Origin of the sequence: Moorena sp. SIO4A5 (assembly GCF_010672005.1) — a bacterium.
GTDB lineage: Bacteria > Cyanobacteriota > Cyanobacteriia > Cyanobacteriales > Coleofasciculaceae > Moorena.
The window spans coordinates 1-51,214 of the sequence record NZ_JAAHHZ010000005.1 but is presented as its reverse complement, the minus strand read 5'-3'; the positions used below and the strand labels follow the sequence as shown (position 1 = coordinate 51,214).

Sequence of the window (51,214 nt, the reverse complement as noted above, 5' to 3'; positions counted from 1 at the left end):
TTTTAGCTGCCCATTCCTGTATCTGGGGGTCAGGGTGTTCCCTCAGGTGTTGGCAAAGTGCGATCGCTTTTTCTGGCTGACCATGCTTAGGATAAGCCTGCACTAGGGATTGAGAGGCTTCCGTCACAATGGAGTCATCCAACTCCATCTCACAGACACCTTCTAAGTGTGCGATCGCATCCTGGTAATTGCCCTGTTTCAGAGCTTCTAGACCAGCTGCCAGAGTTGGATTAGGAATAGATGCCATGAGGTTTCTAGTAGTTTGTCCCTATCTTCCTCTAAGATACCCTTGGGCTAAGGATTTGATCTCGCCTCAGTTCGATGTAATGAATTCACGGGTGTTGAGGAGGAGGCACGATCCAGAATTCAGTAATAAATAATATAGGGCTAGATAAGTTAACCCGATTTATCCCATTTAATTTTAAGGACATCATGCCATGACTTCAGAAAATCCAATTCCGCCACAGTTAGGTGATATGCCAAACCCAGAAATTCAGTCCACGGATAAAAATCCGTCTAGTGAAGCACTAGTGCAAGAAGGTGTTAACCGCATCGTCACCGAGATTGTTGATTCAGCGCTAGCACGGATTAGCGACCAGCAAGAGCGGCAACTAGTGCGCCATGGTATTGCTGATATCCTCGGTAACACACTCCAGGAGTTAGTTGAAGAAAAACTGAATCAGCAGCAGTCTCAGATATCCATGGTTGGAGGCATGGCTATCGGTGATGCTGTTAATACCGGTATTAATGCCGCCAAGCAAGTACAAGACCTAGGCTTTGTGGAGTTTACTGCTGGCTTAATTAACGGCACTTTCGATGCTATTATCGCTGCGACAATCAGACAGATCGAAGCCTATGCTGAGCTGGTTGCTAACCTAGCTAAAACCCTCAAGCAGTTCGAGGCTGAGAATGTCTCTGATGCGGAGATTAACGCACACCTTAATGAAAACTACCCGGATGGAAATGGCGGCACTGTTGTACGCCCGAGCTATAAATTTCCAAACACACCTAGAGACCCAAAAACAGGGAATCCTGGCAAGGCTGGTGTTACTAAGTTACAGGAGGTAGCAAGAGCATTAGAAGCAGAAACGGCCAACCTGGAAAAACCCCTTAAACTCACTATCACACCAGAGCAGAAGAATGCTTTCACAGATGTTCAAGTCCAACTAATTCGTCGGAAACTCTCTGAGTCACTGGCACAAAGCTTGATTGATCATCTCCGGGAGATGGCAAGGCAGGGTATGGCACGGATTGTGATCACCGATGGTGAAATCTTTTCTAAACTTACCTTTAACGTTACTGCTACCGAAACAGAAACTAGACGAAAAAGCGAGTACGACCGTTTACAAGCTGGCGCTTCTATCCGAGCCAGTGCTAGGTGGGGATGGGGTCGCGCTTCTGTTGGAGCGAACTTCAACAAACTAAAAGTCAAAGCAACCAATGAAAGTTCATTTGATAACGTCACCATGAGTACTGAAATCATTGGTCAGGTTAAAATTCGCTTCCGCACCGAGACCTTCCCAATAGTAGAATCGAACGGATAACTTGATCATCTGTAAGCATTCAGCAATCAGCGATCAGCGATCAGCTATCAGCTAATACGCTACGGGCACGCTACTTTAAGGGCGTTGCTGAATCTTCGAATGAATATTCCTAGAGTGGGCATCCTGCCCGCCCCACAAGAATGAATATTCGTAGAGTGGGCATCCTGCCCGCTCCACAAGAATTAATATTCGTAGAGTGGGCATCCTGCCCGCCCGAAAATAAGCATGAAACTGGCAAGATGCCAGTTCCACGCCTGATGCCCATTCCACGGCAAGATGCCCATTCCACCTCACTCTTAAAATCATTCCATTATTAAGCAACGCCACTTTAAGTCCTATCAGCCAAAGGCTGACGGCTGACAGCTGACGGCTGAGTGCTTAGGATTTTTATTAAGGGTAATTATCCGTAAATTATATCTAGCAGTGCTCACATTACTGTTCTAATAGTAATAAGGTACACAAGATTTTGTTCCAATTCCCGATTCCCGATTCCCGATTCCCGATTCCCGATTCCTAATTCCCGATTCCCGATTCCCGACTCCCGATTCCCTGCTCCCTTATTAAGTAACCTCAATCATCCCCTATCTATCATTACCTATGGCTGACATCACACTAGGCAATTTAATTGCCCTGCTCCTTCAAGAAGTATCTGGCACCCTCGACCAGACAAGTTCTGACAGCGCAGCAGGAACGAATTTACAGGTTACGGATGTTTATTTTGATATTCCAGCCCATTTATACCTACAAACCGATGGGCAATTTTTAAATCAAGAGGAAACCACATCACGAGTAATGATTAGTTTACCTTCAACCCTAGAAACTCCCCCTGTCGGTAAACTAGGTCGGATCCGCATGACTATCGCTCCTGAAAACTAACTATAGCGCTACGGGCAAGGCAATAGGCAATAGGAACCCACCCCTAACCCCTCCCAGGAGGGGAAACAGATCTAGAGTTTTATTGTCTAATAAAAAAAGACCATACAGGTTTAAATATCAAATACAAACGCGCTGATAAGACTACTATTCCGAAGTTTAATTTGCTTGTAAACTACTATGACTAATGAGGAATCATTAACAGCCAGCAACGATAATACAAAAAGTAATACAAAAAACAATACAAACAGCGATAAAGACGAAAACACGGAATGGCAGCTAGCGGAGATGGTTGATGCGATCGCTGCTGAAATTGACCGTGCTGAAGATACCCTTTCTTTGAAATCTTATGCCCGTGGCAAGTCGATGGCGATTAAACAGCTTAAACTGGATATAGAAGTTAAGCTGCGCCGTACCTCTGACGGGAAAATCTTATTTCGGACTACAGACCCTGGAGAAAATAGCGCTACTATTATCAAACTGGATTTTGCCCAAGTCCTAGAAAGCCAGTTACAAGGAGTGCGTAAGCAACTTGATCAACCCATCAGCACTAGGCCCCTGGCTACCCTACCTGGTATTACCGAGGCTGAGATAAAACAATTAAATGGGATTGGGATTTACTCAGTTAATGACCTTGAAGGCTACACCCAAACAGCAGCAATGGTAGCTGAACTCAGCCGCAAAACTGGAATTGCTGATTCACGGATTCGGATATGGCGACAGCTACCGTTCTTGAGTGAGGTCAAGCCAGCAAAAGGACTACCGGGAAGTCAGGTTGTGATTGAGGGAGATAATTTTGGCGATCGCGACCCTAATGCCGCAGTTTTGTTCCAAGGTCAACCAGCACAGATTCTGGAGTGGAGCAAGTCCCGTTTAATAGTTACCATGCCCGAAGTAACTGGCTCTGGTGTCTTGTTTGTGGTTATCGATGGTCAAACCACTAATCTGCTGTCTTGGGAAGCAATCAGCGTTGATTTACGAGTGCGCAATATTACTATCATACCAGATCAACCATCAGCAGGAGAGCTGATTACCATTGAAGCTGATCTAATCAATCAAGGGAATAGTTCTTCTGATGCCTTCGAGGTACAGTGGACAGTGGATAACAAGCCCCAGCCAATCCAATCCCATGGTCCCTTGCAGCCCAATCAGCGATCGCAAGACAGCAGTATCCGTCGCCAGCTCAGACTCGAAGCTGGCTCCCACACCATCCGCTTCACTGCTGATCCCAACCACAAGCATTTAGACCTCAACCGAGCTAACAGCACCTTTACCAGACAGATTGAGGTTAAAGGTCTAAACCAACTAACCATTGCTGATTTTCGTGAGATCAATACCCTTGACCCATTAGTGAACATCAACTACCCTTCAGCGGATATAAACTACGGTCCAGGGGATGTGTTGAGCCTAGTCTTCCGTGGTTTGGGTCGTCTTGATCCAAAAAGAGGGGCTTTCGTGCCGGATATTGCCACTCGTTGGTGGTGGAGTGAAAATAAGGACAAGAATACTCGACTAATTTCTTTCCAGCTGTCTGAAAATGTGAGTTTCCATGACGGAAAACAGCTTACTACAGCTGATGTGGAGTTTACCTATCAGGTATATATTAAAAAACTTAACTCAAGCCCAAATACGCGGGTAATAAACATAATCAGAGGTATCAATGTCGTTAATGATCGGATAATCAGCTTTGAAGTACTGTGGCCTTTTCTCAAAGAAGAGGAACGCAAAGACGATAATTCTGATCAAGTTGATATTGATAAGGATGATACCATTACGCCCATTGACCGGGATCAGATTCAGTCTAGGCAGAACATTGATCAGATTGAGTCTGATCAGATTGAGCCTATCGAAATCGTTGACCAATCACGCCCCCGCCCCATTGACATTGTTGAGTCTCAACTACCACGCTACATTGCCTCTGTGATGACTATCGGTATAGTACCGCGCCACGCTTACAATCAAAAAAGTTTTCAGCTGAAGCCCATTGGCAGTGGACCTTTCCAGGTTGAGACATTTGACTCAGGCAAAGAAATTGTACTGAATGCCTTTCCCAACTATGTAAAAGGTTCGCCACGATTGGATCGTATTGTTATTTCTGTCCTAGGGCAGCTTGATGTAGTCACAGAGGTGGTAAGTAGTAACAAGTATAGTGCGGCAGTGCTACCATATACTGAGAAACTCCATAGCCAGTTCAAGAACAGGAAAAATTGGACTGTAATCCCAATTCCCCTCAAAAAACCAGAGCTACTTCACCTACAATCTTCTAGTCTTCAGGAGCGATTACCCAAGGATTTCGATACTAATTGGAATGCCCATCTTTGGTACTTTTCTAATGCCGTCGCTGATGGGGAATAGTCAAAATAACCAAAATGTTTTTGCCCACCCTACAATCTTGAACGCACTGCGCGAGACATTTTGTTCAATTCAGCTCAGCCTCGATTTTAGCTGCCCATTCCTGTATCTGGGGGTCAGGGTGTTCCCTCAGGTGTTGGCAAAGTGCGATCGCTTTTTCTGGCTGACCATGCTTAGGATAAGCCTGCACTAGGGATTGAGAGGCTTCCGTCACAATGGAGTCATCCAACTCCATCTCACAGACACCTTCTAAGTGTGCGATCGCATCCTGGTAATTGCCCTGTTTCAGAGCTTCTAGACCAGCTGCCAGAGTTGGATTAGGAATAGATGCCATGAGGTTTCTAGTAGTTTGTCCCTATCTTCCTCTAAGATACCCTTGGGCTACAGATTTGATCTCAACATACCTCGCAGCATTAGGGAATTCCGTAAACAAAATACCAATTAAAGCAGGGTGGGCAAAGTTCTTTTATCTATAAAACAAAAAAAAAACAAAATGTTTTTGCCCACCCTACATGCTGATCGCTGTTTTGACTAGACCGGGATTAAATTACCCCAAAATAATGCTTTCGAGGAATCATATCCTCGAACCCGATGAATGTTTGCTTTAATTGCTTCCTTAGTTAAATCCTGCAAAAGCGTGCCTGCCTGAACCATCAGGTAACCTTCCCGATCTGGAATAGAAAACCAGCCATACTCTTGTTTGTAGCCTTCAAACCCTGCAATCGAAATTATAATCGTAATTAAGGATCTATCCTTATGAGGTGCAATCGAAATCTCTTCGGAATCGACCTTTTTGATGTATTTCATATACTCTTCTTCTCGATCGTAAATATACAACCCATAGTTTTCTTGTTGTGAAAATTCTTTTAAAAATTCTTCCGGGTATCCTAAAGCACGAGAGATGATGTCCAGTAGCTGGTTAAAAAAATCAAAGTATTGCTCTGTCGTTGTACTTTCTCCCACTTCAAATCGGCTATAAGTTCCATGAAAAACCGAACCTTCACCGGTGTAGGCATCTTCTCCGTAATACACCTCAACTGAATCCTGGAGATTTTCTAGATCTTGATCTATTCTGACTCTAGCTTCAATCGGATCCTTAACATAAAAAAAACCAAACTGATTCAGGTAATCTCTTACTTTATCGATGAGGTTTGCTTCTGTTCCATCCAATTCATCAATTATCGGATATCGCTCGAGTTCAATAACAGTCATAATTCAACTCCTTATTTTTGTTATTTTCCAGATCGAAAAGGCGCGGTTGCTGATCCATCACAAATTTTTGACAGCCGCTTCAATCTCCTCTCTCGGTCCTAATGCCACCAAACGCAAGTATCCTTCTCCACAATCCCCAAACACGGAACCAGGGACGCCCACAATCCCGGTCGATTGCAACATTTTTTGAAAAAACTGCCAGGATGACAAGCCTTGGGGTGCCTTGACCCAAACAAAAGGACTATCAATGCCACCAAAGCACGTTAGCCCCGTTGCTGCCAAACCCTGTCGGAGCAAGCGAGCATTTTTCAGGTAATACTGTACCACTTCTTGACATTCCTGTTGCCCTGCTGGGGATAAAGCAGCGATCGCTCCGTGCTGGGCAACATTAGCCGTACCCCAAAACTTAACAGCATGGCGGAGCCGCCACAAATCATTTAATTCTCCTGGCACTGTATTTTTAATGGTTAGCCCTTGAGGAATAACGCACCACCCCACCCTCAAACCGGTGAAATTTGCCCATTTGGAAAAACTGCCAATTTCAATGGCGCATTCTTTGGCCCCTTCGATTTCATAAATACTCTGGGGTATGTTTGGGGTCGTAATAAATGGGCTGTAAACAGCATCGAAAATAATTACAGCTTGGTGACTTCTGGCATAGTCCACAAAAGCTTGGAGCTGTTCGGGAGTAGCAACCGCTCCCGTGGGGTTATTGGGAAAGCACAGATAAATCAGATCTACTTTTTCATCCGGAAGCTTGGGCACAAAATTATTGTCCTCGCGACAGGGCAAGTTTACCAATGGACGACCTGCCACTAAGGTTCCTTCCACAAAAGAGGGGTAAGTGGGGTTTTGTACTGCTACTGTATTATCTGGAGCAAACAGTTCTTGAATATTGACCGAAACCGATTGAGCGCCATCGCTGATAAAAACTTCGGACGGATCGATGTCCATTTTTTTCTGGTAATAGTCGGCACAAACTGCCGATCTCAGGGCTGGATTTCCGGTAATATCTTCATAACCCGTATAAGTTTGGCGATCGCCCAAGCGATTTGCTGCCTCTACTAAAGCCTGCACCACTGTAGGTGGCAAAGGCTGAGTAGTGTCACCAAAAGCCATCATAAATAGTTGTTGTTGTGGATGGCTTGCTCGATAGGCTTCAACCTTACCCCAAACTTGGTTAAAAACGATTTCGGTATAGGTTTTTCCTCCACTTAACTGACTCAGAGATAAATTTTTAGTGGCCATCTTGAATCGGAATGGATAACAGATGAGTGACTATCGCCTTGGTAGCATCTGCACCAAGAGCTTTAGCATTTTTTTCTGTTGAAGGCTCAATCGCCCTTAACACTAAGGATTTATGGCTTATAGCGATTATTGGATTTATGAGGTAAAATTATCAACCTCAAAGTCCCCCTTTTTAGATGCTGCTGGCGAAATTGCTAGCTTTTGCTCTATGTACTCCGAAAGTTGATAGTTTTTCAAAACCTCTAGGGGTAAGTGGGCAGCACCTTGAATGTATTCCAGGCAATTTTCACTTCCACACATACAATCAAATCCCCGATCCATAGACCATTCCGTTGATGGATAAAAGAATGTGAATTCTTCTCCTATTTCTATTTTTCGGAGTGCCCTAACCACCATATTTTTAGTATCGAAGCAAACATTGGGATCGCAACTATGATTTATGTATTGCAAAAACTCGGGGTCGAGCATAATATGTTGGTGATCGCTAATTTGGACGCTTAAATAGTTGGGGCGATCGAGGACTTCTTTAGGCCCAAAATTATGGATGAACTGTCCGGGCATAAACTCGGCGGTGGCATGTAGGGATTTGCTCCCAGTTGTGGGACACTCGCGGATTTCAGCAAAATCTTTTACTTTTGTTATTTGTACAGTAACCTGCATTTAAATTCAAGTCTCCGATAACTACAATCTCTAGTTTACTTTTTTGGATGGGCCTTACTTCTTGTTACCATATTTTATACAATTTTGCGATCTTATCGACCCTAAGCTTTGATAAGCTTAGCTCTGATTGGTAAAAACTTAACTGGATTATTTATGGTTACTGCCAGTTTATTATACACCCTAATATACCGTATATATGGTCAATGGACAAGGTTAAATAAAATTTAACCAATCCACTTTTTGCTTATAATATCTGAAAATTTGCCCCGAGATATTATACTGCAAAAGTTGAATATATGGCTGGCATGCCAACCTAATTGCTCCCTTGGAAACCACACCAGTTGCAAATTTAACTCCCCATCTTCCCATCTGCTCACAGCTCCGACACTTCCCTGTTCAACAGGTCTACCAATTACCCATTACCAATCCGCCATCTCTCCACTACCCGTCGCAATCTCGGAGGTAACCAACTGTCATACTTAGGATAAACTGGTAAACGCGCTACTAACTTCCATCCAGCTGGTTCGATAAGTTCTTGCAATCGATAACTATGGGGATGAGGATAATCGGGATTGACCTCATCCTTGGGACTAATTCCGCCTAAATCCCTTGCGCCAGCATCCAAACACGCTAATAGAGCAGAAGACCGTTGAGGCAATTGAGCAACAGTATCAACTAAATTGGGGGGAATTTGGACAGTAATATCCAAAGGCAAAATCTGACGGGCCTTCCGAATCACCTTTAGCAGCTGATTAATCCCGAAAGACTGACTATGAAACATTTCTGTAGTGCCCTCACTGTAAGGTTGCAGGATCACCTCTTGGATATGACCATACTGACCATGAATTTGTGCGATCGCATTTAAACTTTCCCACCAATCCTCCTCACTCTCACCAATGCCAAACAACAAACCGGTCGTAAAGGGAATCCCCAATTCTCCCGCCCATTGCAACTGTTGTAGTCTAACTTCTGGTATCTTACTGGGAGCATAGCAATGAACGGTTTTGAGCAACTCCGGTGTCAATTGTTCCAACATCAACCCCATAGACACATTCACCTGCTTGAGTGCCGCCATCTCCTCCCAACTCAAGGGTCCAACATTAGTATGGGGCAAAAATCCCAGAGACAAAGCCAGGTCACACAAATCATAAATTCGTTGAAACCAAGCCTTGCGCCGTGAAGACCTAGGATGAACCTCACCACTAAGAATCAGAATTTCACAAACACCCTGAGACTGAAGCAACCTTAACTGATTTTCAGCATCCTCCAGACTCAACCAAGGACTGCTACCGGGTTCACCACGAAAATTGCAGTAGCTACAGCGATTAAAGCATTCATAAGTGGGAACCAAAGTGTAGGCAGGGCTGTAGGTAATGATTTGGGAATCAGATTGGCAATCAGAAACGTTCATAGGAAAAAACACCCGCGCAAGTTAGAAGTCAGAAGTCAGAAGTCAAAAGTAAGCTATGACTAAGTTTCGGAGTTTAGGAATGTCAAACATCTTAATGCGTAGTGCTATATCAATGTTCCCTGTTCCCTGTTCCCTGTTCCCTGTTCCCTATTCCCTATTCCCTGTTCCCTGTTCCCTACTCCCGACTCCCGATTCCCGACTCCCTACTCCCGATTAACTACTAACTAATAACTGTTGTTTAGCATAAATATTTTTCATATGCTTCTTAACAGTATTGGTAGTAATATAAAGCCTATCCGCAATTTCTTTGTAAGACAATTTAGCTTTTTTAAGCAACCAAACTTCAGCTTCCCGGTTAGTCAATCCATATTTTTTAGCATCAGTAATAGCAGCATTGTAGCGAGACTTATGGCGATTTTCTAGAGTGACTAACAGATAAGGCTGTGCTTGATTATCCAAGACTAACCATCTGACCCTAACTCGAAACTTTAAGGAATTATCCGTTTGGATTTCCGACTCAAGAATCATTTTTTGCCCAGAAAACCAATCGCAACTATCAATTAACCCTTCGCACACTCGCCAAATTGACTCAGGGATAGAACTCATCTGTGACTGATATTGACAGAGTTGACGACAAATGCGACGCCCACGTTCATTAGCATGAACCCACTTTCCTTGAGACGTCAGAATCAAGACACCGTCAACAAACCCTTCAAGAATTTCTTCTAGAAGAAATTGAGGGTTCTTCGATTGTAAACTAGTAACCTGATACTTATTTTCTGAATGACTGAGCTGATTGGCGGAAGGCCACGCTACGCGATTGGCGGAAGGCCAAGCTACGGGATTGGCGGAAGGCCACGCTAAGCGATTGGCGGAAGGCCACGCTACGCGATCGAAACCTTTGACTTGCTGGTTAATCTGGGACTCTAAGCTATACATGTTGAATCTCCTTCAATACCCATAACGCATGCGAATTACCCAAGAACTCTATACAGAGATGGCTGAATTGAGTAACTCGTTCTGGCTTACTGATACAGTCATTGTTATAGGCGAACTCCTGTAGCTACAATGAGCAAGCTACAGATTTCTCAAATTCGTTGCATTTGTTTGCAATCAAGGGCAGCCGGGTGAAGGGACCGGGGTGCATCTCATATTTGTAAAAAAGATCGGAAGTGTGGGGCCCGGGCGCCTCTCAAGTTGTGATTTTCCTGGGTTCACACACCGATTGGTAGTCGTTCGCGTAGCGTGGCCTACGGCCAATGATTGGGTTTTTAAGGAGGATTTTCCCTGCCCTGGGAGCATTACTACTTTCAGGTCGATAAGTTACGGGTCTCTCTCCCGGCTCAGCCTGCGGTTTTTCAGCCTGTACTCATACTACTACGTCTTTTCTCTGCCGACAGTAGTAGGGTGGGCAGTGGATCAGACAGATAATCAAGCTTGCAAAGCACTTTGGTAAGCACTGCCCACCCTAGGATTCTTCTTGCTTGCCTGTTCTCTGCCGACAGTAGTAGGGTGGGCAGTGGATCAGACAGATAATCAAGCTTGCAAAGAGCGTTGGTAAGCACTGCCCACCCCAAGATTAATCCTGTGGAATCGGCATCAGGCGTGGAACGGGCATCTTGCCCGTTGTGGAACGGGCATCTTGCCCGTTGTGGAACGGGCATCTTGCCCGTTGTGGAACGGGCATCTTGCCCGTTGTGGAACGGGCATCTTGCCAGTTTCCTGCCCACAGGTCTAACAAACCTAATATATGGTCACGAAAGCGATCGCACCTTTTTTATTAAGTAATGTTAAGTTGTTATAGCAGTCAATCAGACAGATTCAGAAGCTTGTCATAGCGTTGGTAGGCAGTGCCCACCCTAGGATTAATCCCTAGGATTAATCAAAATTTTTCCAGCTCTGAGCAATCATTGACTAAAGCAATCACTGCTATTTTTGTTAAGCAATGTTAAGCTAATATAGCACTGGATCAAACGGATTAACCAAGCTGGCCATATAATGGCCTAAGTCTTGCCCAGTATAGGATTAATACCTTTGATTCATCCCTCGGATTAAGCAAAATGGTGCCAGCTTTCAGTAATCATTAACGAAAGCGATCGCATAGTTTTTCTTAAGTAGAGTTAAGTAGTTTTAAATAAAGTTACGATTAAACCCCGAAAATGTATTTATCTTCAGCATTGTATTAGGATAAATACAGACAGGCGAAACAAGCCTGCTGAACCTAGATAATCAAATAAACGCAATCATCCGAACATGACTACCACATTAAACCAGCGTAACGCTAACGTGTGGGATCGGTTCTGCGATTGGATCACTTCCACCAACAACCGCCTTTATGTAGGCTGGTTCGGTGTACTGATGATCCCTACATTGCTAACCGCTACCATCTGCTTCATCATCGCCTTCATCGCTGCTCCCCCTGTGGACATCGATGGCATCCGTGAGCCTGTTGCTGGCTCCTTGATTTATGGCAACAACATCATCTCTGGTGCTGTTGTTCCTTCTTCTAATGCCATTGGCTTACACTTCTACCCAATCTGGGAAGCAGCTTCCTTAGATGAGTGGCTCTACAATGGTGGTCCTTACCAGCTAATCATCTTCCACTTCCTTGTTGGTATCTTCACCTACATGGGTCGTCAGTGGGAGCTGAGCTACCGTCTAGGCATGCGTCCTTGGATCTGCGTTGCTTACAGCGCTCCCTTGGCTGCTGCTACTTCCGTGTTCCTAATCTACCCCATTGGACAAGGTTCCTTCTCCGATGGTATGCCTTTGGGAATCAGCGGTACCTTCAACTTCATGTTCGTGTTCCAAGCTGAGCACAACATTCTTATGCACCCCTTCCACATGCTGGGTGTAGCTGGCGTATTCGGCGGTTCACTGTTTAGTGCTATGCACGGTTCTTTGGTGACCTCCTCCTTAGTGCGTGAGACCACCGAAACCGAGTCTCAGAACTATGGTTACAAGTTCGGACAAGAGGAAGAAACTTACAACATCGTTGCAGCTCACGGCTACTTCGGTCGTTTGATCTTCCAATATGCGTCCTTCAACAACAGCCGTTCCTTGCACTTCTTCTTAGGTGCTTGGCCTGTAGTAGGCATCTGGTTTACCGCTCTGGGCATCAGCACCATGGCGTTCAACCTAAATGGCTTCAACTTCAACCAAAGTGTTATTGACTCACAAGGTCATGTAATCAGCACTTGGGCTGATGTACTTAACCGCGCTAACCTAGGTTTCGAGGTAATGCACGAGCGTAACGCTCACAACTTCCCTCTAGACCTAGCTGCTGGTGAAGCTACTCCTGTTGCTTTAACTGCTCCAGTTATCAACGGCTAATCTAAATTTGGCTTAATTGGCTGAGTTTGAAAAAAGCGCTCTCCGTTTGGGGGGCGCTTTTTTGTTTTTATGTAACGGGAATCGGGAATCGGGAATCGGGAATCGGGAATCGGGAATCGGGAATCGGGAATCGGGAATCGGGAATCGGGAATAGTGATAATATTTGACTCTGTCAGTTATTAATTTTTTTTGTACTGGTGCAATATCTAATATCAAGTTCAGATAATCAGTTATAAAAAAAATATATAGCGTTTATAGGATTTATGAGGTACGCTTTTCAAGCTCAAAGTCCCCCTTGATAAGGGGGATTTAGGGGGATCCCTTTGTACCTCATGGCATAGCGATGCAGCGCGGTCTTGGGGGTTTCCCCCATGAGCGACTGCATCAAGACAGAGAATTGCTATAGCTTTCTTCTAGTAGGTAATCTCCATCCCCTGTTCCCTGTTCCCTGTTCCCTGTTCCCTATTACCTAATATTTATAACTGTTCAACCGAAAATGATATAAGTTATATGTTTCGCGATCGCTCCCTTCCTATTACTAGCAATACTCTGAAAACATTAATTACAGAGTTAGGCTCAGAATGCCAAACCGTTACCGGATTAATCTATCAGCTTCAGTCACCTCACCTGAGTGCTAGACAACAAGCTGAGATTCTGGCAGAATTGCTGGCTGCTGCAATTCATCTAAATGTTCATTGTGGAGAAGAATTTCAGACGCTAATTGCTCAGGAGATGGAAAAATTACCGGATGATGATGAACAGGAGTAAATCGGGATTTGAAGTCAGAAGTCAGAAGTTTGAAGTCAGAAGTTTGAAGTTGCGTAGGGTGCGTTAGGGGTGCCCTCATTTTCTGCCTCGTAGCCAGGGTTAGGAGAGTGCGCCCCGTAACGCACCACTAGGTCAAACAGCTTTAATGAAGTCAGAAGTTTGAAGTCAGAAGTTTTTATTAAGTCAGAAGTCAGAAGCTTGAAGTTTGAAGTCTATTCTTTGAGTTTTTTGACGGTAGTGACTAAGATTTTAATAATTTCTTCGGTTTCTTGGATTAGTCCTTTGAACTTTTCTAATGATACCAGTTCGGCTTCTATGAGAACCTCTAGCCAGTATTTTGTTTCTCTTGCTTCCTTGAGAGCAATTTCATATTTACTGATAAAATCTCTGCGGGATTGGGCTGACTGAGCTTCACTACAATTCGCTCCGATAGACGTTCCTGATCTTAATAACTGATTCCCTAACATTCTAGGAACTTTAGATTCTTCTAACCAAATGCAAGCTTTGACTATTCTAACCGCAAACTTTTTGGTTCTGTCCTGAATTGAAACTTGTTGATAACTCAAATTATTTCTTCAAACTTCAAACTTCTGACTTCAAACTTCAAACTTCTGACTTCATCCAGTTCTCCCGGACACGCACACTATACGAAAACCAACAACGTCGTTGCGGTCCTCGCGCCTAAAGTTGTTGCCGCGAATCGCAGAACGGCAGTAATCAGGATAGTCAATCCAGGAGCCGCCCCGCAGCCTGGAATAAGGGCTTTTATACTCATTTTTAGCTGAATATGACTGATTTTCAGTCTTGACATTTTCCGGTTCATTATCATCAATCCAAGCACTGCCATCTGTGGGGGCACCTTCGTAGTTATGATGCCAATCATCTAAACACCATTCCCAAACATTCCCGTGCATATCATATAACCCAAAGGGATTCGGAGGAAATTCACCCACAGGGGTGGTTCCCTTGCTTCTTTCTCCTGGTGGTTCATCCCGATAAGGTCTTGAGACGTCGTAATTGGCTAACTTTCCGGTAATCGTCTCTCCAAAGTAGAATGGGGGATAGGATTTTCCAGTATCAAGCTTTAGGGGTTCTCTAACACCTCGACAGGCATATTCCCATTCCGCTTCAGAAGGCAGTCTATACTCCCTTCCTGTTAGCTGAGAAAGGCGGTCACAGAACTCTACTGCTTCATACCAATTTACTGTTTCTACGGGGCGGTTATCCCCTTTAAAGCTTGAGGGGTCTGGATCTAAGTCTCTCTCGACTTTCAAGTCTGTCATTAATGCGATCGCGTTCCATTGGGCTTGGGTTACAGGGTATTTCCCCATAAAGAAGGCTTGGAGTGTGACATTATGTTGAGGTCTTTCATAGTCATAGCTATTTTTTTCGCTTTCAGGGGAACCCATTGTAAACGTTCCTCCAGGGATAGCCACCATTTCCAGTTCGACATTACCGGTTAGGGTTTCGGTGAAGTAAGAGGCGGTGTAGGTTGTTGTTTCGGTAATTTCCCCCTGATGGTTAACAGTCGGGGTTTTAAATGTCCACTGTTGTAATTTCTCTTGATCCTGGTCTAGCTCCTCTTCAAAAACAATGGTGGGAACTTCTGCTTCAAATTCAAAAGGTTCTAAGTTGTCAGTGAGCTCAAGTTTCTCCCGTTTCCGTTTTGCGACTTTTGCCCTGAGTTCTTGTGCTAAATTGGCGTATTCTCCTCCCCAAGTGGTCAGAACTGCTGCTTTGACTTCAGCAAAATAGAGGTCTCGATCCGCAGCAAAACCTGGAACAGAACCGGCTGGGTTGGGAATCAGTGCTGGAAAATCCCGCAGACTACCATAACGGTGCTCTATGAAATCTCCAATTTCCCGCCAAATCTCAGTGGTGCGTTGAACTGGACTATTTCCTAGCAGTAACTCCCGAATTCCCGGACGAAATTCATACCAAGTTTCGGCAACAGTTGCCTGGTCTGGCCCCAAGGAAGACTTTTGGATAAGACCACTAAAAAAAACTTCTGCCAGATGCCAGTGTTCGCTATCGGGTAAAAACCACTGTTGTGCCAAGCGCATCACTGGAGGAATCAGGGGAACAGCAGCCAGAACTTCAGCAAGTTTTCGGGCTTTGGGGCTAGCATTAGCCAAGAATTCTCTCAGTAACTGTTCGGGAGGGCGTTGCTGAATTGAAGTATGAATGCGGGATCGTCTGGTTTTGGTCAAGCCCCCTAAATCCCCCAACTTTGGGGGACTTTCAGAGTTTTGTTCCCCCCAGCGAGGGATTGCTCGCTGGGGGGCTAGGGGGTTGGTCAAGCCCCCTAAATCCCCCAACTTTGGGGGACTTTCAGAGTTTTGTTCCCCCCAGCGAGGGATTGCTCGCTGGGGGGCTAGGGGGTTGGTCAAGCCCCCTAAATCCCCCAACTTTGGGGGACTTTCAGAGTTTTGTTCCCCCCAGAATTGGGGGGCTAGGGGGGCGGAATCATACCCAGAATCAGCAACGCCTTCGGGAATTTCCGCCACTGATTTGGAATTAGTTGTCTCTGTTTCGGGCTTATCCTGTCTAATTAAAACCCCTTGAATCGAATTGCTGCCACTCCCGGTGATAAAATTCGCCCAAGTGCTAAAGTGGTTAACGGATAAATTGAAAATTGGAAATTTATATAACCTAGCCGTTGTACGAAGCCTAGCTCCTACTTGTAACATGGAGTTAGGGGACTCTGCCTGGCGAGCAATTAATGGTCGTTGAATTGCCTGATCTAGACCTGTGCGCTGCCATAGGGTTTGAGGAAAAACATGGGCAATACTAACAGGATGCTGTTCTCCTAATTGTGCTAAAACTTCAAAGGCTTGACCGGAATACCAAGCCTTTCCCAAAGTATCTGTTAAGGCAATAAAGAGTCGATGTCCTCCTGGTGCAATCAGGCTACGAACATTCCGTTCCATACGGTCAACACCTGAAAACAATTGGGGCGTAGGTTCTGTTGTATCGAAGTGCCAAATCCGGACATCCCGGAAAAACCCTTGCCAGCGAAAAAGCGTTGCCACTCCTTCCGCTAAATCTCCCCAAAATGCCATGGAAGGGGAGCAATCAATCAATAAATGTACCTCAAACCATCGCTCTAGGGGAGAACGAAATGCCACCATTGGCAATCCATTGGCTTCGGCTGTTTGTTCAACGGTTGCATCAATATCCAGTTCATTGGCTAGCAGTCCAGAAACACGCTTAGATAAAGGCAACAGTGCCTTACTGATTTCCCTAGGTTTGGGTAAGGGAAAGGGGTCAGGAACACGAATAGGAGAGCTGTAATTATTGGAGGATGATTCGGGTTTTTGAGGGGAAGTCGGGGCATGGTCAGGCTGTTTAAGATTAGCCGCAATGGGTATCTTTTGTTCTGCTTTTTCCCTTCCTGAAGGAGGAATCTTTGGATAATCGTCTGAGAGATTTTCAGTAGATGATTCTGGATCACAATGGTGTACATCCTCTGGTGGTTTGATGTCTTGAGAGGATGGAGGAGCAACAATACGATCTACGTGAGCCGCGCACCAGATCAGCTCTGCCACTTCTCTATCATCTTGCCACCATTGATTTTTTTCACTCACCATTTACCCCTGACCTCACAGTGATTTGAAGATAGTATTCAATACCTCTTTCCGTGTTTCTTCAGTCAAGTCATCTCCTTGTAGTAATAAATAAATGGCATTCAATAATTGATCCGTTGCTAACTTTGTGTCTCTTGCCTTAATCCGTGCCAAAAATTCCTTGATTAATTTCCGAGCTGGCTCATCCAGTTGCTTTAAATGGGTGGCATCAAAGCGGTTTTCTAAAATTTTATAAAAACCCTCTTCTGTATCAGGTTGCTTAAGAGATAACCGTAAACATCGGCGTAGAAAGGCTGGTGGAAACTCCCGTGCTTCATTACTGGTCATCAAGACTAAGGGAAACTCTTGACATTGAATTAATCCTTTGTCAACCGAAATTTTTTCATCACTATCATTGCTGTGACTGCGGTAAGGAAGTACCTTTTGGAAGTCCCTGTTTAAGCGACTCAGTTCTGGAATCTCAAAAAATCCTTCCTCAAATATATGTAAGAGATCATTGGGCATATCAATATCACTCTTATCAATTTCGTCAATTAACAGCACTGCCGGTCTACCGGGTTGAGATTGATGAAATGCCATACCCATTGGTCTTAATCTTAAATAGTTACCAATGTCAGGCTCTTTTATTCTCTCTGTATTACCAACTTGTTGCCTCAGTAAAGACACTTCTTGTAATCGCCCAATGGCATCGTAGGCATAGAGACCATCTTTCAAAGTAGTGCGAGAAACAATTGACCAGCGGTAAGGCCCCGGTAGTCCCAATTCAGCTGCTACTGCATAGGCTAAGGATGTTTTGCCGCTACCGGGATTTCCTTCCATCAGTAAAGGGCGACGTAAACACAATGCAGCATTGACCAATTCTACCGCTTGCTTGCTCGGAACAAACCCCAATGCCTTTGGATTAATCTTTCTTACGATGTCTTGAGTATTTTGTGATTTTGCTTTTTCACGCCATTGCTCAACTGACAGACCAAAGGTGCGCCAAGGGGGTGGCGGTGGCATACGACTCAGATGCTGTTGTTGGTCTTCTGGGGTTGGTAAACTTCCTCTAGTGAGGGTTAAGCCCCGGTAGATGCGACGATCCGGCTGGTCAGATGTTGGGTTCTTTGGCATTTTAGTCCACCACGTTGGTATTCAAGGGTCTACAGCGTTGGGAAGGCTTCGGATATAAATCATCCCAGAGAAGGGTTACCTCCAAACCCTTTTTCTTTTTTCGTAAATCACGTATTTTGTTAGGCCAATCTTGCCATTCTGAGAGGTTTAGATGCTCTCCTTCAATCAGAGGTTGGTTCACGTCCCGACTCCAGACCGCAATGGGTAAAGCTTCCTCAATTCTTTCTAGATCGGAATCTGATGGGTCTGTACCCATATAATAGATATCATCCCCTTCAAATTCCCCAGGGACACTCGGTTCAGTCACAGAATTATTTACATCATTCCATAACCCTTGCTTCTTGACTTCAATCTCATCACGAATCTCAAGAAAATCTGGATCAAAATATCGTTCATAGGAGTTGATAAAAATTGGGTACTCTTCACCGAGGGGTGTTAGGTTTCTCCCTCGCTTAAACCTAATCTTCTCCAATTTTGTTTTGAAATAGTCGAAAGGAAGAAAATACTCAATTGTTAAATTAACTCGTTCCGGTAAACTATAACGAGCCTTACGAATTAAGTTGGGCAAAATCTTTTCAAGATTAGTGTATAAACTCTCACTCTCTTGCTCAGAGACACTTTTTCCACTGTCGCAAGGTTCTAACCGTATCTTTTCTGCAAACCGACCAAGTGGTAAATCCTGACTTTCAAGCCAAAGATTCATACTCAAAAGTAAGGCACCAGAGGCTTGTCCTGTACCATTATCATTATCAACCTCTGGTTCAATCTCAACTTGAAGTCGCAGATTTTCTGTCGTAATCAGTTCTTGAAATTTTAAATCAGCTTTTTTAACAGATTCTTGGATTGTAGAGAGGTTTGCATCTTCTCGATATCTTAGAACTTCCTGTTGCCAATTTTTAATAGTCTTAGCAAGTCTCCTCAATTTGTTATCCTGTTTAGAAAATCTTCGCCGACACCATTCTGCACAAGCCACTAGAGGGCATATTCCTCTTGAAACTGGTTTTTTTCCTAATTCAGTCAGTCTTTTTTCGATTTCTATACAATCCAGAATAAATTCATCGTCTAAGACAAGCTTTTCAATATTTTTATAACTTAAAATAAAAGAGTTTACCTGAAGTAAGCTATCTTCTGGGTGTTTCTTTAATCCAGCAAAAAGTTCCCTAATGAGTTCATCTTGCTTTTCTTCCCATGTTTGTATAGTCTTAGGCAGAATGGGGAAGAATTTAGCAAATTTTTCAGAGCCAGAAGCTGAGTAGGAAGCACGTTGCTCTGAGGAAATAATCTGATTAATTTGGTCAACTATATAATCTAGAGGAATGTATAAATTACCGTAGTTTTTACTTAAATCGTTAAGAACTTGCTCCAAGCCCCTAGAAAATACATCTTCTTTGGCTGTATCTTTGGCACGACAAGCCGCAATCCCATGAACTGCGATACCTGCTCCTCCTACTGATTGGTATTTCTGAACAACTTGTGTAGTAAATTTCGAGACATCACTTATTCCGACCCCAGAATAACAACTATCGATAATATACAGGATTTGTTCAATCTTAACTCCTTCGTTATTCAAAGGACGAACTAAATCTTCTGTTGCCAAGGATGTCTGAGGAAGTTGATTGTAATCAGTCTCTTCCATCAAAAGATAATGTCTATCTCCTTTAAGATCTTCACCATGACCGGAATAGTAAAAGATAACGCGATCGCTCTGACATCGTTCTTCATGCTGAAGCCAGTCTGAAAATTGTTTTATCAACTCATTTTTATTCGGATTTAAACGAAGATTCGTCAAGGCTTCTTCATATCCAAATTTATGAATAAATAAATCAACAACTCTCTGTAAGTCTGTCGGAACACTATCTAAGTTATCTACATCCTGATCGTTGTAGTTGCTTGTTCCACAAGCGATTAAATAATACCTGGGTTTTCCCGCCATATACCTCGTCTACTAATCAATCAAGCCCAACTTAATAGCTTCTCCTGTTTCAGATGCAGTAAAATAGTTACTAGCATTGTGAGCATCAGATCCATTATAAACAAGCTTATCTTCCACTAACCCGTCAAATAAAGGATTTAATTCTTTTTCTAAAGCAACAATATCTCCCGCATCCGCAATGTTGATCCACTGTTTGACACTTCCCGGCCAAGACCCCAAATTAGAGACAGGTGAGGGTTCCAGGCGATCAAAAATCAGCCCTCTTATCCCCAATGGGGAACCTAGAGTCACAAAAACCTCCACTGACCATTCTGGATGTTGGCATAGGGCTTCGTAACAGACAACTGACCCCAGAGAGTGACCAACCAATACACGGGTATCTTGATCTATGGCTTCCACAACGCGATCGCGAATTTTCTGTCTTAACTCTGGTTTATGTAAGTAACCCCCAACTTGCTTCAGAAAAAAGATGACGATTTTTTCAGCAACACCACCAAAAAACCTAGAACCACTTAAGGCATTTAAAGCCTTTTGAACAAGTCTGGGTGTTGCCTTTTCTCTGGATATATCCGCTGGGCCTTTAATATCGTCTTCTACTTTTGCTACTTCTTCCCACCATTCCAGGAGGAGTTCCTTCTCCCAATCCGAGTCAATATCACTGGCGTCATAGTTAGGTATCCCCATTGCTGATTTTGACCGACCTCTGAACAGGTCTCCATAAAAGGCACAGCGAAATTCATGATCGGACTCTAATCTAGCTCCAACACGCTCCAAACCATCTTTGAGGGCTGGTAGCCACTTATCATAAATTGTATTACTACCTCTAAATTCTTGATTAATCCCATGAACACCCACAATCTTAGCCACACCATTACCTACCTATCTGTATAAGGATTTGCTCAAATCCTGTATTATAGCACTACCCATTCAGAGGTGCCGTGCCAAAGCTACCAACTCCTCCAGCAACGTTAGACACGTTGTTGTTATCGGCAAAGTTCTGAAAACTTACCCGATTGGTGTTGGGACGCAATCCACGCACCCACACCTTATAGCACTACCCATTAAGCTTAGGACATTCCTAAACTCAGCAAACCTAGTCCTAGCTTACTTTTGACTTCTGACGCAAGAACCTTGCTGACTTGCCCGTAGCGCTATACCAGTACAGAACTTACGTGGTTAAGTTAATTTTGCCCCCCTAGCCTGCCAATTTTGGGGGGGAAATCAACGTAACCGCGTAAGTCCTGTTCATATTATCAATTTACATTATCAATCGTTAAATAAAAGAAAAGAAAAAACGTTAACCTTACCAAACATCGTAGACTAATTCAAAAGTGTGACTACCGAAGGCAGGATGGGGTTTTACGGGCTGCTGGCATGGGAATCTCATTCACTATGGAAAACGCACTTGAGAACCCCTGTGCAAAAGCTGTGGGGATTAAAGCAACTTAGGGACTAAATCAGGTTAACGCATTGAACCCAAACTATAATTATAACAGGTAATAATATACCTACCAAATGATATAAATACTTTACTCGTATTTTAGTTAAATCAAGCAAATTGTTTAGACAATTTGGCTTGCTTTTGGGTTAGATAATTTTACAAACTACAATTGTGATTACTAGTTGTGATTACTAGTCATCTTTTGATGCCAGTAAGTCCAAATATTTATTATATACTTTTGATATACTTCTTATTTAATTCTTATAAAGTAGTTATAAAGCTCTCTCTATCTCACTAAGTGATTTCCATTAGTCCCATGACACTAACCCAGATTTTAGGGTTCTTGCTCATTTTTACCGTCTGTCCTATCTTAGGTGGACTACCTCTGATTGCCTGGATTACCTATGTACTGACAAGGCATAACCTAGCCCAGGTAGGTACTGGTAATATATCAGTTTCAGCCGCCTTTTACCACGGAGGAAATCTGGTTGGTGTCTTGGCAGTACTTTCAGAGGCAGCAAAAGGAATTGCAGCAGTCTTACTAGCTCGTCACTTCTTTCCCAGTGAATCAGCCTGGGAATTGATCGCTCTAATCATGTTGGTGTTAGGTCGTTACTGGATAGGCAAAGGTGCAGGGACGACCAATGTCACTTGGGGAGTATTATGGCATGACCCCATTCTCGCATTGCTAGTATTTTTGATTGGAGGGATTAGCTTTACCATTTTCCGCAATCCCAAACATGGCAAACGGGTGATTTTAGTATTGTTTCCCGTGATTCTGGCTTTATTGCATCCCCAGGATTACTCCAGAATTGTAATTGCCACCAGCTTGAGTCTATTATTAGCTTGGATTTATCAAAAAATTCCCGATGACTTAGACCTTCCCAGTGGGGAAGCTCAAGCAGAATCAAAGAAAGTGTTTCATTTTTTCCAAGGCGATAGTGCCGTAATTTCTCTGGACACCAAACTAGACCCTAAAAAAGTTGGGCAAAAAGCTGCCACCCTATCCCAGCTGAAGCGTTCTGGTTACTCAGTACCTGTCGGCTGGGTACTACCTCCAGGGGATGATCCAGAACCTTTGCTCAAATACCTACCCGTTTCTGAATCTGAACCCCTGGTTGTGCGTTCTTCCGCAGTAGGAGAAGATTCAGCCCAGGCTTCAGCAGCAGGGCAGTATCAAAGCATCTTGCAGGTGACCAGCTCAGCCGCACTACTCGATGCCATTAATCGAGTTTTAGAGTCTTATCGTAATCCAGTAGCTGCACAATACCGTCGCGATCAGCAACTGCCAGATACAGCTATGGCTGTGCTAATTCAAAAACAAGTCAAGGGGGTTTTTTCTGGGGTTGCTTTCAGTCGTGACCCTATTTCCCAACAGGGAGAAGCTGTAGTGGTCGAAGCCCTACCTGGATATGCTACACAAGTTGTATCGGGTAAAGTAACACCAGAGCAGTACCAAGTTTATTTCCAGAAGTCAGGGAAGCAAGAGGATTCAGCAGAAACTTTGCCCTCCTCACGGATTGAGGGCAGTGGTGATGTCCCTCCAGCTTTAATCAAACAAGTGGCGCTTTTGGCACGTCGGTTAGAAAACTATTACCAGGGTCTTCCCCAAGATATTGAGTGGAGTTATGACGGTCAAACCCTTTGGTTACTGCAAGCACGACCTATAACTACTCTACAACCAACCTGGACTCGTAAAATTGCTGCGGAAGTAATTCCAGGAGTAATCCGAACCCTAACTTGGTCGATTAATCGTCCCCTAACCTGCGGTGTTTGGGGAGAGATTTTTACCATAGTGCTGGGGAAGCGAGCTAAAGGAATGGATTTCAAGGAAACTGCCACCCTGCACTATTCCCATGCTTACTTCAATGTAACTCTGTTGGGGAAAATTTTTCGGCGTATGGGTCTACCCCCAGAAAGTCTGGAATTTCTGACTAGGGGAGCTAAGTTTTCCAAACCACCGATAAATACCACTATAAAAAACCTACCTGGTTTACTACGATTGCTCGGTCGGGAATGGCGTTTAGACCAAGACTTTGAAGCGGATTACCAAACCCACTTTCTGCCGCTATTGAATCAGCTTTCAGCAAGAACCCAGTCGGAATTATCTCCAGTACAACTCCTAGAACGCATCGACAGTATTCTGAAGGTGTTGAAACGAGCCACCTACTATAGTATTCTTGCTCCCCTTAGTATGTCCTTGCGGCAGGCAGTACTCAAGATTGATGACAAAGAACTAGATAACAGCAAAACTCCAGAGGTCGATAGTATGCGAGCCTTGGCTAAGATCGCAGCAGATGCTCGCCATTTATTAAGTCACGAACAGATTATCTATGACAGTGGAGCCTCTCTGTTTGCCACCCTAGTAGAAATCCCAGATGGTTCTAGCATTTTAGAGCAGTTTGACCGCTTTCTTGAGGGCTATGGTTACCTTAGCGAAGTGGCAACCGATGTAGCAATTCCCCGCTGGCAAGAAGACCCCCGATCGGTCAGGAAGCTGTTCGCTGAGTTTCTAGCTCATCCACTCCCCCAATCTCCAAAACCTAGAGGGCAAAACTGGAAAGCTGAAGTGGTACAAGCACGGCTGAATCTCAAAGGTCGAGTGACCCAAGTCTACTCTAAGCTGATGGCTCACCTACGCTGGAGCTTCTTGGCTCTAGAGGCACGCTGGCTGCTGTCAGGTTTACTAGTTGAACCAGGGGACATTTTTTTCTTGGAGTTACCCGAAATTCGCTCTCTAGTAGGTAGTGATAACCAGGAACTCAGACAACAGCTTCCAGAAATTGTGCAACAACGGCGCACTAAATTTGAACAGGATGCTCAGCTGACTACGGTACCTTTCCTGGTTTATGGCAATAATCCTCCCTTACCCGCTGACCCCAAATCTTTAGCTGGGTCTGAGCAACGACTGCTACAAGGCATTGGTGCCAGTTCGGGACTTGTAGAGGGTTTGGTAAAAGTAGTGAAAAGCTTGCAAAGTGATATCACTATTGACCAGCAAAGCATTGTAGTTGTACCCTACACCGATTCCGGTTGGGCACCATTACTCGCTCGTGCTGGTGGCTTAATTTCTGAAGTAGGGGGACGTCTGTCCCATGGTGCCATTGTAGCCCGAGAGTATGGTATCCCAGCCGTAATGGATATTAATCATGCTACTGATATATTACGAGATGGTCAACGGGTCAGGATTGATGGTCAGTTGGGGACAGTTGAGGTATTGGACTAGTATAGTAAAGGGAACAGGGAATAGGGAATAGGGAGTAGGGAGTAGGGAGTAGGGAATATGGCATCAAAAATTATCACAATTCATTGAGGATTTCTATACTGCTTTGCCCAATTCAAAATTCAAAATTCAAAAAATTATAGTCATTTACCGATAAATGAATTATAAAAATTCGGCTCTACCGAACTTGCTATGTAAAACTTTTAAAAAATAATTAGTCTAATCCTTATGCGGTAATAGTTTTAGTTTCTGATAGAATGATTTTTTATATAGCACTACGCATTCAGATGTTTGACATTCCTAAACTCCGAAACTTAGTCATAGCTTACTTTTGACTTCTGACGCAAGAACCTTGCTGACTTGCGCGTAGCGCTATAAATAGACTTCCCAATCAGATTTAGTGGTAAATAAGCGCGTATTTATGCATACTAGGTTCGGTATAGCCAAAAATTATAAACAAACAAAATACAGTTTACTTATTACAGCAATTTTAAATTGGGGTTCTTTAGTACCTTGTTTAAAACCCCTGTATACACCATATCTTTGAAGTCAAAAACTAACTCCAAATAATAAAACTAATTAGTTGCTTTTACAGTTAACCATTACCGTTTATCCATTTTATCCATTATTAATTTCTATTATTAATAGGTATCCGTGTAGGAATTATGAGAATTAATTTTTGTTCCCTCTGCCCTACTCCCTACTCCCTACTCCCTACTCCCAACTTATCAAATAATTCTATGGTAAATTAAGTCATAATTGTCCCATCCATTAACCACTGATACCGATACTCTAACTCGACTTTCATTAAAGGGTAATTCTCCAATATTTCATCCTGAAGAATAATCTTTTCTGCTGCATCCCTCGCCAAATTTAATACCTCTTGGTCTTCTACCAAACTAGCTAGAGCAAAATCTGCTAACCCGGATTGGCGCTTACCTAAAACTTCCCCAGGACCACGAAAACGCATATCCATTTCAGAGATAAAAAAGCCATCCTGGGACTGTTCTAATACCCCCAAACGTTGTCTAGCTGTTTCAGTATTAGAACCACTTACTAAAAGACAATAAGATTTGTCAGAACCTCGACCCACACGACCCCGTAATTGGTGTAACTGAGATAACCCAAACCGTTCTGCATTTTCAATCATCATTACGGTAGCATTTGGTACATCTACACCCACTTCAATAACAGTAGTTGAAACAATAATTTGGCTTTTGTTATCCCGAAAGGCACTAAGTGATTTATCTTTCTCAGCTGAATTCATCCGACCATGAAGTAACCCAACCTTAAATTCTGGAAATATACTTTCAGACAGTCGTTTATGCTCTTCAATTACTGACCGCAAATCTAATTTGTTCGATTCCTCAATCAAGGGCAATACCATATAGGCTTGCCGTCCTTGAGCCACTTCTCGACGAATCAGGTCATAGGCATGTTTCCTCTCTTTTCCCTTTAGTACAGTAGTCTGAATCTTCTGACGACCAGGGGGCAATTCATCAATCTGACTCACATCCAAATCCCCGTGGAGGGTTAGCGCTAGGGTTCTGGGAATTGGCGTAGCGGTCAGAGTCAGCACATGGGGAGATTGGCCTTTTTGCTGTAAACGAGCCCGTTGCTTGACCCCAAATCGATGCTGTTCATCGATTACTACTAAACCCAAACTGTGGAAGTTCACTGGGTCTTGAATCAAAGCATGAGTTCCTACCAACAAAGGAAGTTCTCCTGTTTCTAGCTGGGAATGAATTTTTCTACGCTTAGAAACTTTAGTAGAACCTGTTAGTAATTCAACCGGAAGGTGTAGTAAATTAAACCAATTTACTAACTTACGATAGTGCTGTTCAGCTAATACTTCAGTGGGAGCCATCAGAGCAGCTTGGTACCCCGATTGGATGGCGGCTAGAATAGCATAAACTGCCACAATAGTTTTACCGGAACCGACATCTCCCTGAACCAATCGATTCATGGGTGTCTCGGATTCCATATCCTTGAGAATTTCATTGATGACTCTTGTCTGAGCCCCGGTTAATTCAAAAGGAAGCAGTTGATGAAATTGGTCAAAGAGTTTACCAATCGGAGCCATGACCGCACTGCTTTGGGTTTTACGCTGAGCTTGGCGGCGCTGGAGAAATCCGAGCTGTAAGTAGAAAAATTCATCAAAGACTAAGCGCCTTCTGGCATCAGCAAGGGTGTCTGCATCTTGGGGAAAATGAATGTTTGCGATCGCATCAGAAACCCCCATCAACCCATATTCTTTACGAAAGGTTACTGGCAAGGGTTCCTTAATCAAAGAAGTGTAGGGAAGTGCAGCAATTATCGCCCGCCTCACCAAGTCGGCTGGTACCCCTTCGGTTAGGGAATAAACCGGTACAACTCGACCTATTTTCATCGAGTCAATGCTACCCCCTGGATGCTCTAATACTTCCAGTTCCGGGTCTTCTAGAGTAATCCCATATTTATTTTTCTTTACCAAACCCGAAGCAGCTACCACTGCTCCCACTGGATACCGCCGCTTTTGTTGATACTGCCAGTTACGATTACTGTAACGAAAGCCAGCAAAAAAACGACTGAGCTTAATTTCACCAGTAGAGTCTTTTAAGACTATATCTAAAATAGTTAATTTTTTATTACGAGGGCTACTGAAACAGTTACAGCGCTTCACTGTACCCATGATAGTAACTGTTTCACCAGGTACTAAGTCAGCCATATTGACCTGACGGGCATAGTTAACATGATCACGGGGGTAGTAATATAGCAAGTCACGCACTTTGTGCAGACCCAGACGTGCTAAATACTCACTGTTTTTACTACCCACCGCTGCCAACTTAGCCAGTGGTAGGTCAAGGTTTTTTTTACTACCAAGCTCTGAGGATGCCTGTTGTTTCTCCACCAAGGGCTTGGTTTTAGGCACTCTGACCATAGGATGTTCTGTTTGAGATTTATCTTTAGCTAAACGGCGTTGAGTGTCCTGCTGGAGGTCGTTGAGAAAGCGGCGAGTATCAGCTACCAGATGTTGCCTTTGCTGTAGCGTCATCTGAGCATAACGGGCAAACTGATTGCCGATTTCCTGCCAACGCCGTTTCTCAGTTGATGTGAGGACATTAGGAGTCTTACTAAAACTGAGGCAGAGGAATTCACTAAAGCGGTATTGATTCCCTTCCAAATCAGTAAAGCCAACTCTTGCTTCTACCGACAGGGCTTTTTGCAATCGCACCCAATCTGGTAATTCGGTCATTGGTCATTGGTCATTAGTCATTAGTCATTGATCATTACCTCAGTTTAATCATCAAACCAGCTGGCACGCCATGCTGCTTCGGCTTGAGCAACTGCCTTTTGCCGCTGTTTTTTGTAATACTCTCGCTTCAGTTGACTCATTTTAGCTAATAGATCTCTAATTTTATTACGTCCAGGGGTCAAGTTGGGCTCAGCAAACTCTATCTCAGATAAGCGCAGCTTAATGGCAATAATACGGGTTAATCTGGATTCATCGGTTTCCCGATCACCTTTAGTTTCCATCATTATTTTGATAATATTAGGAGATTCAGCCGTTTCGACCGCAGATGCTTCGACTTTTACCGCTGCTTCTAGGATTTCTTGGGGGAATTTGTCTGGTATAATAGAGCATTTATGCAATAGCCGATTAGCTTCCACAGAGACATCTTGAATGGTTTTGGTGATCCCACTGTCTAGGTGCTTGAGCCATTGCTCCAGTTTTTCTATGCTATTTCGTGGGTTACTCGTTAACTCAGCTGCTGGTGATGGCTCGGTTGGAGCTTTAAACCATGAAGAGTCTTCTGTAGATGAAGACATTTCAGAATTTTCAGAGTCATGACTTGGATCATGACTCTGATCATGATCCAAGTCATGATTAGAGTCATCAGTAGTAGCTGACCTTGACTCTTGCCACTGTTCGAGGAGTGATGGCAACTGTTGTTGAGTCTCTTGAGCCAGCTTTCGTAGGGATTGCTGTAACTGTTGCTTACTGTTAACCGACAAATTTAGAAAAGACTCAGGATACCCTTGAGTGCAAATCCGATAGGCAGCCATAATCAGCTGCTGCCCCACGCATTGACCTAAAAAGGTCAAATAGTTAGAGTAGGTTGTTTGGAATTCCTGTGCCAAATGGATGATGGCTTCCTCTAAGGTTGCCAATTCCTGGTCAATTCGATTCACTGCTGTTATCTATACAATTCCATAGTTAATCCGTTGAGCATATCAAATACATGCCTAGTCTACAGTATGCCCATTCTTATAGTTTTACCATGATCGGCTTATACCCGTGAGATTGTCCAATTCTCCACACCCAACTCCACACCCAATGAGATCCCCGACTAGACATGGCATCTACCTAATTTTGAATACGCTCATTTTTTGTGAAAAACAGTATCTATTGATACAGAATCATAACAGAAAAAGATATTATATCAAAACACCTCAAATACAAAGCTATCAACTAGTCAATAACCCCACCTAATCCGAAAGGATGTAAGTGGGCTAAGAAAGCGGTAACACTTTCTTAGGGTTGACTAGACCACAAGCGCGTTTAGCTGGTAAGCACTTCCGTTATACTTCCCCAGTTCGGATTATCGGAAAACTTTCGTGAGCATTAGTGTGTGGTAGTTGGGACATCTTGCTAAACTTGGGTCTTGGGGACTAATCACTTTTACACGAGAGGTTGATAACCATGTATCGTGTAACAGTTTTATCGAAATTGCTTGGTCAATTTTCTACCAAGAAAACACAGTTACTCGAACCTAGAACTGGATTAATTTGTAAACCGTTAGTTGGAGGTGCAGCATCTCACAGGGGGCTGAGTGCGACAAAGTGGCGTTCGCACTTTGACAGGACTTACGCGGTGAAGTTTATTTCGCCCCCCTAGCCCCCAATTATGGTGTGTAATGATGTCACAGTTACCCATAATTGGGTAATTTAGGGTGCAAATGTGTAAGTCCTGTTTGAAATCCCCTTAACCAGGTAACTCTACCAATGTAGAGGGTGTATCCTGCAGAAATTTTTAATGAAATATTTCATTAAAAATTTCAAATAATGCTTTAATTCCCTTGACTATAGTCCCAGTTATTTGTAGGGTTTTGTCTTAAGACGAGGCTTTAGCTGACGAAACTCCCTGATTACTGGCGCAGACAGGGGTCTAGCATCTAGCAATCAGGTATGTAAAGGTAGCAGGGTGAGGTCATGATGAGTCCTTGAAAAACGATGGACTCTTAGGTTTCGGTGGCTAATTTTACAATTTGTTTCCTGAAGTTTCTCAGTGTGAGGAAGTGTATCTAAAAGAGAGGTAAGTTAACGCTTATTATGACAAGTTCAAAATCTCAGCGAACAATGAAAAACAAAGGTACCCTAGTAAAATCTAGGCGACCTATGGCTCACCAAGCCTCCCGCTCATCGTGGGATTATCCTTATCTAGAGCCATTCAAAGCGATCGCAAAATCCTTTTCCCCCTACTGGCTCGCCTGTATTCCCCTGACAGGGATAATTATTCTAGTTTGGCATACAGCTGCTGTTGCCCAGGATAGTGCGGCACCTACCCCAGCAGAAATTCAGGGAACTCTCAATACTATCTGGGTATTGGTAGCTGCTATTTTAGTTATTTTCATGAATGCCGGATTCGGAATGCTAGAAACCGGCTTCTGCCGCCAGAAGAATGCGGTAAACATTCTCTCGAAGAACCTAATCGTCTTTGCCTTGGCAACCATTGCGTTTTGGGCAATTGGTTTCTCCTTTATGTTCGGCAAAGGCAACGCATTTATTGGACTGTCGGGCTTTTTCCTCAACAGTGAAGAGCCCGCTACCTATGGGTTAGATCCATTTCCGGCAGGTCTACCGATATCGGTATTTTTCCTATTCCAAGCTGCTTTTGCTGGAACTGCTGCCACCATCGTGTCCGGTGCTGTTGCTGAACGGATTAAGTTCCTAGACTTTTTAATCTTCAGCATCCTGATTGTTGGGGTATCCTACTCCATCACTGGACACTGGGTTTGGAGCAGTGATGGTTGGCTTGGTGCCATGGGATTCTCAGACTTTGCTGGCTCAACCGTGGTTCACTCCGTTGGTGGCTGGGCGGCTTTGATGGGAGCTGCCTTCCTCGGACCCCGTAGCGGTAAGTACCAAAACGGTGAACCTCGTGCTATCCCAGGTCACAACATGAGTATTGCCACTCTTGGTTGCTTGATTCTCTGGATCGGCTGGTTTGGCTTCAATCCCGGTTCTGAGTTAGCTGCTAGTGAGGCAGTTCCCTATATTGCAGTAACAACTAACCTAGCCGCAGCAGCTGGTGGGATTACTGCTACCTTGACGGCTTGGCTAAAAGATGGTAAGCCAGACCTGTCAATGATCATTAACGGGATTTTGGCAGGATTAGTGGCAATTACCGCTCCCTGTAACAATGTCACTTATCTCTCAGCAGTGATTATTGGTGCTATTGGTGGCATCATTGTTGTATTCTCCGTTTCCTTCTTTGACAACATCAAAATTGATGACCCGGTAGGGGCAATTTCAGTCCACTTGGTCAATGGTATCTGGGGAACCCTAGCCGTTGGACTTTTCGCTAAAGATTCAGGTCTGTTCACCGCTGGTAGTGCTGGTCAGCTTGGCACCCAAATCATCGGTATTCTAGCGATTGGGGGCTTCACGGTGCTGTTTAGTGGCATCGTCTGGTTCGTGCTGAAACTAACCCTCGGTATCCGGGTGACACCAGAAGAAGAACTGGAAGGCTTGGATATTGCCGAACACGGTATGGAAGCTTACGCTGGATTTGTCAAGGAATCCAGTGTGATCCCTAGTTCTAGCATGGGTAACTTCAGTAGTACTACAGACATGGCTAGTAGCTCTGAATTTTAGCTTCCGGCAAAAGAAGCCCCACAACGAACATGCGCAGCATGAGTGTTTAAAGTTACCGTAAGGATAGGGTCGCCTTTATGGTTAGTCGGTTATGCGTAAAAGGGTTAAAACTTTTTGATTAAGGCGACCCTATCTATCGGTTTCGTCTCCAGGGATGAATTTTGCACAGAGTCTTTCACAAAAGACCAATCTATGTGTTATACTGGGAATACTGACTTTCAAAGCCGTTCGCGTAGCGTGGCCAAAGGCCATAAATGCTGGAAAGTTGGTCAAACATTATTAAACAAAAGACCAAAAAAACAGAGCGGCAGGGCAGTCCGTTCTTAAAGCCCAGCGCCTCCTAAGCAATAGCTGGATTGGCTGGGAAGCCCACACTGAACTCAAAGAGTCAGTGTGGGAGCTGTCACCGTTTTGCTGATATGGCCGATTGCTTTTAACTAGGTTTTGTGAACAGTTAACAGTTAACTGTAAACAGTTAACTGTTAACTGATGGTATTACCTTTGCCCTCAGGGATGTTAGAACAGAAATAAGGCAAATTTTTTGTTCATTGAGTTGAAGCGTTGTCCACCTTGGGCTTTAATATCCCTTGCTGCCAATGGGTTTATGATTGTGACTCTCACCTGGTTACTACTGGGTGAGTATCACCAGTCAAAGTCAGATCCAGTTAGCCATCCTGTGGTAACTACCCGAATTTTAAATCCTACCCCTGAGCCAGTAATTGAATTAGGGCCACGACACCAGTTAAATTACCAACAATGGCTGGCACTGCTGGAGAAGGAAGCTCAGGTAGTGGCTAATCAACAACCGGAACAGTTAACAGTCCTGTTGGGAGATTCTCTAAGCCTATGGTTTCCCAATGCACTGCTACCCCCAAAACGCTACTGGCTTAATCAAGGACTGTCTGGGGAAACCTCAGCAGGGTTGCTCAAGCGCTTAGATATTTTGGATCAGACTAAGCCAGAAGCAATTTTTGTGATGATTGGCATCAATGACCTAATTCGGGGGGTCAAGGATGAAGCAATTCTAGAAAACCAACGGCTAACGATTCGCTACTTGCGGCGAGCCCATACCGAAACTAAGATTGTCCTTCAATCGATTTTGCCCCATGGTGCTGAACAGGCAACCTGGGAAGGACGCGATCGCTTACTTACTATCCCCAACAGTCGCATCCAAAATCTGAACCAGCAGCTAAAAGCGATCGCTCACGCAGAAGGAGCGATTTATCTAAATCTCTATCCCCTCTTTGCTGATAGTCAGGGCAACCTGCAACCTGAGCTTAGTACCGATGGCTTGCATCTGAGTCCCCAAGGTTACTTAGTCTGGCGCTATGGTTTACAAATCTTTGAGGAACTTATCCTCCAAGAAGGATTAGCTATTCCGATAGCAAAGGGGACAGGGAGCAGGGAGTAGGGAGAAGGGAGTAGGGAACAAAAATTATCACAATTTATTTAGGATTGCTATAGTAACTAAGGTCAAGGTTGATTAAAAGTAAATTAATAGTAATAGCAGTGATTGATAATTAATTTTATTCAGATAGCTCAATGGATACAAAAGCTTTCAAGCGCTCACTCCAAAAATCAGATAACTACCACCGTAAAGGATTTGGTCACGAAGCCGAAGTTACCTCTCAGTTGGAATCGGAATATCAAAGCAGTCTGATTGAACAGATTCGTGCCAAGAACTATCGGCTGCAACAGGGAGATGTGACCATCCGGCTAGCAGAAGCATTTGGCTTTTGCTGGGGTGTAGAGCGAGCTGTAGCCATGGCTTATGAAACCCGCACCCACTTCCCCAATGAACGGATCTGGATTACTAATGAAATTATTCACAACCCCTCTGTTAACCAGCGCTTGCGGGAAATGGAAGTAAAATTTATTGCCGTTGAGGATGGCAAGAAAGACTTCTCTGTTGTCGGTGCTGGGGATGTAGTGATTTTACCAGCATTCGGTGCTAGTGTTCAGGAAATGCAGCTGCTCCACGAGAAAGACTGCAAGATTGTAGATACTACCTGTCCTTGGGTGTCCAAAGTTTGGAATACGGTAGAGAAGCATAAGAAAAAAGAGTACACTTCCATTATTCACGGCAAATATAAACACGAGGAAACGGTAGCAACGAGTTCCTTTGCCGGAAAATATCTAGTGCTGCTGAATCTACAAGAAGCGGAATACGTTGCCAACTACATTCTCAATGGTGGCAACCGGGAGGAATTTCTCGATAAATTTAAAAACGCTATCTCAGCTGGCTTTGACCCGGAGCAGGATTTAGAGCGGATTGGGATTGCCAACCAAACTACTATGCTCAAGACCGAGACCGAGCAGATCGGCAAACTTTTTGAGCGCACCATGATGAAGAAATATGGTACGTCTAATTTAAACGATCACTTCCAAAGCTTCAATACCATCTGTGATGCCACCCAAGAACGGCAGGATGCCATGTTGGAGCTAGTGGAAGAAAAGCTAGACTTGATGATTGTGATTGGTGGTTTTAATTCTTCCAATACCACTCACCTGCAAGAAATTGCGATTGAGCGAGAACTACCATCCTATCACATTGACAGTGTCAACCGGATTATTTCTGCTGATGAAATCGAGCATAAACCCCTGCATCAGGAGGTGGAAGTAGCACGAAATTGGCTTCCCTCTGGTTCGATAGTAGTAGGAGTAACCTCTGGAGCGTCTACTCCTGATAAGGTAGTAGAAGATGTAATCAATATGATTTTTGAACTGAAGGCGACTGCTGTCGCAGTTTAGAACTAACTGGGGTTAGTTTAGGAATAACTGGGATTAGTTAAAATTGAAAATTTCAACTGGTTAATAGCCATTGATTATTTTCAATTTTAACAATTTTGTAAGCATTCAGATCTAAGCTCATGCGCTACGCGCACGCTACGCGAACAGCCTAATGCTTACGTGCCTCGATATCGATCCTGGGGATGCTAAAAAACGATTGGATTCTTACCAGGAAAACAATGGTCAAAAGTTTGATTTATCCCTAGCAATCACGTTTCCATTATAAACGAATAGGTTGACTTAAAAAAAATAATAACGGTAAAATTAAATGTAGTTTACATCTACTTAAAAATTGTATTCGCGCCTCATATTTTTTTTTTAAAACTTTTTTTATTAATTGCAAATTGCCATGGAAATCCAAGACTACTTCGACTTCCTAGCCTCTGACGACATTCGCATCAAAGGTAGCCGCATTGGTATCGAAAGCGTCCTCTACGAATATATCTACCGCGCCAGAACCCCTGAAGAAATTACCCAACAATTTGACACCATTACCTTAGAACAGGTTCATGCCACTATTCTCTACTATCTACACAACAAAGAAGAGGTCAGCGCTTACTTAGCTGACTGGCTAGAGTTTTGCCGCCAACAACGAGAAGAACAAAAACAGAATCCTTCTCCTGCACGACAGAGGTTCCGGCAATTGAAAGCAGAAGCCGCTCTGGAGCGAGAGTCATCCCAAGCGAAGAGCGCTGTATGACGATCCAATATTTACTGGACGAGCATATCGCCTCCCTTTACCGAACCCAACTGATGCGCCAAGCACCAGAACTTATTGTCAGAAGGATCGGCGATCCAGGCGCTCCTCCTAAAGGAACTCTCGATCCAGAGATTTTAATCTGGTGTGAGATTCATGATTTTATTTTAGTAACAAACAATCGGAAATCTATGCCTAAACATTTAGTAGACCATCTCGCAGAGAGTCGGCACGTACCGGGGATTTTTGTAATCGATCCATCCAATCATATTGGAGAAACCCTCGCAGAGCTAATCATTATTGCTGGAGCTTCCTTTCCCAAGGAATATCAAGACCGAATTGAATACTTACCCTTGAGCGAATAAAAAAACAACAGTGTAACGCACGTGAATGCTTACAGAATTTTAAATTAACATCCAAGGTGATAAATTTAATGTAAGTATTAGGGTGAATACTGACGATCGTACTTATGAGGTACAGTCAATTTTATTCCCCCTACTCTCTACTCCCTACTCCCTACTCAAAATTACCATCAACCATTACCCTCCAATCGCCACAATAACCATCCTCCTGCTCCGAAACCGAATAAATTAGGTAACCAGGCGGCTAAAACTGGGGATAGAATTCCCGCTATACCGAAACCTCCGATTACAAAGCTCAGTAAGTAGTAGCCAAAAATTACGATTAAACAGACCCCAAAGCTAGTCCCTTTACTAATTCGTTTAGGTCGAATACTCATGCTTGCTCCCACTAAGCCAAAGATTATACAAATGAATGGAAAAGCAATTTTTTGTTGCATCCGCACTTGCAGCATCCGGAGTTTTTTGCGATCGCCAGCTCCCTTAAGCAAGTTAATCATTTCTATGGCTTGAATAATATTCATCTCATAAGGGTCACGGGCTTTAGTGACTAAATCAAGGGGTGCTCTAGGAAATGGGATTTGTTGATGATCAAAGGTTACTATTTTCTGGAAAGAGGTATTAGGACTAATAAAATAAATTGACCCATGGAAAAAATCCCAGGTATTTTGCTTAGAGTTCCAAAGGGCTGATTCCGATAGAATAATTTTCTTCAACTTACCCAGATTAGACCACTCCAAGACAGTCATATCTTTCATTCTCTGACCATCAAATCCATTGGCGTAGAATAAGCGTTTGATTGTCTGAGTACTTGTGCCATTGGTTTGGGTAAAAGTCTGATACTCTGGATACAGAATACCGTTTTCATCGAAAGCGGGTTTTTCCTGATTAAGAGCTTTTTCTAAAGTTATAGTTGCCTGGTAGTTAGCCGCTGGAACAATTAATTCATTGAAGAGGAAAGTTATCCCCGTGACCACTAGGCTGAGCACCAGAGCAGGGGCAACTAGTCGATATAAACTCACACCGCAGCTGCGCAGGGCAATTAACTCACTGTCATTACTCAAGCGAGAATATGCTATTAGTGTCGCGAGCAGTACTGATATGGGTAAGGCATAGGACATAAACTCAGGAAACTTTAAGAGCACGACTTGGGCAGCAATTGTCCAAGATAGTCCTAACTCAGTGATTTTGACTACCATATCAAACAGGCTACCCACAGCCACACCAATAGATGAAAACCCGCCAACACCAAATAGAAACGGTGGGATGAGTTCAGCAGCGATGTAGCGATCCATCACTGATAAGCTAGGAAAAACGAATTTGAGGAAGTAAGGTTTGCCGAGTTTCAATCTTCTTAAGTGGTTAGAGTTTCAAAAAGCATAGAAAACAATTTCATGCCTTTTGTTGCTAAGTTTTCCCAATCCAGTAAACCTACCATGTTTGTTATGCGAGTATCTGCAAACTATCGCAATTCTGATCACAAGTGGTGTGGGGTGTTTTATAGCAGAAGTCAGAAGTCAGAAGTCAGAAGTCAGAAGTCAAACTCTTGCGCTTATTTAGGTTTGAGACTTTTGTCATGTCCGCGCCTGCCCTGGCGACTGCTATACAAGGGTAGGTTTTTTACAAAGGGGCGAGTAGGTACTTTTATTGTCTTGATGCAATAGCGAGTGGGGGAAATCCCCAAGACCGCGCTGCATCGCTACGTATAAATTAATCCAAATATGTATCAAAATACACAATAATTTCCGGGATAATTCTCCCCATTTCCCGCTCTTCCCCTCCTGGGAGGCAGGGCTGTTTCAAACTTTAATAAGTTAACGATTATTGGAGATAGGGGGATAGGGGGATAGGGGGATAGGGAAATAAACTAAAATTTCCCGAAAAATCCGCCAATTTAGTCATTAAAATCTGACAAATTAGTTGGGAGGAAGCAACTCCAATGACTAACAATTCGTGATTCGGCCTTCGAGGAGGGTTAGATAAATTTGGCCAAAATTCCGACTATTCGCGCTCCTTTTCTCCCCATCTCCCCATCTCCCCATCTCCCCATCTCCCCATCTATTTTTGGCGAGAATGAAACAGCCCTGCCTCCTGGGAGGGGTTAGGGGTGGGTTCCGACTCCCGACTCCCGACTCCCGACTCCCGACTCCCGACTCCCGACTCCCTACTCTTCGATAACCTCTACCAAATCTTCAACCATAACATCAAAGGCCCGGGCTAGCTTCAGAATTGCTGTAAAGTCCGTCATACTCATGGCGTCACGTCGGGCATAACTAGCCACAGTGCTATAGGTTACTCCAGAACGATCGGAAACTTCTTTCAAGGTCCAACCCTTCTCCGCTGCTAATTCTCGAACTCGTAACCTAATTAATCCCATTTTGGACTTGACAAACTACGCAACTACATATTTACTAGTAAATAGAATATTCGGCGATCACCCAAGAGGCCGCAAAACTACTGGGCGATCGCCTTTCTTAAAACAACCCATAGAAATGGGGTATTTCACTATATGATATCAACTCGACAAACTTACCGAGACCGATTAAAGCCGTGGTGTGTCATTCGGCACCTACCTAAGATGCAACGCATAACCGTAGCTCGATTTCATCGGCGCAGTGATGCGGAAGCCTATCAGCAAGCTCTTCAGCGTTTGCTGCCCAATTTCAACCATGTGGTGATATTTGAAACACCCTTGAAGGAATAATCCTGTTGGGAAACTGCAGGGCTAAATTGCCCTTGGTGACGGTTAAAGGTTAAAGGGAAAACCTCTTTCTACCTTTAACCGAATCCTTTAACTGAAGTTAACCAGTACTAATGTACTAAATTATGCCAAAAGTCCTATCAATCTTGGCTTAGGAGTATAATTCAAGCATCGTTGCCATAGGCCAAATTAGGACAGCTCTTCCTGTAAAACCTGGTAATAACCATTAATCTTGAGTTTGACATCGGAAGCATTAGCGGGAATAAATTGTTCCAAGTCAATCTCTAAAGCCTCTCCTTGATGTAGACTAAAATAGTCTTCATCCACCTTTTGTAACTCAGTCATTGGATAAATGACTTCCTCTACCTTTTCTGTTTCGGGGTCAGTGTAAACAATTGAAAGTGCATCAATATAAGTAATTTCTGCTTCTCGTTCCTCTATCCTAATTTTCGATACGCTATCCCCCAGGCTATGCAACTCCTCCTGCTGTAAGGATTTATTCTTTCTGGCATATAAAATTGTGCCTAGTTCTAACCAGCCATCTTGTTTAGGATCATAAACCACCAAGTATGGACAACTTCCAGCCTGTAGATAAGTGGATATATAGACAGTAGGCTCATCACTGGGTGGTAATATATCGATGCTTTTACCATTTATTTTTATTGACTTAACATTTAAAATCGAACCGACAGCAATTCTATTAGGAATTAACTCCGATAATTCACTTAAAGAACTAGTACTGTTTATAAACTCTTGAGAAAGAGTGATAGGAGTCGTAAGTAGTCTGTTTTGCTGTTTATAATCTGACGTATTGGAAAATTTTTTCGACTCTGGCTTCGATAAAGCCTTCGTAACATAAATATCTTTAAGATTAACAAGTTTACTTTTATCAAAATATTTTAAACCCAGATTATGATAATACTCCTCAATATATTGAGCATTAAAACCAAACTCTATGGGGATTAAAAAATTATTCCCAGGTTTCAAAGAAATGTTGAGTTCTTGTGTCCAAGTATCACTAGATTCAAAAATGCTACTCCTTTGATCTGCAACTGTAAGCTCGTAAGGACTCTTTTTAATGGAATCATAAGTTATAGAATTTATCCTGACCGGTTCTTGATTATTGTTGACCAAATCAATAAATTTAACATAAGGCAATGAAGCAATTTTTTCAATTGAAAAAATTGCTCCATTGCCTCCACAGCCAAAAGATTCAAATTCATTTATATCAATAACAAATGGATAGTTAAAGCCGAGCAAACCACGAAAATCAGGATTATTAGCAATAATATTTTTAATCCAAACGTCCCGATTTTTACAGGCACTCAAACGATAGTAATCTTTTTGTCCATACTTAACAATATCTGAAAGCTTTGGGTATTGTATAATATTCCCAAGTACTTTTCCTTGATCATGATTATACATTAAAAATGTATATTTACTGTCATCATCGGTATTAAATTGACCTAAAACCGGTGCATAACTCAAATTCTCACAGAAATCATCTTGTAGAAATTTAATAGAATTATTTGTGTATTCTAATGAAAAGTCCCCAACTCCTTCTTCTCTATTTACTAATACTTTAGTATCATCCAATTTATCTTGACTCGCGATCTGAACACCCGAAGTAACATTTATTACTTCTTGATTGCCACTCTCATTTATGAATTTATTGATGTTGTTAAAAACATCATTACGAGCTACTAAAGGAACACTATCAATATCAATGGTTTGCAATATTTTTTGAATTAAAGGACTGTTTAGATCCGGTTTCATTAAGGATAGAGTTAGTGGAAAAACTTCATTTTCCGCTGTATAGTGTTGATAATCAATCTTCAACTCTAACTTTGATAACTTATTAGACTTTAATTTGAATTTTCTGTTGGTGTCCGGATCTACCTCCAGATTAATTATTTCCACTAAAATTTCATACCCTTCTTTAGTTATATTAATTTCAACACTTTCTCGATCAGGTACTTTAATTTCAGCATAGCCACTTTTTGTAGTATATTTAGTTGTTGGTGCTCCCTTACTGTGAAATTGTACTTCTGCACCTTCTATAGGTTGATTGTCTTCTGTTTGAACCAATAATGTAACGTCAACTAAACCCTCATCATTAAGTGTAGTTAAAATTGAGGGGAAGTAACTTATATTTAGCAATCCAGCCAAGATAAATCCAACAATGAACGATCCTAAAATAACCTTTACAGAATAAGGCAGACTTTGAAAATAGTTAAGCATATAGCATCAGGGGTAATCACCGGCATAGAGAAACTGAGTAAGCCCATAGACTACAGACTAACGAAAGAAGTCTATCAGCACTATTAACACTCTTTTGTCCAGAAGTTTTGAATCCAGTAATAAAAGTTTACATTGTCAACCTATCCTTGTTGTCAACAGAGCACGAAGTATGAGAAAAGCGATGCATCCCTACTCCCTACTCCCTACTCCCTACTCCCTACTCCCTACTCCCTACTCCCTACTCCCTACTCCCTACTCCCTACTCCCTACTCCCTACTCCCTGCTCCCTGCTATAACCCTCAACAACTGTACCTTTCCCCAAACTATTCCAAAAGCTCCAACACAGCTTTCGGTGAAAGTTTATCCTTAAACCAAACAACTTGAGCTGGTAAATTCTTCACCGTAACCCCAGCTTTATCCAAATTTAACCGTTCCGAAATCGCCAGAATCAAATTGTCACATTCGGCCTTGCGCACCTGAGCGAATTTCTTCCTTAAATACTCTGGACGCCAGTAACCAATAATTTCTAATAGGAAATTTCGCCCATCAGGATGAACAATCCGAAAGTCGGGCACCATCACACTACCAGGAATAGGAATTAAATCCACTTCTCGCTCTAAGACCCACTCAGTTTTCTGAGATTCCCAACGCTTAGCAAAGGAAGCTTCTAACATACTGTCGTAGGGTTTACCAGGGGGATAGTGAGTCACCAAGCCACAGCGGTCATTAAGGCTAAAATGCCCCGTCTTGATCGTACCGCTGTAAGGGTCACGGCTTTGTAAGGTAGCCTTGAGACTCCATTTAGTAACGTGTAGTAAGGCTGGAATCAGTTTTGCGATCGCTAAACCATAGCGAGTACTCGGCTTAAATAAACTAGTCGGTCCATCAATAGTAATCGTGAAGCCATGATCCGCATCCCCTTCAATGTAGGTCATCAGCTGAAACAACTTCAAATAGCGGATTAATAGCTTATACTCCCCTGGAACATTCCGGTGAGCATTCAGAGTCATCTCAGATGCCCGATAAAAAATACCCTGAACTTGAGATAAATTATAGCGATGTAGTAATGCCTCTGGTGCTGGGTGATCGAACTGAGTCAGAATACGATTTTCGTGTAAATCCGCATAAAGTCCTTTAGAAATTTGCTCAGGCAACACTTCCTGGTTTAATTCCTTAGATAAAGCAGTGCTGAGGGTTTCTAGAGTCTCTTGAGTTGCCTGGCGACTAGGAACAGATTGAGCCGCCAGAGCAAAGACTCGTTGACGGAGTTCCTTAGGGTCTATGGGGCTAACAACTTCAAAGGTACTGAAGCTCGTTTTAAGAATATGGGCTAAACCTCGTTTAACCCGGTAGTCAGGACTATCTCCTTCCCAATCAGACAACTTACGGTCTAGTTCCCCTTGGGTACTACCAGTAGCCTCAATAAAGCAGTGGATTAACTCAGCTGCCATAGCACAGGTCTGATTGTTAATCAGCAACCGTTTGGGAATTATTTCTTCGCCATTTTGTCTACTAATTAGCAAATCAGTCGGTAGCATTAATAATTAAGTGTTTTTTTCTTTCTTTGCTGTGATATCTTGCTTTTAATGGCGGTGTCATGATAATAATAAACGGGTAAAGACACTGCCAGCTTACCTGGTACAGAGAATAAACAGAGAGTAAATGTTCAAGGAGGTTTTTAGTAAACTATTATACCAAAATTTATTCTTTACTCGAAATACTTCCTTTGACCCTAACCGTTAAGGTTGGCTCGATTGAATTATACAGAGGTGCTAAATAACCATGAAAATCGCTCTATCCCCAGAATGGCCATTTTTGATTTCCCACCGACTAAACCATAAATCTGTGGCGTCTACACCTGAACGCCAATCCAACCTGGACATAGAGACAATGGTAAACCAGATGATTACCAGGGGTCAATTGAGCCGTCAAGAGTATTTACAGCTGACGAGTGCCTTCCTCTGCGATTACAATATAAGCGACGCAGAACGCCACCAGATTAATCGGATATTTGATAATGTTCAGACTGGTCGTGTGAAATTAGTTGATTGTCAAGTTAGTTGATTAGGGACGCACAGTGATAACCACCCACACTTTGCTATCTCGAAAGTGTGGGATGACAACCAAGCCTTTGTTATTAGCCGTTATTAGCCTCAGGGTTTCCTTAAGACATCCATCTTGGTTGTGATTATCTCAGAAATACTACCTTACCCCAAACTAGATAAGCACTCCCCCGTGAGCATCCTGATGGATGGGACATTGTTTTAACTGTTGTCAAAGCGCATCTGACAGGCATTGAATCCCACGACCTCCTTACCGCTAGGACGTGGGGCTTGAAGCCAGAATAATTAAGCGGCATAATTAATCAGCTTGACTATTGCGTCACAATTAGGTTTAAGCATCACCAAATCAACTCTGGCATCTCCTAATGGGATTGCTATTTTACCGAATTTTGCGGAATTACAAGCTATCCCAGGGAATAATTTGGTAAAAGCAAAAATCTAGTAAGCGCGAGGTATTCAAGTGTCGCAATCCAAAGCAACTGTGCTAGTTACAGGGGGTGCCGGATATATTGGCTCCCATGCTGTATTAGCACTCTTGGAAGCTGGCTACGACGTGGTGGTTCTAGACAATTTAGTCTATGGTCATCGAGACATAGTCGAAGACGTTCTAAAGGTGAAGCTAATTGTCGGTGATACCAATGACCGGGTATTACTCGACAATCTTTTTAGTGACTATGATATCAGTGCAGTGATGCACTTTGCTGCCTATGCCTATGTAGGAGAGTCGGTAACTGACCCTGCTAAATATTACCGCAATAATGTCACCGGGACACTAACACTCCTGGAAGCTATGGTAGCAGCATCTATTAAGAAATTAGTCTTTTCCTCTACCTGTGCTACCTACGGGGTACCAAAAACTGTACCGATTCCAGAAGATCATCCCCAAAACCCAATTAATCCTTATGGGGCGAGTAAATTAATGGTAGAGCGGATTCTATCGGATTTCCATACCGCCTATGATTTAAAATCCGTAACCTTCCGCTATTTTAATGCCGCTGGTGCTGACCCAGAGGGTAGGCTAGGGGAAGATCACACTCCCGAAACCCACCTTATCCCCTTAGTGCTGCTCACTGCTTTAGGTAAACGGGAGTCCATCTCCATGTTTGGTACCGATTATCCCACAGCTGACGGAACTTGTATTCGGGACTATATTCACGTCAAAGATTTAGCCTCTGCTCATGTTTTGGGGTTGGACTATTTGTTAAAGGGTGGGGATAGTCAAATCTTTAACTTAGGCAATGGCAACGGCTTCTCAGTCAAAGAAGTCATTGAAGCAGCCAGATTTGTCACAAAACAAAACATCAAAGCTATAGAATGCGATCGCCGTCCTGGTGATCCCCCCGCTTTGGTCGGTAGTAGTGACAAAGCCAGACAACTTCTGGGTTGGTATCCCCAATATTCCCATATCAACACCATCTTGTCCCACGCCTGGCAATGGCATCAGAAGCGCCATGGGGTCAAGGATAATGTCCTTAGGGTTCCCGTAGCATAAAGGATTAAGGATTAAGGATTAAGGATTAAGGATTAAGGATGTTCGCCTTAGGCGTCCCTTGTAGGGTATAATTAAGGATTAACTATAATCACCAATTCCAAGATCTAAAACTATGTAGTAGGGACATAGGGACAGGGTTGCCGATTGGCCAGATCTAATGGTCAAGTTTTACTTACCTCTGTTCCCTGTGTTTCCCTTCTTCCCCTTCTGAACTATATTCTAAATTTCTATCTACCACACCCCTGAAACGTTCAACGCTTTAGGGGTTAGTGTCGTTCGTCGATTTTTTGTTTGATTAGATTAGGGTGTGGAAAGGGTGATAGTTGATCACACCTGAGATTATAGCACTTGAAACGGGAATTCTGATTCTATGCGCCATTTTCCATTTCCCTGATTAAAGTCTTTATCTAGCAAAGTGTCAATCACCCCACCTAAATCGAAAGGTAATGGTTGGTCTTCCTGAGATTTGACCCTTAGCACTAAGGGTTTAGCTGGTAAGCACTTCCGAATAGCTCCCGAGTTGAGATTATCGGACAATTCCATAATTATGAGGTAAATTCAATTTTGTTACCCCTACTCCCGACTCCCAGGGCTTGCGCTTGACCCGTAATTAAATTCGCCACGGGTCGCACCGCTCCCGACTCCCGACTCCCAACTCCCTCTTTAGTGACCATTAGTGCGTGGTAGTTGGGACATCTTGCTAAACCCGAGGGGACTAATCACTTTCACACGAGAGGTTGATCACCATGTATCGTGTACCAGTTTTATCAAAATCCGATGAACAAAAAAGTTTCCCTAGTTGTCAGTGACTTGTCCGGAGGTGGTGCTATCCGGGCATTTTTGCTCGGACAAGTCCTGAAAAAGCTCAACTATGCCATAGAGATTGTGGGATTTATGTTTGGGAAGGAGTTATATGCCACTCCTCCTTCTGGTTTTACCATTACTTCCGTCCCTGGTGGTAAATATCCTGGAGTCTTAACCGCTGCCCGAGACCTGTTAAAAAATATAGATGGCGATATTATCTATGCCGTAAAACCCAAACCCACCAGTTTTGGTCTGTCTGTGCTGAAAAAGTTTACTAGCCGTCGTCCAATCATCCTGGATATGGATGATTGGGAACTAAGTTGGTATGGTGGGGACCAATGGCAGTATCGTCCAACCCTTAAACAGTTCGGTAGGGATATTTTTACCAAAGATGGTCAATTGAGATATCCAGACCATCCCCTGTATATCAAATGGCTAGAAAACTTCGTCAATTATGCTGATGCTATCACTATAGATACTCAGTTTCTCAAGGAACGCTTCGGTGGTGTCTATCTATCCAATGGTAAAGATACCGATCTGTTTGACCCCGAGCACTATGACCCAGAACACAGCCGGAAGCGTTATGGGTTATCGGAGTATCGGGTATTAATGTTTCCTGGTGCGCCACGACCCCACAAAGGAGTTGAAGATGTTTTAGTAGCGCTAGAGTATCTCAATCAGCCAGACTTAAGATTGGTGATTGTCGGAGGCAGTCCCTATGATGATTATGATCAACAACTCATCAAAAAATGGGGACGTTGGATTATTAAATTGCCCAGAACCCCAGTCGAAGAAATGCCAGAGGTCGTGTCAGCAGCTCATATTGTGGTGGTTCCCCAGCGAGATACTCTGGCGGCTAGAGCTCAGTTTCCCTTAAAATTGACAGATGGTATGGCAATGGCTAAGCCAGTGTTGTCTACCCGTGTTGGGGATATCCCAACAATTTTAGGTGATACCGGTTATTTGGTTGAGCCTAGTTCGCCACAACAACTAGCTGAGGGGATTCAACAGATATTTCAGAATCTAGATGCTGCCAATCATAAAGGACTTCAAGCCAGGGAGCTATGTGTGAAGTACCATAGTGTTGATGCCATGGCGGCAGTTATTGCAGATGTTATTGCTGATTTATAATCTGCTAAGCTGTTCAACATATAATTTTGCTCAGTAACTAACAGCTTTTTTGTTGACTGTTTATGCTTGAATGGAGCACAAGTAAGTCTTCCCCTTTACCAGGGTAAACGCATCTAATTTTTTTAATTATATATATAGTGTTTTTAAAATCAAATAAACACTATATGTGGAAAAGCCATTGTCAATAAGCACAATAAGGCCAGGTTTATTGAGAACTACCCTCGCTTTATTGACAAGATGCGTTTACCCTGTCCCCTATACCAACAGTCAACAGTCAACACTCAACAATAAAAAAACAGTAATCATGTCTCCTAATCGATTACTCCTTAGCTACGCACTACGCCATCCTATCTTGATTGTATTGACTGTCTTGCTGGGATTTTCCAGTGCCATGTTTAATAGTGTCGGTACAACGATAATTGTACCGTTAGTGCTGGAGTTTTTAGGTCAAAAGAAACTAGAGCTAAGCAAAGCCCCCCCTATCATTCAGAAAACCATGGCTCTTTTTGAGGGGTTTGAAGGGGGCGATCGCGTGCTGATAATGGTACTTGTAGTGCTCTTAGCTATTGTCCTGAAAAATGTAGCTAACTATGTCAATATCTTAGTGTCTACCCATTTATCCAAAAAATTAATTAATACCTTTCGTAAAGAAGGGATTAAATTACTCCTGGATCTGGATCTAGATTTTTATGCTAAGACCAAAATTGGTGATATTATAAATCGGATTAGTCAAGAAATTGGTCGAGCCGCTAATGCCATTAAAATTGCCATTCAATTATTTACGACGGTAATCACAATTTTTGTATTTGTATTTCTTCTAATCTCGATTTCCTGGCAACTAACTATTGCAACAAGTATTTTATTATTGGGCGTATTCATTATTAATCAATTTTTTGTTAGGCGGTCTAAGCAATTTGGTAAAATTCTATCAGAAAAATCCAGAAAATATTCAGGATCATTACTGGAAATATTAACGGGAATTCGGTTAATAAAATCAGTGAGTAATGAACAAGATGAATATCAACGGATTGAAAAAGTTATTGATGAACGGGAACAGGCTGAATTTCAATCCCAGGCTAATTTTGCGGCAATTAACCCCATTAATGAAGTCTCGGGAATATTGGCAATTTTAGCCATCGTCTTTGTGGGCAAAAATCTCCTGTTGCAAGATAGTTCAGCAGAAGAACTGGAAGCGATCTCTACTGTTTTGGGGATTTATTTATTCTTACTATTCCGTTTGTTACCAGTAATCAGTCAGTTGAATGGGCAAAGAAGTCGGTTTGCTAATGTGTCTGCTAGTACAGCAATCGTGGCTGATTTTTTGCAGCGAGACAACAAACCGATTATGACCAATGGCAAAAATATCTACACGAAGCTATCCCAAGAAATTCGCATAGAAAATCTCTCGTTTGCCTATCCTGGTCATCAGGATTTGGTACTCAATGGCGTGAATTTGTCGATTCCCAAAGGCACTACTATGGCATTAGTGGGTGCTTCCGGTGCCGGTAAGTCAACTTTGGCAGATTTGTTGCCACGATTTTATGACCCAGTTGAAGGACGAATCACTATCGATGGCACAGATTTGAAGGAGTACGATATTCGTTCCCTTAGACAAGCTATGGGGGTTGTCAGTCAGGATACGTTTTTATTTAATAATTCCGTGCGCAACAATATTGCTTATGGAATGAAAGATGTTACCGAGGCAGATATTATGGCAGCAGCGAAACGAGCTAATGCCTATGAATTTATCATTGAATTACCCGACGGGTTTGATACCAAAGTAGGCGATCGCGGTGTACTCTTATCCGGTGGACAACGCCAACGCATGGCCATTGCCCGGGCGCTGCTGCGCAATCCAGATATTTTAATTTTAGATGAAGCAACCAGTGCCTTAGATACGGTTTCCGAACGGCTAGTACAACAAGCTATTGATGAACTCTGTCGCGATCGCACAACGGTAGTGATTGCTCACCGACTGTCCACGATCCAAAAAGCTGATCAAATCGTGGTTATGGACAAAGGGCAAGTGGTTGAGATTGGCACCCATCAGGAACTGCTTAACAAGGACGGTTACTACTCTCGTTTGTACAAGATGCAGTTTGAGCACAATAGCAATGGAGAGGTTAAAAATGTGGTCAAAAAGGAGTTAGTCAATACCTCCCATGAAGTGCGAACTCACCTGACCCCAATGATTGTTTGCTTGCAGTTAGTGGTGAATGACCTAGTTGATAGCTCTCAGGAACGTCAGGAATTAACTGAAGAAGCCTATCACTCAGCAGTTCGTCTGCTTAAAACCTTGGAGTCTTTAGAAGAAAGCTCAACTATAAAATCAATAGCCTGATTTGTGATCCCTTTTATCTAAAATCCCTAAAAGGGATGCAACATAGGATTGTGGGGTTATTGGTAATCGGTAAGCGGTCATTGGTAATCGGTAATCGTACTCCAGTTAACAATTGTAAGCATTCAGCTATCAGCGATCAGCTGAATGCTTAGTAGATAATTAATCATCATTTGTACTAATCGAGCCAATCCAGATCTCGAAGTCATAACCCTCTGCACGCTGGTCAACTCGCTTACCAATCACCCTCACCTTGCGATTAACAAATCGATCCAATATTTCTTCTTCACGACTGCTGACGTAGACACTCAGGGTTTCTGTTTGAGTTTCAAGCTTGAAGGGCATATCTCGTGTATTGGGACCAACCCGAACAGGGGATGATTGCAAAACTCCTGTTAAAGTTATCTCAGGTTCTGGTCGTTCACGATAAAAGGGTTTGTCCGCAAAAATTGTTAAAGTCTGTCTGTTGTTATCCATACTCGCTTGGGTGAGGAAGAGAGCCTCAGGTTTGACCAATCGCCTGTACCAAGGTGATACTGGTAATACTCTCAATGGTGTAGTTGAAGGTTTCCAGACGGTTGCCAAACCGTCTGGAGTGGTTTTGCCCAGTTCACATCCAAGACAACTAGCGCCCAGGAAGATGATTGCTATGAGTAGGATCCGATAATTTGTTTGCATAACATTTATCTTCCTGTGTACTATAAGCTAGTACTATGTGCTAGTTACGGATTAGTTACAGATTAGTTACGGATGTGGGATGCCCAGTAAACCACCTGGGAGCCTGTGGGGACATTAAATCCACGAATCCGAATCTTCCAAGTACCAGGTGTCAGACTACCGGAAACCCTTGCTCGCTCGAATACACTCACAGCTGAGAAACCCCTGGCTCTTTCAGTTCCTGTGGGATCAATCAGGTGGATATCAATGTCGTTGTGAGCCTGGGATGCAGATTCGGGCCACCACAGTGCACCATCAAAATCTTTTTTGCCAGCAGTGACATTAATTGGAATGTCAATAGTCATTCCGTTGCCTACTACTACTTTACCCCAATTTGCCCAACCATTAGTTGCCATCTTTAGAGGGCCAGCACCTTCTGTATTGTTATAGGGATAGGGATTCTGTCCGTAAAGAATCATGAAGGCGTAGGTTTGACCATGATCAAATGTTCCGAACTGTCGGAGCCAATTGCGGGAAAGCATAGCAGCAGCGGCGGCGTAAGGGGTTGCCCCACTAGTTCCTCCAAAGACCCTCAGAGCATTGTCAGAGACGTTACTAGCGGTTTCGCTAAATGTGGGAGTTTGGATATCTGGCTTGTAGCGACCATCAGTAGCTGGACCACGACCCTGGCTATTGTACTGGGTCTGATCAGTTGTCATGAAGCCGCCGACTCCGATTACCTTGTGAGCAATTCCGGGAGAACGAACTGTGCTACTGCTAGGTCCGAAGTTGCCATTAGCAGATACAAAAATCACACCAGCATCATAAGCATTATCAGCAGCGGTGGCGATTGTTCCTGTTTCCGACTCGTTGGCTTGAATCTCTCCAACAAGTACTTTATCAAACAGAGCGATTCCTCTTTGAATGCCCCTAAGGGTGGCGGTGGTATTGAGACCAAAGTTGCTATAGATGTTCCAACTGTCTAGCCGTATTCCAGTCACACCCCGATAGGCATTCCCCAATCGATTGTTACCACTGATAATGGCGGCGGAGCTAGTTCCGTGATTCCAGAAAGTGTCAAAGGGGTCGTAGCCAGGGTTTGAAGTATCGTTGCAGTTTGGACCACCGTTAACGCAATCTCTTACTAAGGCAATATTGCTTGGGGAGTTGAATAGGACATGGGTGCGTCTGATTCCAGTGTCGAGAAGACCAATCCAAGGTTGAGTTAGTCCCAGATTGAAGTAGGGATCGGATACAATTAAACCTCTACCGTCATCAACATCATTGTTGCTAATGGAGTCCGGTGGCTTTTCCCCTCCTTCTACTGGTTGAATGTAAGCAACATCTTGGGATTCAACCAATTGGTTAATCTTGCCAATCTGTGTCTTTCCAGCCACAGCATTGACAATCCAAAAGTGTTCAGTTGGTTTAAATGTACGGAATGCCTGGTTTTTTTTAATTAGATTCAACTGGGATTTAGTTCTTGCTGCTTTGAGCTCTTCAATCGCCTTGTGGCGTCGCGTACCTCGCTCTCCACGCTTCTCCCCTTGCCCTAATTCTGGCATGAGGGGAATTCGCCGGTCTTCCTTGAAAGTAACAATGACTTCAATATCATCACTCGGTCTCTTAATCTGGCGCAACCGCTCTAGGGCTGGGCTGATCTTTGAGGTCGGGCGAAGTTTACCTATGTCAGGTTTCTTTTCTATGGGAAAGTTCACCTTGTAGATATTCTGGTCTGGGATAAAACTGCTTTTAAAGTCAGTAAACGAACCAGTCTTAGGAATGAACACGGAATTGATAGTGTTAGCCCGGTCTACCGGTACTTGGTAAGGATTGTAAAACTCACCACTGATGGTTTGCTTGCCCTCACCCTTTACCATTAACGGGAACATTAAGGAAATGAGCAAACCTCCCGTCAACAAGAAAAAGCTTTTTCTCGTTACCATTTTGTTTTCCCTCGCGATCACTTAGAGAAATTTTTTTGAATTTACAGACCAGGACTATTGAAACAGTCAAGTTTTACTGTCAAACTTGACTACAGCAGCTATAGTAATTAACAACATGTTGTGATCCTGCTCTATTGATATATCTGGAGAAGATCATGATTTTTATGCCAAGCGGGCTGGATTTGTTGTAAATGTTTACAATAAAGTCTTACCTTGATCGATATTTAATCGATAGTTATGTGAGCATGTGACAATCAGGGAATGATCTATCAACCACCACGCCCAAAAATTCCTGAGTGTAGCTGGCAGCGTCCCCTGGGACTAGGCTGGGATAACCCTTATACTGTCCGTTACCCAAGTAATCTTGATGATGGTCCCTGGCACGGCATGCCCTTGGGGGGATTTGGTGCTGGTTGTATTGGTCGCTCTCCCCGAGGAG

At 43.3% G+C, this 51,214-nt stretch carries 46 protein-coding genes; 19 read left to right on the top strand and 27 right to left on the bottom strand.

Going from position 1 to position 51,214, the window contains the following annotated elements; all coding sequences use genetic code 11:
* Positions 1–247: tetratricopeptide repeat protein (locus F6K57_RS04635; protein ID WP_293065234.1), on the bottom strand; the 247-nt coding region annotated here is incomplete at its 3' end.
* A gap of 190 nt (positions 248–437) precedes the next feature.
* Here F6K57_RS04635 and F6K57_RS04630 point away from each other — a divergent pair.
* Positions 438–1,544 carry a hypothetical protein gene (locus F6K57_RS04630; RefSeq protein WP_293065231.1) on the top strand — a complete coding sequence of 369 codons (1,107 nt, stop codon included), beginning with the start codon at positions 438–440 and terminating at the stop codon, positions 1,542–1,544.
* Between the two features lie 75 nt (positions 1,545–1,619).
* Here the strand turns inward: F6K57_RS04630 and F6K57_RS04625 are convergent, their stop codons facing one another.
* Positions 1,620–1,850, bottom strand: a complete 231-nt coding sequence (locus tag F6K57_RS04625) for a hypothetical protein (protein ID WP_293065228.1) — start codon at positions 1,848–1,850, stop codon at positions 1,620–1,622.
* A 121-nt stretch (positions 1,851–1,971) separates the two neighbouring features.
* Entirely contained in the window at positions 1,972–2,118 is a 147-nt protein-coding gene (locus F6K57_RS04620) for a hypothetical protein (RefSeq protein WP_293019546.1), read from the bottom strand.
* A 23-nt stretch (positions 2,119–2,141) separates the two neighbouring features.
* Between F6K57_RS04620 and F6K57_RS04615 the strand changes: the two genes are divergently transcribed.
* Together F6K57_RS04615 and F6K57_RS04610 are read left to right on the top strand one after the other, a co-directional pair.
* Positions 2,142–2,420, top strand: coding sequence for a hypothetical protein (locus tag F6K57_RS04615; protein ID WP_293065225.1), 279 nt, complete (start codon positions 2,142–2,144; stop codon positions 2,418–2,420).
* A 177-nt stretch (positions 2,421–2,597) separates the two neighbouring features.
* Entirely contained in the window at positions 2,598–4,772 is a 2,175-nt protein-coding gene (locus tag F6K57_RS04610; protein WP_293065222.1) for an ABC transporter substrate-binding protein, read from the top strand.
* 64 nt (positions 4,773–4,836) lie between these two features.
* Here the strand turns inward: F6K57_RS04610 and F6K57_RS04605 are convergent, their stop codons facing one another.
* The 6 genes from F6K57_RS04605 to cofG all read right to left on the bottom strand — a co-directional run bounded on the left by F6K57_RS04605 (position 4,837) and on the right by cofG (position 9,300).
* The gene (locus F6K57_RS04605) at positions 4,837–5,103 is read right to left on the bottom strand and encodes a tetratricopeptide repeat protein (RefSeq protein ID WP_293019540.1); all 267 of its coding nucleotides are present in this window, start codon (positions 5,101–5,103) and stop codon (positions 4,837–4,839) included.
* A 197-nt stretch (positions 5,104–5,300) separates the two neighbouring features.
* Positions 5,301–5,981, bottom strand: coding sequence for a 2OG-Fe(II) oxygenase family protein (locus F6K57_RS04600; protein WP_293065219.1), 681 nt, complete (start codon positions 5,979–5,981; stop codon positions 5,301–5,303).
* Positions 5,982–6,038: 57 nt separating this feature from the next.
* Complete coding sequence (locus tag F6K57_RS04595) at positions 6,039–7,229, bottom strand: LL-diaminopimelate aminotransferase (protein WP_293065216.1); 1,191 nt, start codon at positions 7,227–7,229, stop codon at positions 6,039–6,041.
* A 135-nt stretch (positions 7,230–7,364) separates the two neighbouring features.
* Entirely contained in the window at positions 7,365–7,889 is a 525-nt protein-coding gene (locus F6K57_RS04590; RefSeq protein WP_293065213.1) for an SET domain-containing methyltransferase, read from the bottom strand.
* A gap of 213 nt (positions 7,890–8,102) precedes the next feature.
* The gene (locus F6K57_RS04585) at positions 8,103–8,258 is read right to left on the bottom strand and encodes a hypothetical protein (RefSeq protein ID WP_293065210.1); all 156 of its coding nucleotides are present in this window, start codon (positions 8,256–8,258) and stop codon (positions 8,103–8,105) included.
* A 43-nt stretch (positions 8,259–8,301) separates the two neighbouring features.
* Positions 8,302–9,300 carry a 7,8-didemethyl-8-hydroxy-5-deazariboflavin synthase subunit CofG gene (cofG, locus tag F6K57_RS04580; RefSeq protein WP_293065208.1) on the bottom strand — a complete coding sequence of 333 codons (999 nt, stop codon included), beginning with the start codon at positions 9,298–9,300 and terminating at the stop codon, positions 8,302–8,304.
* Between the two features lie 79 nt (positions 9,301–9,379).
* On the opposite strand from cofG, the gene F6K57_RS04575 reads away from it, so the two are divergent.
* The gene (locus F6K57_RS04575; protein ID WP_293065206.1) at positions 9,380–9,517 is read left to right on the top strand and encodes a hypothetical protein; all 138 of its coding nucleotides are present in this window, start codon (positions 9,380–9,382) and stop codon (positions 9,515–9,517) included.
* Here F6K57_RS04575 and F6K57_RS04570 read toward each other — a convergent pair.
* Complete coding sequence (locus F6K57_RS04570) at positions 9,514–10,239, bottom strand: helix-turn-helix transcriptional regulator (protein WP_293065205.1); 726 nt, start codon at positions 10,237–10,239, stop codon at positions 9,514–9,516. The genes F6K57_RS04575 and F6K57_RS04570 overlap by 4 nt on opposite strands.
* A gap of 615 nt (positions 10,240–10,854) precedes the next feature.
* Here F6K57_RS04570 and F6K57_RS04565 point away from each other — a divergent pair.
* The gene (locus tag F6K57_RS04565; protein WP_293065203.1) at positions 10,855–11,088 is read left to right on the top strand and encodes a hypothetical protein; all 234 of its coding nucleotides are present in this window, start codon (positions 10,855–10,857) and stop codon (positions 11,086–11,088) included.
* A 465-nt stretch (positions 11,089–11,553) separates the two neighbouring features.
* The gene (gene psbA / locus F6K57_RS04560) at positions 11,554–12,633 is read left to right on the top strand and encodes a photosystem II q(b) protein (RefSeq protein ID WP_293065201.1); all 1,080 of its coding nucleotides are present in this window, start codon (positions 11,554–11,556) and stop codon (positions 12,631–12,633) included.
* A gap of 12 nt (positions 12,634–12,645) precedes the next feature.
* Here psbA and F6K57_RS04555 read toward each other — a convergent pair whose 3' ends face one another.
* Entirely contained in the window at positions 12,646–12,849 is a 204-nt protein-coding gene (locus tag F6K57_RS04555; protein ID WP_293065198.1) for a hypothetical protein, read from the bottom strand.
* Positions 12,850–13,143: 294 nt separating this feature from the next.
* Here F6K57_RS04555 and F6K57_RS04550 point away from each other — a divergent pair, with 294 nt between their 5' ends.
* Positions 13,144–13,401 carry a hypothetical protein gene (locus tag F6K57_RS04550; RefSeq protein ID WP_293065195.1) on the top strand — a complete coding sequence of 86 codons (258 nt, stop codon included), beginning with the start codon at positions 13,144–13,146 and terminating at the stop codon, positions 13,399–13,401.
* A gap of 212 nt (positions 13,402–13,613) precedes the next feature.
* Here F6K57_RS04550 and F6K57_RS04545 read toward each other — a convergent pair whose 3' ends face one another.
* From F6K57_RS04545 to F6K57_RS04525, 5 genes are read right to left on the bottom strand one after another with little or no spacing between them, the layout of a single operon-like run.
* Positions 13,614–13,967, bottom strand: coding sequence for a four helix bundle protein (locus F6K57_RS04545; RefSeq protein WP_293065193.1), 354 nt, complete (start codon positions 13,965–13,967; stop codon positions 13,614–13,616).
* Between the two features lie 51 nt (positions 13,968–14,018).
* Positions 14,019–16,991 (bottom strand): SAV_2336 N-terminal domain-related protein, encoded by a 2,973-nt coding sequence (locus F6K57_RS04540; protein ID WP_293019525.1) that lies wholly within the window; start codon positions 16,989–16,991, stop codon positions 14,019–14,021.
* Positions 16,992–17,003: 12 nt separating this feature from the next.
* Entirely contained in the window at positions 17,004–18,101 is a 1,098-nt protein-coding gene (locus F6K57_RS04535) for a MoxR family ATPase (protein ID WP_293065191.1), read from the bottom strand.
* A gap of 1 nt (position 18,102) precedes the next feature.
* On the bottom strand, positions 18,103–20,034 hold the full coding sequence (locus tag F6K57_RS04530; RefSeq protein WP_293065190.1) for a caspase family protein: 1,932 nt from the start codon (positions 20,032–20,034) through the stop codon (positions 18,103–18,105).
* A gap of 12 nt (positions 20,035–20,046) precedes the next feature.
* Entirely contained in the window at positions 20,047–20,901 is an 855-nt protein-coding gene (locus F6K57_RS04525) for a hypothetical protein (protein WP_293021947.1), read from the bottom strand.
* A gap of 890 nt (positions 20,902–21,791) precedes the next feature.
* Between F6K57_RS04525 and F6K57_RS04520 the strand changes: the two genes are divergently transcribed.
* Positions 21,792–24,701 carry a glycerol-3-phosphate acyltransferase gene (locus F6K57_RS04520; protein WP_293021948.1) on the top strand — a complete coding sequence of 970 codons (2,910 nt, stop codon included), beginning with the start codon at positions 21,792–21,794 and terminating at the stop codon, positions 24,699–24,701.
* Positions 24,702–25,446: 745 nt separating this feature from the next.
* Here the strand turns inward: F6K57_RS04520 and recG are convergent.
* Both recG and F6K57_RS04510 read right to left on the bottom strand, forming a co-directional pair.
* Positions 25,447–27,933, bottom strand: a complete 2,487-nt coding sequence (recG, locus tag F6K57_RS04515; protein ID WP_293021949.1) for an ATP-dependent DNA helicase RecG — start codon at positions 27,931–27,933, stop codon at positions 25,447–25,449.
* Between the two features lie 44 nt (positions 27,934–27,977).
* On the bottom strand, positions 27,978–28,871 hold the full coding sequence (locus tag F6K57_RS04510; protein ID WP_293021950.1) for a hypothetical protein: 894 nt from the start codon (positions 28,869–28,871) through the stop codon (positions 27,978–27,980).
* 1,167 nt (positions 28,872–30,038) lie between these two features.
* On the opposite strand from F6K57_RS04510, the gene F6K57_RS04505 reads away from it, so the two are divergent.
* Positions 30,039–31,556, top strand: a complete 1,518-nt coding sequence (locus F6K57_RS04505) for an ammonium transporter (protein WP_293065187.1) — start codon at positions 30,039–30,041, stop codon at positions 31,554–31,556.
* Between the two features lie 129 nt (positions 31,557–31,685).
* Here the strand turns inward: F6K57_RS04505 and F6K57_RS04500 are convergent, their stop codons facing one another.
* Entirely contained in the window at positions 31,686–31,829 is a 144-nt protein-coding gene (locus F6K57_RS04500) for a hypothetical protein (RefSeq protein WP_293065184.1), read from the bottom strand.
* A 268-nt stretch (positions 31,830–32,097) separates the two neighbouring features.
* On the opposite strand from F6K57_RS04500, the gene F6K57_RS04495 reads away from it, so the two are divergent.
* The 4 genes from F6K57_RS04495 to F6K57_RS04480 all read left to right on the top strand — a co-directional run bounded on the left by F6K57_RS04495 (position 32,098) and on the right by F6K57_RS04480 (position 35,408).
* The gene (locus tag F6K57_RS04495; protein ID WP_293021952.1) at positions 32,098–32,967 is read left to right on the top strand and encodes a GDSL-type esterase/lipase family protein; all 870 of its coding nucleotides are present in this window, start codon (positions 32,098–32,100) and stop codon (positions 32,965–32,967) included.
* A gap of 131 nt (positions 32,968–33,098) precedes the next feature.
* Complete coding sequence (locus F6K57_RS04490) at positions 33,099–34,307, top strand: 4-hydroxy-3-methylbut-2-enyl diphosphate reductase (protein ID WP_293065181.1); 1,209 nt, start codon at positions 33,099–33,101, stop codon at positions 34,305–34,307.
* 388 nt (positions 34,308–34,695) lie between these two features.
* Complete coding sequence (locus F6K57_RS04485; protein ID WP_293021954.1) at positions 34,696–35,046, top strand: DUF433 domain-containing protein; 351 nt, start codon at positions 34,696–34,698, stop codon at positions 35,044–35,046.
* Positions 35,043–35,408, top strand: a complete 366-nt coding sequence (locus F6K57_RS04480; protein WP_070395639.1) for a DUF5615 family PIN-like protein — start codon at positions 35,043–35,045, stop codon at positions 35,406–35,408. Before F6K57_RS04485 ends, F6K57_RS04480 begins: the two co-directional genes overlap by 4 nt.
* A gap of 167 nt (positions 35,409–35,575) precedes the next feature.
* On the opposite strand, the gene F6K57_RS04475 is transcribed toward F6K57_RS04480, so the two are convergent.
* Positions 35,576–36,751: an LptF/LptG family permease gene (locus F6K57_RS04475; protein ID WP_364301272.1), complete on the bottom strand. Its 1,176-nt coding sequence runs from the start codon at positions 36,749–36,751 to the stop codon at positions 35,576–35,578.
* An 815-nt stretch (positions 36,752–37,566) separates the two neighbouring features.
* Entirely contained in the window at positions 37,567–37,779 is a 213-nt protein-coding gene (locus tag F6K57_RS04470; RefSeq protein WP_008185577.1) for a helix-turn-helix transcriptional regulator, read from the bottom strand.
* 132 nt (positions 37,780–37,911) lie between these two features.
* Between F6K57_RS04470 and F6K57_RS04465 the strand changes: the two genes are divergently transcribed.
* Positions 37,912–38,106 carry a hypothetical protein gene (locus F6K57_RS04465; protein ID WP_293021955.1) on the top strand — a complete coding sequence of 65 codons (195 nt, stop codon included), beginning with the start codon at positions 37,912–37,914 and terminating at the stop codon, positions 38,104–38,106.
* Positions 38,107–38,292: 186 nt separating this feature from the next.
* Here F6K57_RS04465 and F6K57_RS04460 read toward each other — a convergent pair whose 3' ends face one another.
* Positions 38,293–40,344, bottom strand: a complete 2,052-nt coding sequence (locus F6K57_RS04460) for a hypothetical protein (protein WP_293065177.1) — start codon at positions 40,342–40,344, stop codon at positions 38,293–38,295.
* Positions 40,345–40,513: 169 nt separating this feature from the next.
* Here F6K57_RS04460 and F6K57_RS04455 point away from each other — a divergent pair, with 169 nt between their 5' ends.
* Positions 40,514–40,714 carry a hypothetical protein gene (locus F6K57_RS04455; protein ID WP_293021957.1) on the top strand — a complete coding sequence of 67 codons (201 nt, stop codon included), beginning with the start codon at positions 40,514–40,516 and terminating at the stop codon, positions 40,712–40,714.
* Here the strand turns inward: F6K57_RS04455 and F6K57_RS04450 are convergent.
* A complete protein-coding gene (locus F6K57_RS04450) occupies positions 40,668–41,882 on the bottom strand; it encodes a DUF790 family protein (RefSeq protein WP_293065175.1) in 1,215 nt (404 codons plus the stop codon). The genes F6K57_RS04455 and F6K57_RS04450 overlap by 47 nt on opposite strands.
* A 244-nt stretch (positions 41,883–42,126) precedes the next feature.
* Here F6K57_RS04450 and F6K57_RS04445 point away from each other — a divergent pair, with 244 nt between their 5' ends.
* Together F6K57_RS04445 and galE are read left to right on the top strand one after the other, a co-directional pair.
* The gene (locus F6K57_RS04445) at positions 42,127–42,408 is read left to right on the top strand and encodes a hypothetical protein (protein WP_293021959.1); all 282 of its coding nucleotides are present in this window, start codon (positions 42,127–42,129) and stop codon (positions 42,406–42,408) included.
* Between the two features lie 459 nt (positions 42,409–42,867).
* Positions 42,868–43,899, top strand: a complete 1,032-nt coding sequence (gene galE / locus F6K57_RS04440) for a UDP-glucose 4-epimerase GalE (RefSeq protein ID WP_293021960.1) — start codon at positions 42,868–42,870, stop codon at positions 43,897–43,899.
* A gap of 339 nt (positions 43,900–44,238) precedes the next feature.
* Here galE and F6K57_RS04435 read toward each other — a convergent pair whose 3' ends face one another.
* Both F6K57_RS04435 and F6K57_RS04430 read right to left on the bottom strand, forming a co-directional pair.
* Positions 44,239–44,442 (bottom strand): hypothetical protein, encoded by a 204-nt coding sequence (locus F6K57_RS04435; RefSeq protein ID WP_293021961.1) that lies wholly within the window; start codon positions 44,440–44,442, stop codon positions 44,239–44,241.
* A gap of 2 nt (positions 44,443–44,444) precedes the next feature.
* Entirely contained in the window at positions 44,445–44,573 is a 129-nt protein-coding gene (locus F6K57_RS04430) for a hypothetical protein (protein WP_267875737.1), read from the bottom strand.
* Between the two features lie 103 nt (positions 44,574–44,676).
* On the opposite strand from F6K57_RS04430, the gene F6K57_RS04425 reads away from it, so the two are divergent.
* Positions 44,677–45,834: a glycosyltransferase family 4 protein gene (locus F6K57_RS04425; protein WP_293065171.1), complete on the top strand. Its 1,158-nt coding sequence runs from the start codon at positions 44,677–44,679 to the stop codon at positions 45,832–45,834.
* A 304-nt stretch (positions 45,835–46,138) separates the two neighbouring features.
* Positions 46,139–48,175: an ABC transporter ATP-binding protein gene (locus tag F6K57_RS04420; RefSeq protein ID WP_293065168.1), complete on the top strand. Its 2,037-nt coding sequence runs from the start codon at positions 46,139–46,141 to the stop codon at positions 48,173–48,175.
* A gap of 159 nt (positions 48,176–48,334) precedes the next feature.
* Here the strand turns inward: F6K57_RS04420 and F6K57_RS04415 are convergent, their stop codons facing one another.
* A complete protein-coding gene (locus F6K57_RS04415) occupies positions 48,335–48,850 on the bottom strand; it encodes a hypothetical protein (protein ID WP_293021964.1) in 516 nt (171 codons plus the stop codon).
* A 62-nt stretch (positions 48,851–48,912) separates the two neighbouring features.
* The gene (locus F6K57_RS04410; RefSeq protein ID WP_293021965.1) at positions 48,913–50,775 is read right to left on the bottom strand and encodes a S8 family serine peptidase; all 1,863 of its coding nucleotides are present in this window, start codon (positions 50,773–50,775) and stop codon (positions 48,913–48,915) included.
* Positions 50,776–51,214 lie beyond the last annotated feature (439 nt).

Coding starts and splice junctions, on each gene's coding strand:
- recG (WP_293021949.1), bottom strand. CDS start 27,933: ATGACCGAATTACCAGATTGGGTGCGATTGCAAAAAGCCCTGTCGGTA.
- F6K57_RS04540 (WP_293019525.1), bottom strand. CDS start 16,991: ATGGTGAGTGAAAAAAATCAATGGTGGCAAGATGATAGAGAAGTGGCA.
- F6K57_RS04410 (WP_293021965.1), bottom strand. CDS start 50,775: ATGGTAACGAGAAAAAGCTTTTTCTTGTTGACGGGAGGTTTGCTCATT.
- F6K57_RS04480 (WP_070395639.1), top strand. CDS start 35,043: ATGACGATCCAATATTTACTGGACGAGCATATCGCCTCCCTTTACCGA.
- F6K57_RS04425 (WP_293065171.1), top strand. CDS start 44,677: ATGAACAAAAAAGTTTCCCTAGTTGTCAGTGACTTGTCCGGAGGTGGT.
- F6K57_RS04490 (WP_293065181.1), top strand. CDS start 33,099: ATGGATACAAAAGCTTTCAAGCGCTCACTCCAAAAATCAGATAACTAC.
- F6K57_RS04465 (WP_293021955.1), top strand. CDS start 37,912: ATGATATCAACTCGACAAACTTACCGAGACCGATTAAAGCCGTGGTGT.
- F6K57_RS04470 (WP_008185577.1), bottom strand. CDS start 37,779: ATGGGATTAATTAGGTTACGAGTTCGAGAATTAGCAGCGGAGAAGGGT.
- F6K57_RS04450 (WP_293065175.1), bottom strand. CDS start 41,882: ATGCTACCGACTGATTTGCTAATTAGTAGACAAAATGGCGAAGAAATA.
- F6K57_RS04610 (WP_293065222.1), top strand. CDS start 2,598: ATGACTAATGAGGAATCATTAACAGCCAGCAACGATAATACAAAAAGT.
- F6K57_RS04600 (WP_293065219.1), bottom strand. CDS start 5,981: ATGACTGTTATTGAACTCGAGCGATATCCGATAATTGATGAATTGGAT.
- F6K57_RS04455 (WP_293021957.1), top strand. CDS start 40,514: ATGAGAAAAGCGATGCATCCCTACTCCCTACTCCCTACTCCCTACTCC.
- F6K57_RS04595 (WP_293065216.1), bottom strand. CDS start 7,229: ATGGCCACTAAAAATTTATCTCTGAGTCAGTTAAGTGGAGGAAAAACC.
- F6K57_RS04615 (WP_293065225.1), top strand. CDS start 2,142: ATGGCTGACATCACACTAGGCAATTTAATTGCCCTGCTCCTTCAAGAA.
- F6K57_RS04445 (WP_293021959.1), top strand. CDS start 42,127: ATGAAAATCGCTCTATCCCCAGAATGGCCATTTTTGATTTCCCACCGA.
- F6K57_RS04630 (WP_293065231.1), top strand. CDS start 438: ATGACTTCAGAAAATCCAATTCCGCCACAGTTAGGTGATATGCCAAAC.
- F6K57_RS04460 (WP_293065177.1), bottom strand. CDS start 40,344: ATGCTTAACTATTTTCAAAGTCTGCCTTATTCTGTAAAGGTTATTTTA.
- F6K57_RS04550 (WP_293065195.1), top strand. CDS start 13,144: ATGTTTCGCGATCGCTCCCTTCCTATTACTAGCAATACTCTGAAAACA.
- F6K57_RS04570 (WP_293065205.1), bottom strand. CDS start 10,239: ATGTATAGCTTAGAGTCCCAGATTAACCAGCAAGTCAAAGGTTTCGAT.
- F6K57_RS04485 (WP_293021954.1), top strand. CDS start 34,696: ATGGAAATCCAAGACTACTTCGACTTCCTAGCCTCTGACGACATTCGC.
- F6K57_RS04535 (WP_293065191.1), bottom strand. CDS start 18,101: ATGCCAAAGAACCCAACATCTGACCAGCCGGATCGTCGCATCTACCGG.
- F6K57_RS04435 (WP_293021961.1), bottom strand. CDS start 44,442: ATGGAATTGTCCGATAATCTCAACTCGGGAGCTATTCGGAAGTGCTTA.
- F6K57_RS04625 (WP_293065228.1), bottom strand. CDS start 1,850: ATGATTTTAAGAGTGAGGTGGAATGGGCATCTTGCCGTGGAATGGGCA.
- F6K57_RS04530 (WP_293065190.1), bottom strand. CDS start 20,034: ATGGCGGGAAAACCCAGGTATTATTTAATCGCTTGTGGAACAAGCAAC.
- F6K57_RS04605 (WP_293019540.1), bottom strand. CDS start 5,103: ATGGCATCTATTCCTAATCCAACTCTGGCAGCTGGTCTAGAAGCTCTG.
- F6K57_RS04430 (WP_267875737.1), bottom strand. CDS start 44,573: ATGGTCACTAAAGAGGGAGTTGGGAGTCGGGAGTCGGGAGCGGTGCGA.
- cofG (WP_293065208.1), bottom strand. CDS start 9,300: ATGAACGTTTCTGATTGCCAATCTGATTCCCAAATCATTACCTACAGC.
- F6K57_RS04585 (WP_293065210.1), bottom strand. CDS start 8,258: ATGGGAAGATGGGGAGTTAAATTTGCAACTGGTGTGGTTTCCAAGGGA.
- F6K57_RS04415 (WP_293021964.1), bottom strand. CDS start 48,850: ATGCAAACAAATTATCGGATCCTACTCATAGCAATCATCTTCCTGGGC.
- F6K57_RS04420 (WP_293065168.1), top strand. CDS start 46,139: ATGTCTCCTAATCGATTACTCCTTAGCTACGCACTACGCCATCCTATC.
- F6K57_RS04520 (WP_293021948.1), top strand. CDS start 21,792: ATGACACTAACCCAGATTTTAGGGTTCTTGCTCATTTTTACCGTCTGT.
- F6K57_RS04505 (WP_293065187.1), top strand. CDS start 30,039: ATGAAAAACAAAGGTACCCTAGTAAAATCTAGGCGACCTATGGCTCAC.
- F6K57_RS04575 (WP_293065206.1), top strand. CDS start 9,380: ATGTCAAACATCTTAATGCGTAGTGCTATATCAATGTTCCCTGTTCCC.
- F6K57_RS04590 (WP_293065213.1), bottom strand. CDS start 7,889: ATGCAGGTTACTGTACAAATAACAAAAGTAAAAGATTTTGCTGAAATC.
- psbA (WP_293065201.1), top strand. CDS start 11,554: ATGACTACCACATTAAACCAGCGTAACGCTAACGTGTGGGATCGGTTC.